Source organism: Calothrix sp. NIES-3974 (assembly GCF_002368395.1).
Lineage (GTDB): Bacteria > Cyanobacteriota > Cyanobacteriia > Cyanobacteriales > Nostocaceae > NIES-3974.
In genome coordinates this window covers 1845488-1903158 of sequence record NZ_AP018254.1, presented here as the reverse complement: position 1 = coordinate 1903158, position 57671 = coordinate 1845488, and the positions used below count along the sequence as shown (strand labels likewise).

Here is a 57671-nt window from a genome sequence, read left to right as displayed (position 1 = left end):
ATAAGACCGGTGATGGAAGTTTATTTGGTGCGAAAATAACGTATATTTTGCAGGATGAACCAGCTGGACTTGCTCACGCGGTGAAGGTTGCTCGTCCTTTTTTGGGGGATTCGCCGTTTGTGATGTATTTAGGGGATAATTTGATTCAGCAAGGCGATTTAAAGTTGTTTTTAGCTCAGTTTATTGAAAAACAACCGGATGCGTTGATTTTGTTGCGCTATGTGGAAAATCCTAGTGCTTTTGGTGTTGCGCAAATCGATGGGGATGGAAATGTAATTAATTTGGTAGAAAAGCCGAAACATCCTCCATCTAATTTGGCTTTGGTGGGTGTTTACTTTTTTGCCGCAACGATACATGATGCGATCGCGCAAATTAAGCCTTCTTTACGGGGGGAGTTGGAAATCACCGATGCAATCCAATGTTTGATTGATAATCAGAAGCAGGTGATAGCTTGTCAGTTGGAGGGATGGTGGTTAGATACGGGAAAAAAGGATGATTTATTGGAAGCAAACCGTTTGATTTTGGATACCTATTTAGAGAAGCAGGTGGAAGTACAAACGGATTCCCAGAGTCAAATTATCGGTCGGGTGAGTATTGGTGAAGGTTCCCAGATTATTAATTCGACAATTCGGGGTCCGGTGGTGATTGGCAAAAATTGTTATTTAGAGAATTGTTTTATTGGTCCTTATACAAGTATTGCCGATAATGTGGTTTTAATTGAAACTGATGTGGAGCATAGTGTGATTTTAGAATCGGCAAAAATTTCTCGTATCCATCAACGTATTATTGATAGTGTGGTTGGTCAAAGGGCAATATTAGGTGCTGCATCTCGTCGTCCGAAGGCGTTAAGGTTTATGATTGGTGATGATTGTCAAATTGAATTAACGTGATGGTATGTTTTGGTTTTAATTATTTGTCATTTTTTCAATGATTTATTTTTTAATTGTTAATTACTATGCTAGTGAATATATTCAGAATTTAATTAACTCTTTCCACAAATTTGTTAATGGGAATTATCAAGTTGTAGTTGTCAATAATTCTCCCCAGGATAATGGGATGAAGCAATTATCTACACATCATCCAATTATCCTGCTAGAATCACCAGTAAATTTAGGATTTGGTGGTGGTTGTAATATAGGTTTGGAATATATTTACGAGCGAGAAAATAAGGCAATTGTCTGGATAATTAACCCTGATACTTATGTCCGAGATAATGTTGTGAGTATAATTGAGGATTTTTTTGATTTGCATCCTGACATATCAATTTTGGGGACAATGACAGAGACACCAAATCAGGAAATATGGTTTGCTGGAGGTCGCTTTAATTCCCATACAGGTGCAATTTCTCATGTGAATTTGTTGACGGATATGGATGTGGCAGAATGCGAATGGGTATCGGGATGTAGTTTGATTATTAATTTACAGAATTTTCATCAATGTCCCCAGTTTGATCCAGCATATTTTTTATATTACGAAGATTTTGATTTTTGCCGACGTTATGCTCTTGCTGGTTATAAAATTTATGTCACAAAAAAAGTAGTGATTTATCATAGTCCATCTTCAATTACCAATAAATATATTTTTCGGAAAATTCACCATAGTACCTATGGATATTTATTAACTTTAAAAAGATATGCTCCGACTTATATTTTATTGTTGAGATTAATTCGTTTATTAATTTATGCTGTGGTATTGATACCAATCAAGCCGCAAACAGCCTTGGGAAAGCTGTATGGTGTTTTGAGATATTTTTATCATCAGATTTTAGAGATTGTTTGAAAAGTCATTTTTAATCTTTGAATTATCGTTTTTGGAAATGGGAAAAGATGCGACATGTCGCGTCTGTACTCTCGAAGGAAAAATCCGCTTTATAACTTCATGTCCAGAGTCAGGACGATAGTCGAAATAGTGATAATTAATACTTGACAAACATTCTCTTATACTTTTCGTGTAATTTGATTCATAAAATCAACTTAATTAAATTGAAATATTTGTTAATCATAATTAAAAAGAATCATGAATGATTTAATTGTTAATTTATCAATAGTCTTTGAAAAACCGACAGGAATCAGCAATTATATTACTAATTTGTTACCCTATTTAAAATCATTACAACCGACTTTATTAACATCTCAAACCTATCAAGATTTTAACTGTTATTCCATACCCGGTGATATGACACCCTTACAGGGGACAAAAGGACATTTCCGAAGGCTGCTGTGGACACAGTTGAAATTACCAAAAATAGCTAGCCAACTGCAAGCGAAATTACTATTTTCTCCCCAACCGGAAGCACCAATTTTCACAAAAACTCGTTACATTATCCAAGTTCATGATTTAATTCCCTTGCGATTTCCCCAACCAAACTCTCCCCTGACTCAATATTTTCGTTATTACTTGCCCTTTGTACTCAAACAAGCAGAGCATATTATTTGTAACTCCCAAGCAACAGCAAAAGATATTCAGGAATATTATGGAATTAAAAGCAGTAAAATTACACCTATTTTACTTGCCCATAATTCTGCTCATTTTCACCCAAACCTATATAGGGTAGAATCTGAAGTAAATTATTTTCTTTATCTAGGGAGACAAGACCCCTATAAAAATCTCCATCGTTTGATTCAATCTTTTGCCAAATTAATCAAACAAAAATCGCACCTGAAAGAATACCAGTTATGGTTAGCGGGACCATGCGATCGCAGATTCACCCCCACTCTACAAACCCATGTTCAAGAATTAGAAATCACTCCACAAGTAAAATTTTTAGATTACGTCCCATTTGCCGACTTACCAAATCTAATTAGTGGTGCAACTGCATTAGTCTTTCCCAGTCTCTGGGAGGGTTTTGGTTTCCCTGTCCTGGAAGCAATGGCCTGTGGAACCCCTGTAATTACCTCTAATATTTCCTCCTTACCAGAAGTAGCAGGGGATGCAGCCATCCTTGTCAACCCCTACAGCATAGAAGAAATTACAGCCGCCATGCAGACGATTGCCAGCGATAGTCAACTGCGATCGCATCTTTCCCATCTTGGTCTCCAGCGAGTCAAACAATTTAGCTGGGAAAAAACCGCCAAGCAAACAATTGAGGTACTTTCAGCCTATTTGTAGGGGAGAATAGGAGAAGATAGGAATCAGGAGGTAAAGTTTTTGTTAATTCCCCACTCCCCCACTCCCCCACTCACGAACCAACCATCGTCGCTCCTACAGCACCAGAATATATTAAGCCGCGTTCCGTATCCATCGTGAGAATAGCACCATCACGAATAACTTGAGTAGCACCTGACACACCAACAATTACAGGGATACCTAATCTCAAACCAATGATGGCTGCGTGACTGGTCAAACTATCTTCTTCGGTAATAATACCTGCCGCTTTGCGAATGGCATCAACAAAATCGGCACTTGTGCCTGTTGCCACTAAAATATCACCAGGGTTAAAGTTGCTAGCATCCATTGCCGTATGGGTGACTCGAGCTCGTCCACTCACCGAACCCTGTCCCAGACCAATACCTTGACCGAGGACAGCAGTTACCACCTCAACTTTAATCAAATCAGTGGAACCAGATACCCCTTGGAGTGTACCAGCAGTCATGACCACAATATCGCCTTCTGCCACTAAATTCCGTTCTAAAGCCACTCCTAAAGCGGTTTTAAAAGTTTGTCCTGTAGAGGGGAAATCCAAGACCAACAAAGGTTGCACCCCCCAGACCATTTGTAACTGACGAGCGACGCTGACGTGGGGAGTAACCGCTAAAATGGGTGTGCGAGGCCTAAACTTAGATACATTACGAGCTGTAGCTCCGCTTTGAGTAAGCGACATAATGGCGCTAGCACCCAATTGTTCGGCAATTTGTCCCACTGCTTGACTGATGGCGTTAGGTATGGAACGACGGGTATCTACAGCATGGCGATCGCTATTTTGGGCCATTTCCTGTTCAATCCGTTCGGCAATTCGTGCCATTGTGGCAACTGCTTCCTCTGGATATTTACCGACGGCGGTCTCATTGGATAACATCACCGCATCCGTACCATCGAGAATAGCGTTGGCAACGTCGGAAACCTCTGCTCGGGTTGGTCGGGGATTGTTGACCATACTATCCAGCATTTGGGTGGCGGTAATAATCGGAATTCCCAATCGGTTGGCAGTGGCGATTAAACGCTTCTGTAAGACAGGGACATCCTCCGCAGGTAGTTCCACCCCTAAATCCCCCCTGGCGACCATTACACCGTCACACAGGGCTAATACAGCCTCCATTTGTTCAATGGCTTCATGTTTTTCAATTTTGGCGATGACGGGGACTTGTTTACCGGTGCTAGAAATTAATTCTTTGATTTCGATTAGGTCTTGGGGGTTACGGACAAAGGATAAAGCCACCCAATCCACACCTTGATCAAGACCAAACATTAAATCTTCCCGGTCTTTCTCTGTCATTGCTTTGACCGACAGATAAACCCCAGGGAAGTTTACCCCCTTATTATTGGAAAGGGTTCCCCCCACGGTGACGCGACAGTGTAAGTCACCCTTGTCACGGTTAACCTCCTCGACTAACATTTCCACACGTCCATCATCAAGGAGAATTCTTGCACCTGCGGGGACTTCATCAGCTAAGTACTCATAGGTGACACAGCTTATTTCTTGGCTACCAACCACGGGACGATTCGTTAAAGTAAAGCGATCGCCTTTATTCACAACTATCGATCCATGTTCAAATTTTCCCAAACGAATTTTCGGTCCCTGTAAATCCTGTAAAATTGCCACTGGCTGATTCAATTCAAAGGCGGTTTGACGAATCAAGCGAATGTTACGTTGATGGTCAGCATGGGAACCGTGGGAAAAATTCAGCCTTAAGGTAGTTGCCCCTGCTTCAATAATTGCTTTAAGCATTTCTGGACTACTGGTAGCTGGGCCAATTGTGGCGACTATTTTTGTGCGACGGATTGATTCTCGTAGTTGCATAAGGGAGGGGTAAATATCAGGAGCTATCTGGGAATAATCATAAAAGGATACGCGGTTTGATTTATGTTCTCACCGACGCAATCACCTTGAATGACGATTAATGCTATCTGGATTCGTGCAGAATTTCGGGATTTGCCAGACCCACGGACGAAATTATTTTGCCATCAACCGCGTACAATATCTGCTCAAATCACCGAATAAGTTACCCTGCACGATACCGCTAGATTGGCATCATATCGCTAATTTTGTCGCCAATGCATCCATGCTGGATAAATCTTGCTACATAAAACTTTATTATTGAACGATATCTGTCGTATATTCGTAATGTTTGGTTGAAAGGAGTTGATAATGCTGACGGCGGAGGCAAAAAAGCCTTTGACAATCCCGCCAAAGGAATATTTAATGGCACCGGATGGCTTAAATCCGACTTTGTTGATGTTTTTAGCAGCAGTCGGTATTGTCATCCTGTCATGCTTTGGCTACTGGGTTTGGGGATGGTATAAATGGGTGTGTTTTGGCTTAAATACCCTAGCTTTACACATTTCTGGCACTGTAATTCACGATGCGTGTCATCAATCTGCCCATCGGAATCGAATTCTGAACGCCATACTTGGTCACAGCAGCGCTTTGATGTTGGCGTTCGCGTTCCCTGTGTTTACCCGCGTTCACCTTCAGCATCATAGCCATGTTAACGACCCCAAAAACGACCCAGACCACTACGTATCTACTGGTGGACCCCTGTGGTTAATTGCGGTGCGGTTTTTTTACCACGAAATCTTTTTTTTCAAGCGTCGCTTATGGCGTAAGTATGAACTACTAGAATGGTTTCTCAGTCGCGCTTTTGTCGCTGCAATTATATTTATTTCTGTTCAATATCATTTTTTGGGCTTTATTCTCAATTTTTGGTTTGTACCTTCCTTGGTGGTGGGAATTACCTTGGGGTTATTTTTCGATTATTTACCCCATCGGCCATTTCAAGAACGCGATCGCTGGAAAAATGCCCGTGTTTACGCTAGCCCCATTTTAAACATCCTCATTTTAGGACAAAATTACCATCTGGTGCATCATCTTTGGCCTTCCATACCCTGGTACAAATACCAACCTGCCTATTATGAAATGAAACCCCTGCTGGATGCAAAGGGTTCCCACCAATCCCTGGGACTGTTAAGCAAAAAGGATTTTCTCGGATTTCTGTACGACATATTTCTGGGGATTCGCTTCCATCACCATGATGAGGAGGTGAAAAAATCACCATTGTCCCGCACGGAAATCCCATCGAGTTGTTTGTCGGATTCTCCAGATAAAAACTCAGTATAAAAAACAGGGTGTTGCTGATTTAAGTAGTTAAAAATTAAGAGACGTAGCCATTTGCTACGTCTCTTAAAATATATATCAGTACAAATTGATGATTTTATGGATAAGTTAGCTTGAATTCGTCAAGAATCTAATGCTGACTTAAAAACCTGGCATTTGTAATTTTTGCAGTCTACCAAAATTGGAATCTGTTTGGTTAAAACTATTTCCTGCACAGACGACCCAACGGGTCGTCTCTACTCCCCGTTCCCTAACCTCACGAAAATAATTTTTTTCGCAGACCCTAATTAGCGATCGCAAAGCTATAAATCCTCAGTGCCTATTCCCAACTCCCCACTCCCTACTCCCTACAATTAAGAAAATTGCTCTGCCTGGCGAAGTTTTTGCCACCATTGATTCAGGGGAAAATAGACAACAGGTGCCCATAAACTACTGAGAATCGCTGACGCTAATACTACTTTACGGTAATACATCCAAATATCCGTAGCCAAGCGATCGCCAACAAATATTAATTGGACAGCAAATATTGTATCTGCTAACAGTGTCATCAAAAATACAATTAACGCAATAGAAATAAAGTCTTCTTGAATAAACTTTTGTTTCTGCATTAAGCCAGTTAGAAACCCTACCACCCCTAAACTTAAAACGTGGGTTGGGTGCGGACTTGTCATCCCATCCTGCAATAGACCCATAATTACACCCGCCAACGCACCCTGCCAAGCGTTACGTTTTACACTCCAAGCAACAACCCATATTAGTAGCCAATTGGGACCAATACCAAGCAATTCCATTCCCGGTAGGCGAGTGTGGATAAGTATTAAACACAACATCACCGAGGCAAAAATGATGATTCCATCGACAATTTGGCGAGTGCGGGGATGCCAATTTCTCACTGGTTTAATCGGATTTTTACGTTTTTTGGCTTTTCTTTGTCCTGCAAAGGATAATGCATTCGGCTTCCGTTTCGGTTTTTTGGCTGGTGGAGAACTAAATCGGCTGCGTTTTGGTCGGCGAAAAAATAAAAGATTAGTAACCATCGGACTTCGGGTGGAGAAAATTGCTTCAAAAATTCCAAAATTAGATATTCACTTTTTGACGGGAGATGGAAAATCATTCCGGCACAGCAGGGGGATATTAAAGCTGCCATTTAGAGGATGTTTGTCAAGTGTCAATAAATACTTTATCAATCACTTCTGGAAGACAGCAAATAGGCTCAAACTGTATAATATTTGTCGTTATCAACAACTGCCGATTCCCTGCTGCCTACTCCCCAAAAATGAGCTTGTTAAGTCTTAAAATCGACTTTTAAAACATCCTCTGAAAAAATGGCAGAGAAGCTGATACATTCACCCTTATTTCTATTATCTGTACATGAGGGAAAGCCTTTTCACTTTGGCTGAGTTGTACTAGATTTTTCTGTGGTTTGTTCTAACTTATTTTCTGGGTTTGGATATATTTTCACCCAATCTAGGGAACGAATCGGTGGGAATAATTCTACTTGGGCTGCGGAAGCTGGTAGTCTCTCCAAATCTAAAGATTTAATTTGTCCTACAGATAAACCAGAGGGAAATTTCTGACTATAGGTAGAAGTAGAAACTAAGTCGCCTATTTTAACATTAGGTACTTTCTCGTAAAACTCCAATATCGCTTCCGAAGAGCCGTTCCCGCGTAATACACCCTTTGCTCCCGTCCGACCAATTGTCACCCCGATTTGACTCTGAAAATCGCTTACTAATAATACCCGACTTGTATTGGAAGTTACCGATTCTATGCGACCGATTAAACCCCCCTCTGCTTGGACAATAGACCCTTCCTCTACACCTTCACTGCTTCCACGATTTAGTGTCACCTGCTGCCACCAATTATCCCCACTTCGAGCAATTACACGGGCAATAATCGGTTTGACTTTCCTGGGGTCTTTCTCAATGTAGGCGTTTAATTTCCTCAAGTTCTCATTTTCACTTTGCAAACGCACCACCTGCGTCTGCAACTCCATAATCCGAGCATCGTTTAACTGTTCTTGTTGGCTTGGCATTGCGGATAATGCCTCCTGTAAAGGACCAGTTACCCCCTGATATATCTCCCAGAGTGCAGCACCCTGAGTTTGCCGCAAAATTAGCGCCCCGCCAACAACTAACCCTAACAGACTAATTTGTAAGCCCCGACGCTCCCACCATCGACGTGCTGTATACATATATACCTAAAAACTCTAGTTGCAATTCACGGACAACAAACTAAAAAATAAAAAAACACGACATAGTACGATAGAACAACATACTATGTGAAGACAACAGAAATAAAATATTGGGGGAATATTGGATTCATGCAAACTGAATCCAACACCTTAACGATAAAATGCTAGTGTTGGTCTAGTCAAACTGAAACGTCAGGCGATCGCTAACGAGAACGAGCGCTGAAAACCCGTTCGTGCTGTTTGAAGTTCTCCAACACACGACCTGTACCCAAAACTACACAACTTAAGGGGTCAGCAGCCACATGGGTGACGATTCCTGTTTCATGGCTAATTAAAGTATCAATACCCTTGAGTAAAGCCCCACCACCAGCCAACATGATACCACGATCGATGATATCCGCAGCCAATTCCGGTGGAGTTCTCTCTAAAGTTCGCTTGACAGCTTCGATAATTACCGATAGGGGTTCGGACATACTTTCCCGAATTTCTGGACCTTTGATGGTGACTGTACGCGGCAATCCGGATAGTAGGTGTAGACCCCGCACCTCCATAATCGCCTCTTCATCTTCCACCGTGGGATAGGCTGAACCTATGCGGATTTTGATATCTTCAGCAGTCCGCTCACCAATGACCAAATTATGAACTTTTTTCATATACTGGACAATGGATTCGGTCAACTCGTCCCCAGCAATCCGTACCGATTCACTCAAAACCGTCCCTTGCAAACTTAAAATTGCAACCTCGGTAGTACCCCCACCAATGTCAATAATCATATTGCCAGTGGGGTCAGCCACAGGTAAACCTGCACCAATTGCAGCTGCTACTGGCTCATCGATTAAGTATACCTCCCTCGCTCCCGCTTGCGCTGCTGCATCCATCACCGCTCGTCGTTCCACCCCCGTCACACCACTGGGAATCCCAATCACAATCCGGGGTAATACCAAAGCTTTACCTTCGTTTACACGCTGGATAAAGTTTTTTAACATTAACTCAGCAGTATCGAAGTCGGCAATCACGCCATCCCGTAAAGGACGGAGAGCAACCACATTTCCAGGAGTCCGACCTAGCATTTTTTTTGCTTCCTCGCCAACAGCCAAGGCAATTTTTTCGGTTTGGTCAATCGCCACCACCGAAGGCTCCTGTAGCACGATCCCCTTACCAGAAACATACACCAGGGTATTAGCGGTACCGAGATCGATACCCATATCCCGCGACAAATTAAACTTGCTGAAAAGACCCACGCCTCTTTCGCCCCCTATTTGCAATACTTTTGACTACGATCGTAAGATAGAATCGTGCTGGATTCTATTACTTTTTTTATTCCGAGTCTAGTAAAGCAGACTATGTTTTATGTAACTTTTGGTAATCTTTACTCTATCTCAGACTCCTACTCTCTGTTATTCTCCGACTCTCTCCGTATATCCGCAAGTTTTTAGTGCCCAATTGGAGTAATTTTTATCAACTTAACGTTTGCTAACATTTGCTCGGAGATTTTACAGAGATTTTATATAGAACTATCCGCTATTATATAAATCACTATCTAATCAGTACCCAAGTACTAAAAAGGCAGAAACTATGAGTATTAATGTTGTCACCCTAATTGGTCGAGTTGGCATCGAGCCAGATATTAAGTACTTCGATTCCGGAAGTGTCAAGTGTCGGTTAACCCTAGCAGTCAATCGGCGTACCCGTGATGGAGATAACACCGACTGGTTTAATTTAGAAATGTGGGGTAAGACCGCCGAAGTTGCGAAAAATTACGTACACAAAGGTAAACAAATTGCCGTGAAAGGGTCTCTCAAGTTTGAGAGTTGGGTTGATGCGCGCACAGGGGCAAATCGCACTGCTCCGGTGATTCTCGTTGATCAGTTAGAATTGCTAGGCTCAAAACGCGATGGAGAGGAGGGGATGGACGATTTTAACCCAGATAATTTTTAGCTTGGGAATAGGGAGTAGGGAGTACGAATTACGTAGACGCGTAACAGCTTACCGCAGGCTATTACGTAGCTTGGTTTGCTCCCCGCGTAGCGGGTATTACGTACGCGAAGCTTTGCCGCAGGCTATTACGAATTACAAATTGGTATAACTGGAAAATAATCTCTCTGAGACTGAATATCGATAAAATGATTATGATCAAGGAACGCGGTCGGACAGAGAATGATTAGACTAATTGCTTTTGTTTTGAGCCTTTTGCTGACTTTTAGCTGGGTGAATCCAGTTTGGGCTGAGGTTGGTAGTATGGGAAATAGTACTAACCCGGACATTATCAAACAGATTGGTGAATGGGCAAATGCAGCCTTTGACGCAACCGAAAATGGTCGATTTGCTCAAGCAGAAAAATTATGGACGCAGATTTTGGAAAAAAACCCGGAAAATGCTGCGGTGTGGAGTAATCGGGGTAATTCCCGGGTCAGCCAAAATAAACTTGCAGAAGCATTAACAGATTATGACGAAGCCATCAAATTGGCTCCTAACGTCACTGACCCCTATCTAAATCGGGGTACAGCTTTAGAAGGTTTAGGACGCTGGGAAGAAGCGATCGCTGATTATAATCATGTTCTCGAACTCGATCCCAAGGATGCGATGGCATACAATAATCGTGGTAATGCAAAAGCTGGCTTGGGACGTTGGCAAGAAGCGATCGCGGATTATCAAAAATGCACAGAAATTGCTCCTAATTTTGCTTTTGCTAGGGCAAATTACGCACTGGCTTTGTATGAAATTGGACAAAAAACGGAAGCTATCCATGAATTGAAAAAAATTGTGCGCAAGTATCCCAAATTTGCGGATGTTCGTGCAGCTCTAACAGCAGCGTTATGGGTTGATGGAGAGCAGGGTGAGGCTGAAAGTAACTGGGTGGCAGCATTTGGTTTGGATACTCGGTATAAAGATTTAAACTGGGTGCGAAATATCCGCCGTTGGCCTCCCAGTATGGTAGCCGCATTAGATAAGTTTCTCAAGCTAAAGTAGTGGTCTATCCCATAAGTTATAAGGGGTTCGTAGTTGTGGCTTTCGCTTGGAAAAAGTTTTATGAAGCCTATAAGCGCTACTACGCACCTTTTCTCATCCATCAAAATTAATGGGTCACCCAAAATCCAAAATGCATGACTATCAATATTGATACACTATCGATAGTCTGAAAACTGGAGTGAGGAAAATGCGACGAGTTTTAGTGACCGGTGGTGCTGGATTTATTGGTAGTAATTTTGTTCACCACTGGTGTGGAAGTTATCCTGATGACCGCGTGATTGTTGTGGATGCGCTGACCTATGCTGGAAATCGCAACAACTTAGCAGCATGGGAAGGGAAAGAAAACTTTCGATTTGTTAAGGGTGATATTTGCGATCGCTCTTTGCTGGATGATTTATTAGGGGGAGAAAATATCGACACGATTGTCCATTTTGCAGCAGAATCCCATGTTGATCGCTCTATCCTCACACCAGGTGCATTTATTCAAACTAATGTAGTCGGTACTTTTACCCTATTGGAGGCTTTTCGTCAACACTGGTTAAGTCGCAATCAACCGGATAATTACCGTTTTCTCCACGTTTCAACGGATGAGGTGTATGGCAGTTTGTCTGCAGATGCACCTGCTTTTTGTGAAACTACTCCCTATGCACCAAATAGTCCCTATTCGGCTTCTAAGGCTGGTAGTGACCATTTAGTCCGGGCTTACTATCATACCTATAATTTACCGACCATTATCACTAATTGCTCGAATAATTACGGTCCCTATCAGTTTCCCGAAAAGCTGATTCCTTTAATGTGTATTAATATACTTATCGGTAAATCTCTGCCTGTATATGGTGATGGTTGTAACATTAGAGATTGGTTATATGTCGGCGACCATTGTCGTGCTTTAGATGTGGTTCTCTCGAAAGGATTACCGGGTGAAAACTATAATATCGGTGGTAATAACGAAGTCAAAAATATTGATATAGTTCGGACATTATGTGACTTAATGGATGAACTCGCGGAGAATTTACCTGTGTCACCATCCCAAAATTTGATCACATTTGTCACCGATAGACCCGGACATGACCGCCGCTACGCAATTAATTCTAGTAAAATTCAAAACCAATTAGGTTGGAGTCCATCCGTCACAATTACGGAAGGTTTACGTCAAACGGTTATCTGGTATCTCAATCACCGTCAATGGTGGGAACCTTTACTGAGTGAGGAGTACCAAGCCTATTATCGCCAAAATTATCGTGTCGCTACACTTTCGTAAATTTTTCCCCCATCCTAGAAGTCGGGTTTTGATGGTGATTGTTTTTTTATACTAATCTTAGGGTTTTGGCAACATATCTAGAGACGCGATATATCGCGTCTCTACTGCTGTTTTCCATATTCTAAAAACCTGATTTCTCACCCTCCCTGAACTCATCTCCCTTCCTCACAATTTCCTCACATTGTTTATCTATCTTGAAAATATACCATTGGGATGAAACGACCTGTGGGCTTTTAATTTTATACCAATTGAAAAAACAATGGGACAAATGAAACCCCATATAGATAGGATTTGCGCAAGTGTCACAAAAATTCTGATTTTTTGTTTGGAGTCCGCATTATCTTCGCTAACTTTGAGGAATAAACCTGCATTTGGAGCAAATTCCTACAACTTACAGGGAGGAGAAGGAAAATGAATCCGTCACTCAAGACTTATAACTTACTTGTGAGAAATCCGGGTAAAGTCCTCACTACGAACGTCAAATTAAGATGCTAGTCACGTAAGTCATGATAAAAAGGGTTTCTAATCTCAAATCTAAAATCTAATTTAGGGTATTACCCTATTCCCTATTTTTCTGAGAAGGAACATTGAGGATGTATGTTTTCACGCAATTCGCCATATCACCTAAAGTTTCCCGTCTGGAAGTATTTAAATCAACCTTTGTTTAATCCAGATACCATTATTAATCCCCGCAAGTTTTGGCGCAATTATCAACGTCAATATCTGCAAGCTTGCTGGGAAATCGATCCACGTCTGTTCCTGGAAACTTGTTGGCAACTTGATTGTCTATTTTATCCAGATTTTATTTCCTATGCTTTAATCGAAATTAGTTTACACAAAACCGTTGATAATTCTTTGGAAAATACCGGAAATAGTTGATCAACTTTGGAGGTCAAAGGAGTGAATATACAAGAATGGAAACTATCCAAAAAATTAACGACGAATTAGCGATCGCAGGACAAATTTCTGCGGCTGAACTCAGTTTAATTGCTGAACAAGGGTATAAGTCGATACTTAATCTCCGTGCCCCTGATGAGGAGGGTTTTAACGATTTAGAACAGATATCTGCTTGGGATTTGGGATTGAAGTATTTGAATATTCCCATGCATCAAATCAATCCGCAAATAGCTTTGTTTGTGCTACAGCAGATTGCCGAGTTACCAAAACCAATGCTGATCCATTGCGATTGTGCAAGTCGTTCGGTGGCAATGGCATTGATTTATATTGCCACACGTCAGGGAATTTCTTTGGAAGATGCTTTTGCTCAAGCAAAAAAACTGGGTGTAGCCTAGTTAGGAGCGGTTTATTTTTTGAGATTTTTGTACTTGGTGGTAAATACGGTTGTAAACATCATCAAAAATCCACCAATCAGGATTGCGATCGCAATTCCCCCTGTAATTAAATCCAGTTTGGCTGTATCCATACTATTTCTATCTATAAACTATATTCTATTCTCTATACTATATTTTTAATTTTTCTTCTTCCAAACCTAATTTACACCAATCCTGCCCCTAATTACCTTTCGGTTTGTTAAGAGTTGACGGTTGATCTTCAGGCATTAACTGTACGCTACACAAAGCTCTCTGATTGACTGTGCAAGGTATAGCTTGGTTCGCCAGACATTAAAGTAAAGATATGCTGCGACTAGTTAGCTATCGGGTATATACTTAAATCCAAGGATATTTTGACAGTTTGAACAGTCCTGCTTCTAAGGGTCTTCATTCCAATTGAGGACACATTGCACATAGACTGGTGGATATATCACCATATATTTAAATTTTCAAAGCGGGTAACGCGATTCGAACGCGCGACATTCACCTTGGCAAGGTGACGCTCTACCACTGAGCTATACCCGCGAAATCCATACCTACCAATATTTCATATTCCCAGGGATTTGTCAAGGGTTTTTTGCTGTTGACCACGAAATCAATTGCATTTTCCCAACCACTTCTGTAATATTTATATCCGTAACTTGTAATTACGAAATTCCGACCGGAAAGGTGTAGATTGGAAAGGGAAGATCAAGATGGGTGTTTTGGGGCGAAATAAATGGCGAAATCGGATATTTTTGGCGGTATTTGGTTTGATTGTGTGTGGTGTGGTGACATCCTGTAACTTGCTGCATCACCAAGCCAATGCCAAGCCACGGGAGCAGATAGAATTAACATTGGTTTCGTTTGCGGTGACGCGTACAGCCCATGAAGCGATTATTCCCAAGTTTGTCGCCAAATGGCAGCAAGAACACGGTCAAAGGGTACGGATTAGTCGTAGTTACGGTGGTTCGGGAGCGCAGACAAGGGCTGTGGCGGATGGTTTAGGTGCGGATGTGGTGCATTTAGCCTTGGGTTTAGACACACAGCGTTTAGAGAAAGTAGGTTTGATTGAACCGGGATGGGAAAAAGAGTTTCCCAATCAAAGTATTGTCACTAAATCCGTAGTTGCTTTAGTTACCCGTCCAGGGAATCCGCAACAGATTCAAGATTGGAAAGATTTGACCAAATCGGGATTACGGGTAATTACGGCAGACCCAAGGACATCAGGGGTAGCGCGGTGGAATTTTTTAGCTCTGTGGAATGCTGCCATCCAAAGTGGTAAAAATGAACAGCAAGCGAAGGATTTTGTCAGCCAGGTATATCGCAATGTACCAATTTTAGCGAGGGATGCGAGGGAAGCAACCGACGCTTTTTTTAAGCAGGGTCAGGGGGATGTGTTAATCAACTATGAAAATGAGTTGGTATTAGCTCAACAAAAGGGTATTCAAACGGAATATAAAATTCCTGATGTCAACATTTCCATAGATAATCCCGTTGCCATAGTTGATCGAAACGTTGCGAGGCATGATAATCGAGAAGTGGTGGAAGCCTTTGTCCAGTTCCTATTCAGTCCGGAAGCTCAAATTGAATTTGCCAAAGTGGGATTTCGTCCCGTTGATGAAAAGTTACTCGCCAATAAAGAAATTGCTGGGAAATATCCTAAAGTAAATAATTTAGGGAGTGTGAAAGAATTGGGTGGTTGGAAGCGTATTCAGGAGAAGTTTTTTGCTGATGGGGCGATTTTTGATCAGATTCAGGTTAGAGAGAGATAGGGAGTGGGGAGTGGTAAAGGAAATCAATTTGTGTTAACGCAGATAACTTAACTTTGGCAAAATCCAGGGTTAGAGCAACAGAAGATATGGGAATAATAGGGAAGGCTAATCAGCAAACTCAACCTCGTCCATAATCAAAACTGGAGTTTTCGTCACTGTACCAGACGCGTAGCGGATCGACTTGCTTACGTAGCAATCTCAATAATCGCTAATGAAGACTAAGGTTCTCAAAATGCACATGGTTTATCAGTTAAATCAAACCTAATTATTCTGAATGATAAGAAGTCCCCAGGATACGGGAAAAATCCTCTGCCAACAGACGAAAAAAGCACATACAGGAGAATTCAAGAATACAGGATAAAGGAAAAAGGAGTAAAAACCATTGCTCACAAGCCTTTAAATACCACATTTACCGACAATCTGCTGTACTACTACTAATCATCTAACCTATTCCCTATTCCCTACTCACCACTCCCGATGTTTCTAGAAAAGGACACCAAACCAATTGATCAAGAGAGATAAAAACGATGTCTGCCAATTATCGCTTTGAAACCTTACAGGTTCATGCAGGACAGGAGGTTGCTCCGGGTACAAATGCAAGGGCTGTACCAATTTATCAAACCAGTTCCTATGTATTTAACAATGCGGAACATGGAGCGAATTTGTTTGCCCTGAAGGAATTTGGGAATATTTATACCCGGTTGATGAATCCGACCACGGATGTATTTGAAAAACGCGTCGCAGCCTTAGAGGGGGGTGTTGCAGCTTTAGCGACAGCAAGTGGTCAAGCGGCGGAATTTTTAGCGATCGCAAATCTAGCTCAGGCGGGGGATAATATTGTTTCCACTACGTTTTTGTATGGGGGGACTTATAATTTATTTAAGGTGACGTTGCCACGTTTGGGGATCGATGTCAAGTTTGTGGAAGGTGATGATGTCGAGAAATTCCGAGGGGCAATTGATGAGCGGACTAAGGCGTTGTATGTGGAAACCATTGGCAATCCCCAATTTAATGTACCCGATTTTGCCACCTTGGCCCACGTTGCCCATGAAAATGGTATTCCGTTGATTGTGGATAATACCTTTGGTTGTGGAGGATATTTATGTCGTCCGATTGAACATGGTGCAGATATTGTGGTGGAATCGGCAACGAAGTGGATTGGAGGTCATGGTACATCCATTGGTGGTGTGATTGTGGATTCCGGTAAATTCGATTGGGGTAACGGCAAATTCCCCATGTTTACTGAACCCGCACCCGGTTATCATGGTTTGAATTTTTATGAAGTATTTGGACCAAAAGGACCATTTGGGAATATTGCTTTTATTATTCGGGCACGGGTAGAAGGAATGCGTGATTTAGGAGCATGTCCTAGTCCCTTCAATGCCTTTTTGTTATTGCAGGGATTAGAAACCCTTTCTCTAAGAGTAGAGAGACATGTAAATAATGCGATCGCTCTGGCACAATGGTTAGAATCCCATCCCCAGGTCGCATGGGTGAGTTATCTTGGTTTACCCAATCATCCCTACCATGAACGTGCCCAAAAATACCTGCAAAGGGGCTTCGGATGTGTGTTAAATTTTGGCATCAAAGGCGGCTTAGAAGCTGGAAAAGCCTTTATCGACCGGGTAAAATTAGCTAGTCACCTCGCCAATGTTGGTGATGCAAAAACCCTCGTGATCCATCCTGCATCCACAACCCATCAACAATTAAGTCCTGAAGAACAAGTTTCTGCTGGTGTCACACCCGATTTAATCCGTGTCTCGGTCGGATTGGAACATATTGATGACATCAAGGAAGATTTTGAGCAAGCTTTTGGTACATGAGGTATCTCAATTCATCCTACTACCCATCTCCTTTGCTCCTCCATTCCTAGTTAGAGACGACCCACCGGTTAGAGACGACCCACCGGTTAGAGACGACCCACCGGTTAGAGACGACCCACCGGTTAGAGACGACCCACCGGGTCGTCTCTACTCCCGATTTCCGACTTCTGACAAAAATGAATTTTCTCAACCATATTTCCAGCCAAACCCAGTATTACCACCTTCCCCAACCCTTTTGGTTAGAATCTGGAAAGATTTTAGAAGGAGTACAGATTGCCTACCGCACTTGGGGAAAACTAAATCCGGATGGTGACAACGCCGTGTTAATCTGTCATGCTTTAACCGGTGGTGCAGATGCGGATGATTGGTGGAAACCCCTATTTGGTGCAGGTAAAGCCTTTGATTTGGAAACGGATTTTGTGGTTTGTAGCAATGTCCTGGGGAGTTGCTACGGAACAACAGGAGCAGCAACAATCAACCCCTTGACAAAAAAACCCTATGGTGCAGAATTTCCCAGAATCACAATTCGCGATATGGTACACCTGCAAGCCCAACTAATGGAAGCCTTGGGTATCAAACGCTTACAACTGGTGATTGGTGGTTCCCTAGGGGGAATGCAAGTCCTCGAATGGGCAGTATTATATCCAGAAATGGTGAATGCGATCGCGCCGATAGCAGTTTCCGGTAAACATTCGGCTTGGTGTATCGGAATTTCTGAAACCCAGCGTCAAGCGATTTTTGCAGACCCCGATTGGCAAAATGGTAATTATTACAATCACCAACCACCAGCACGGGGATTAGCCACCGCAAGGATGATGGCGATGATGACCTACCGTGCTTGGGGAAGTTTTGAAGCTAGATTTGGCAGGGAACAGATTAATCCAGAAGTGGACGATGAATTTACCATTGCCAGTTATCTCCAATATCAAGGACAAAAGCTTGTCAATCGGTTTGATGCTAATTGTTATGTCAGTTTGACCCATGCAATGGATAGTCACGATTTAGGACGGGATCGAGGTGAATATTTTGACGTTCTTGCCAATATTCAGCAACCGACTTTAGTGGTGGCAATTGATACAGATATATTGTATCCACCCCAGGAACAGGAAGTTTTAGCCCGCTACATACCCAATGCGGAAATTGTAACTTTAAATTCCACCCACGGTCACGATGCATTTTTGATTGATATGGATGATTTGAATCAGATGGTAGTGAATTTTCGGACTCGTTTGCAACAGCTAGTCTATCGTCATTGAATTGGGAGAGGAGATAGAATACAGTAACTGTAGCTTGGGGTTACTGCCTTCATTCACTAGGTAGGAGTCTCGTAGATTCTGCACCCACGCGGAGCATGGGTGCGAGGGAAAAGGTAGGCGATTTACGCTGGGTGTTACGAGGCAAATCAAAGCTTTTAGTTTCCCTCGTTGCAGGTATAGCGCTATAGACGAAACCTTCACCCGCTTTCGCAGGAAGCAAGCGACGCCGAGTAGCGCAACTACGGACAATAAATGTAATTAATTGTACCAAATTACTGACAATCCAAAATTTAAAATCCAAAATCCTAATGACTAGTCTAATCACGAAAAACCCGATTGAACCAACCCTGTGGAAAAAAGTAATTAATTTACCTTGGACTTGGCGATTAACACTGTCCTACCTGAGTATCATGTTACTCCTGCCGATTGCGGCCATGTTTGCCAAAGTCGCTAGCACCCCACCATCGGAGTTTTGGCGCATTGCCACCAGTCCCATCGCCCTTTCCAGTTATGAAGTGACTTTTGTCACTGCCCTGATTACCGCCCTACTGAATGGTGTATTTGGAACTCTAATTGCTTGGGTAATGGTTAGATATAACTTTCCGGGGAAGCGATTTATCGATGCTTCCATTGATTTACCATTTGCCTTACCAACGGCAGTTGCAGGTTTAACCCTAGCGACGGTATATAGCCAAAATGGGTGGATTGGTTCCCTATTAGGTGTGCAGGTGTCCTTTTCGCGATTAGGGGTAGCTGTGGCGATGATATTTATTTCCTTACCGTTTGTGGTGCGGACGGTGCAACCAGTTTTACAGGAGATGGAACGGGAAATAGAAGAAGCAGCTTGGAGTTTAGGTGCATCCCAAGTGCAGACATTCATCCGGGTGATTTTACCCCCCCTGTTGCCGACAATTTTAACAGGTGTCGCTTTGGGATTTTCCCGAGCGGTGGGGGAATACGGTTCTACGGTAATTATTGCCTCCAATACACCCTTTAAAGACCTGATTGCTCCAGTGTTAATTTTCCAACGTTTAGAAGCTTACGATTACACCGGAGCCACCGTAATTGGTGCAGTCATGCTCGTAATTTCCCTATTTTTATTGTTAACAATTAACCTTTTACAGGCGTGGGGACGGAAATATCATGCAAAATAAATTACCTAGTAAACAGAGAACCAACCAGCAAAATTCCTGGATACCCCTAATTTTAATTGGGATTGCGATCGCCTATCTAGGACTTGTTTTATATATTCCGGCTCTCAACGTATTTTTACAAGCCTTTAGCCAAGGAATAGGCCCATTTTTCGCTAACCTCACCGACCCAGATTTTCTGCACGCAGCTTGGTTAACCCTGACTCTAGCCATCATCACTGTCCCCATTAATGCCATATTTGGTTTATGTGCAGCATGGGCGATCGCCCGTCATCAATTTCCCGGTCGGGCGTTATTATTAAGTATTATTGACCTCCCCTTTTCCATTTCTCCCGTTGTCATCGGTCTCATTATCGTTTTGGTCTATGGTCAAAATGGTTGGTTTGGAGGTTTTTTCGCCAAATTCGGTATTAATGTGATTTTTGCCTTTCCGGGTATGGTAATTGCCACAGCCTTCGTCAGTATGCCCTTTGTCGCTCGTGAAGTCATCCCCGTCCTGGAAGAACTGGGAAACGACCAAGAAGAAGCAGCTCAAACCCTGGGTGCGAATAACTGGCAAATATTTTGGCGTGTCACCCTTCCCAATGTACGCTGGGGTTTGTTATATGGCTTAATTTTGACTAACGCTCGGACAATGGGCGAATTTGGCGCGGTTTCCGTTGTTTCTGGCAATATTATCGGCAAAACCCAAACTTTACCATTATTCGTCGAAGATACCTATAAACAATACGAAACAGCAGCAGCTTACTCCGCAGCAGTTGTATTAGCTCTATTAGCAGTTGTAACACTGATATTAAAGGAAATATTGGAACGGAAAACCACAGGGAGTCGGGAGTAGGGGTGACAGAAGTGACAGTATTGACATCTCACCACCCTCAAGTACGGAGATTATAGTGCTTTGTCCCATCAATTTTGATGAGTAAAGAAAGGCACGTAGTAGCGCTTTAGCACTTTATTTTCAAGCTTTTTCTATACTAAAGCCACTACTACAAACCCCTCAGAACCTATGGGACAGACTAGTAGGTATGTAAGGCTTAAAAAACCTGGCATTTGTGATTTTTTGCATCTTGTGAAAAGTGGAATCCGTAGGGTGCAAACTATTCCCTGTACAGACGCGACATGTCGCGTCTCTCCTACTCCCGATTCCTAACTTTCTTTCCTAGCCATATCCAACATCAAATCAACAACACGATTGGAATATCCCCATTCGTTGTCATACCAAGAAACAACCTTAAAGAAGTTAGAATTTAGCTCAATACCCGCACCCGCATCAAAAATACTCGAATGGCCATCACCTTGAAAGTCCGTGGAAACAACCGCTTCATCGGTATAGCCTAAAATTCCCTGTAAAGGTCCTGCTGCTGCTGCCTTCATTGCTTCACAAATTTCCCCGTAACTAGTTGATTTTGCAGTTTTAAAGGTTAAATCAACTACCGATACATCCGGAGTGGGAACCCGAAAAGCCATCCCGGTCAACTTACCCTTAAGTTCCGGTAACACCAACGCCACCGCCTTTGCAGCACCTGTGGAAGCAGGAATAATATTCTGAGCGGCTCCCCGTCCACCCCGCCAATCCTTCTTACTGGGTCCGTCCACAGTGGGCTGGGTTGCCGTCATTGCGTGAACCGTTGTCATCAACCCCTCCGCCAAACCAAAAGTATCATTAATCACTTTAGCGATGGGAGCTAAACAATTAGTCGTGCAACTGGCATTAGAAACAATTACATCTTCAGCAGGATTAAATTGGTTTTGATTGACACCCATAACAAAAGTGCGGACTCGCTCCGGGTCTTTTGTTGGTGCAGAGATAATGACCCGTTTCGCCCCGGCTTTGAGGTGATTTGCAGCACCTTCATAGTCAGTAAATAAACCAGTAGATTCGACTACATAATCAGCACCCAAGTCACCCCAGGGCAATTCTGCCGGATTCCGCATGGAAACGCAAGGTATAAATTTCCCATCGACCACAAATCCATCCGACTTTGCTTCCACACTTCCGTCATACTTACTATGGGTGGAATCGTATTTGAGCAAATAAGCCAAATTATCTGGTGGAACCAGGTCATTAATCCCGACAAACTCGATATCAGGGTTTTTGATTCCTGCACGAAACACCAAGCGACCAATTCGTCCGAATCCGTTGATTGCAACTTTGAGTTTAGCCAAGCAAATCCTCCTTTCACCTCCAGCTATTTCCAGATCAATAGGATTAGCTGGTTTGCGGTTTGATAAATTTCACTCTTCCCATCCTGCCAGTTTCAACCAAGCTATGGGGATTTAATTGGCTTATTTTAAGAATTTGTGGATGGCTTGAAGGCAGAAGGAACTATGATACTTACAGAACATGCTTTGTCCCTCCTGTTGTCGTCCCTTCAGCGACAGGACTAATTGTTTCCCTTGGAAACACCAATCCCCAGTTTCCAATTCCCCACCCGACCAATTTCTCCTGTATCCTGGATTCTGTATCCTGTATTCTCCAAAACCATGATTCCCATTGGTGATAACGTTGTTGGTAAACGGAAACCAATCGTTACCTGTTGTTTAATTGGGTTGAATTTGGGTTTATTTTTATGGGAATTAAAATTAGAACTAAATGGGACTTTAGGGGATTTTATCTCTAATTGGGGTTTGATTCCCGCCAAAATTACTACAGCGTGGTCAGAATTTTTCGCTGGAAACCCCGCAGCACTGGTTTTCTTTTTTATGAGTTCCACTGGAATTTTCACCGCGTTATTTCTCCACGGTAGTTTCAGCCAAATTTTAGGTAACTCGATTTACCTGTGGGTGTTTGGTAAAAGCGTCGAAAAAGGCTTAGGACATTTATTTTTTTTGGGAATATATCTATTTGGAGGTATTTTTGCTAGCATCATCCAAATCTGGGGAGAACCCAACCTCAACAAACCCCTAATCGGTGCTAATGGTGCGATCGCATCCGTAATTGCTGCCTATGTTGTCCGTTTCCCCCAAGCTAAGGTAGATTCGGTATTACCTTTGGTGATTATTTTTATACCCATATCCCTTTCTGGAGGTTTCTATTTATTTTGGTGGTTCTGTCAACAGATTTTCTACGGTATCGGCAGTTTAAATATACCCGGTGTTAATCCCCTCAGCTACGGCTATTGGTTACACGGTACAGGTATGATTTTTGGAGGGGTATTCACCTGGTGGAAAATACGTAGATGAATTAGGTGTAATTAAATTCGATAAAGTAAGTCGAGGGTCGGGTAGAGAGGTGATACCGTTTTACTTTGAAGTTGATATATTTAGGCGCTAAAGCGCGACTACAAACCTTTCCTAACCCCTCAAAATTACTTGAAAGCTACTCCCAACTCTCCCAACTCCCTATTCCCTACTCCCTACTATAAGCCAATACGCTTGGTGTTAAAGATAACTGTAGGTTTAGGTTGATGCTTTGCATAGACTGTTGATTTTGTGGAAATTTTCCCATAAGTTTGCACAGTTTTTGTGATTATCTCGTCCCTATGCTCCGCGTGGGGACGCATTCTACGAGGGCTACTGCCTCTACATTCTTCAACCCAATCTACCCAATAATCAGGCTTTTAAGTCTAACTGAACTGTATTGTACTATAAGCTACTCCCAACTCCCTATTCCCAACTCCCTATTCCCAACTCCCAACTCCCTACTATAAAATAAACAGGGTTCACCTTCCTTCACCCCAGCACCCATGCGCACCAGCCTACCATCCCATTCCCAATCATGGAAATTACTTTTTGTGACAACACCCGTCGGTGGATTAGGAACAGGATTAGGTGGTGGAGTCGAATTAAGTGTGTATAATATCGCCAAAGAATTAATCCGTCGTGGACACCATTTAGATATTGTTGCTCCCACAGGTTCCCTTTGGGATGAATTTAACATTGTGCAAATCCCTGGAAATCTGCAAACCATAGCCCAAAGTCAACAACGTACCGACCCCATCACATTACCAGCAAATTCCCTTCTCGCTAATATGTGGGATTATGCTCGTCAACAACAAGATCACTACGACCTTATTGTTAACTTTGCTTACGATTGGTTGCCATTTTACCTCACACCCTTTTTCCACACACCCATCGCTCATTTTGTCAGTATGGGTTCCCTTTCCGATGCATTAGACCAGATAATTGTTCAGACAGCCAAGAAATTTCCCCACACCATCGGCTTTTATACTCCTTCCCAAGCAGCAACCTTTCCCGAATTAACACCCCCAGTTTATTACTTAAGTAGTGGTATCGATTTATCTTTGTATGAATTTTGTCCCCACCCCAAACATCAACTCGCTTGGTTAGGACGCATTTCCCCCGAAAAAGGTCTGGAAGATGCAGTCCAAGCAGCACAAATTACCCAAATCCCCCTCAAAATCATGGGAAAAATTCAAGACCAACCATACTGGGAAAAAATACAACAGGATTACCCTAATGCACCCATTGAGTATTTAGGCTTTTTATCTACACAGGAACTACAAGCGGTTGTTCGGGAATGTCAAGCTCTATTAATGACCCCACGGTGGATTGAAGCTTTTGGTAACGTAGCGATTGAAGCTTTAGCTTGTGGTGTTCCCGTTATATCCTATTCCCGTGGAGGACCAGCAGAAATTATCGTTGAAGGGAAAACCGGGTTTATCGTCCCAGCAGATAGTGTCACCGGGTTAGTTGCTGCAATTCAAAAATTAGATACTATCGATCGCAAAGATTGTCGTCAAAGTGCAGAACAGGAATTTTCCCTCGATGCGTTAGGTTCCCGGTTTGAAAACTGGTTTGCACAAATCCTTCAGCAATGGGGATGAATTACAACCGTTTTCAGTTGTGAAAATTTGAATACGGTTCACCTAGAACTTTGATTTTCCTCCTTCAACAAGAAATTCGGATTATGTTAACGTGAATTCGACGAATTATAAACGCTACAATCCCTGTGAATCAATGATTTTGAAAGTTAAGGTTTAAAGTAACCTCATCCATTAGTTGAGAACAAAGTCAATGACTGACTGATTCCAGGTTTAATGATTTTATTCTCAACATCCTATGAGGTTTTTAAAAACTTCTATTTTATACGAATGTTACTGGACAGGAGTTTCAGGCTTTATAAATCATCGAACTCACGTTAATATAAAGGCGCTAAAGTCCCGCTAAGAACCTTTATTTTTTTGACTGTGAACAAAAAAAAAGGAAAGGTTGAATATCCACCTCTCCCTTGATGGAAATATGGGGAAATTATGACATTAAAACCGCTCCCCCGAATGCTTATCCAAACCCAAATTAGTAGCGATAACCACCCTGGTTAGGTTTGTGAACGATAAAGCTGAGAACTTGACACTGCTTAACGTTATCGAAACCAACTACACGGATAAAGCAGTTGGGATACTGAGAACGACAAGCTTGCACTTCGCTCAATACTTCCTGGGTACTACGCGCATTGAACAAAGGTAGTTTCCACATTGTCCAATAGTAAGCTGTTGGCTCAGAATCTTCGTTAAATTCCACTGCTGGAATGTAACCTTGGTTCAAAATGTATTGCACTTGTTTTTGGATTTGAGCGTCGGAAAGGGGAGGAAGATAGGAAAGGGTTTCGTAACGACGCTCTTTTGGTAAAGTTTGCATGGGTGTATCCAACTAAATAACGAGTTTCTAGGTGTATTTTTGACTTTGATTTGTTGCTAGGTAAATTGGCAATTTTCGATTTGGGAGTTAAGTGTATAGCTGTTGCTGATCAACCCCAATCTCAATTGTTTCCCCTCACAAACAAAACGAATCTCAATTTTCAGGTTCAGAGTTATCGGAAAATTCTGATTCAATGGCTGGGTCAGACAAGCTAAATTGCGTAATTCGCTCTAGGTGCTGACGACGATGTTCCATATTTGCACGTTGGATTTCCATCTTTACCATTTCCGGTAGGTATTCGGTGACTTCTTCGGCTAGTAATTCGCGAATTGTCATAATCCGTAAAGCTAAATCCGGATTTTCACGGAATAACTCCTCAATGTACAATTCTCCATTCTGAATCCGGTTCGTCGCCGAAAACTGATGCAACCAAAGTGCTAAAGGTGGATTTGTTTCGTGGAGTTGCCCAAGTACAGTCCGCATCGCCTGATAGGTCAGGTAGCTAGAGAGTGTTTTTGCTGTATCTTTCGCAATTTGCTTTATATCCATGCCTGACTCCAGCCCCTCTAAATTTTAGATTTCGGATTTTGGATTTTGGATTACTCAGCCTACTGTCCTACCCAGAGAAAAATTGGGAAACGACAAGCCTTGCAGGCTATGGATTTTAGATTAACAGGCAAAGATACGCATAAGCTGTATTCTTGGGAACATGCAAGTTAGCCATGAAGATTTATTTGCTTTCACACTTTCCTGTGCATCCCCAAATTATTGCCCTTAACCTAATCCAAAATCTCAAATCACCAATCTAAAATCATCAGACGGTATCCATTGCTTCAAACTCGAACTTGATTTCTTTCCACAGTTCACAAGCCGCAGCCAACTCTGGAGACCATTTCGCAGCTTCACGGATCACGTCGTTACCTTCGCGAGCAAGGTTACGTCCTTCGTTACGAGCTTGGATACACGCTTCTAAGGCTACACGGTTTGCTGTTGCACCCGGAGCATTACCCCAGGGGTGTCCCAAGGTACCACCACCAAACTGAAGTACGGAGTCATCACCAAAAATTTCTACCAAGGCGGGCATGTGCCATACGTGAATACCACCAGAAGCAACTGCCATTACCCCAGGCATGGAAGCCCAATCTTGGGTAAAGTAGATACCGCGAGATTTGTCTTGTTCTATGTAGTTTTCCCGCAATAGGTCAACGAAGCCCATTGTAATGCCCCGTTCACCTTCGAGTTTACCCACCACGGTTCCGGTGTGGATGTGGTCTCCACCAGACATCCGTAAACATTTTGCTAATACCCGGAAGTGAATCCCGTGGTTTCTTTGCCGGTCAATTACCGCGTGCATTGCTCGGTGAATGTGTAATAGCAAACCGTTATCACGACACCATCTAGCCAAGGTGGTATTGGCTGTGAAACCTGCGGTCAGGTAGTCGTGCATGATGATGGGCATTTTCAGTTCTTTAGCAAACTCTGCCCGTTTCAACATTTCTTCACAGGTCGGTGCTGTCACGTTCAAATAGTGACCTTTGATTTCCCCTGTTTCTGCTTGGGCTTTGTGAATCGCATCTGCTACAAACAAAAAGCGATCGCGCCAACGTTGGAATGGCTGGGAGTTAATGTTTTCGTCGTCTTTGGTAAAGTCCAAACCACCACGCAAGCACTCATATACCGCCCGTCCGTAGTTTTTCGCCGATAACCCCAGTTTGGGCTTGATGGTACAACCTAACAAAGGACGACCATATTTATTTAATTTGTCCCGCTCAACCTGGATACCGTGGGGAGGACCTTGGAATGTTTTCAAATAAGCAACGGGTATCCGTAAATCCTCTAGGCGTAATGCCCGCAATGCTTTAAAACCAAACACGTTACCGACAATCGAGGTCAACATGTTGGTGACAGAACCTTCCTCGAACAAGTCCAAGGGATAAGCAACGTAAGCGATATATTGGTTATCTTCACCAGGAACCGGCTCAATGTCATAACAACGACCTTTGTAGCGGTCTAAGTCGGTGAGCAAGTCAGTCCATACCGTTGTCCAGGTACCAGTGGAAGACTCAGCCGCTACCGCCGCACCTGCTTCTTCGGGGGGTACTCCTGGTTGGGGAGTCATCCGGAATGCGGCCAAAATATCTGTATCTTTAGGTGTGTAGTCTGGTGTGTAATAGGTCAGTCTGTAATCTTTTACCCCAGCCTGATACCCTGATTTCGACTGAGTCTTAGTTTGAGCGTAAGACATAATTTCCCTTCCAAGAAGTCACTCGTTATTGATTGCAAATTTACGTTTCGTCTAATTCCCCTCGACCGAACTATGGCAACTTCAGTCGGGATGGTTGCTTGAAATTTCCTTAGCGGAGGAATTCTTGCAAGTCGTGGAAAGCCTACTAGAAATACTTTCTTTAGTCTTTAGTTTTTCAATTTACACAGCACTAAAGGCCTGGACAAAGTTTCAAAACAACATGTCCTGGCTCTCCACATTCTGAATTAAAAACTTTGATTTTGCTTACCAACTAGTATCAACCATCAAAAACCACCTTTAGATTAGGCTGCGTCTAAACATAAACTTGCTGACCAACGGTCGGTTTAAGCCAAAACAACCAGTATGAACAAGCGCTTTGCCAGCGTCTGCTCTCAACTTTAGCTTTAGTGATTGAGCGGTATTTGACTAGGTGGTGGACAAAGGACAAAATTCACTTTATTGCGTAAATTGCAACCTGTAACACAATATATCAAGAAAGGGATAAGTTAACCTTTGAATCTTTTTAACTTTTTGATTTGAATTTCTTATTACATAATTATTTAAACATTTTGTTAAGAATAGTTTACGAAGTGACACATTCGATGTATGGGAAGGTGTCAATTCGCATGAAGAGACGTAATATATTACGTCTCTTATGGAATTAAAAATCTGACGGGGCGTTAATTTTTTTGGTCAATTTGGGCACACTCATATTACCCGCAGCCAATTTCACATTTGTACAGGTTGGGGGCTATGTGTGCAAAGGAACCATGACCGTGCAATTGTTTCGCAAATCGATAACTGTCTGTAGTTTGATGAGTGCTGCATTACTGGGGTTTGCGGTACCACCAGTGAATGGGCAAAGAATATTGGAACTTGATCCATCGGAATTGACTCCAGGATACATTAGAACAGCCCCACCTCCAGGTGGTGATAGATTGCCCAATGAACAGCGTTTACGGGAACGGTTGCAGGAAATAGATTACCGGGTGAACGCCTTGCAACGGGATTTGACTGGAAATTTATGGGTTGGTTCCTGGCGAGGGTTGGCGCGGATTGACCCGAATACAGGTAATATCTTAGCTAGGGTGAGTTTACCGAATCGAGCTATTGGTGCGATCGCTCAGGATAAAGTTGGTCGTTTGTGGGTGGGAACCTACGAAGGTTTAAAGCGAGTAGATTTACGTACCAGTGAAGTTACTGCTCAAAATTTATTACTACCATCTAAACGGGTTTTGTCTTTGTTGGTGGACAGACGGGGTTATGTTTGGGCTGGAACGGATAATGGATTAGCATTGGTTAGTCCTGATCAGGGGTTAATTATGACCACTTTGAAAAATTTGCCGGGGGTAAGTGCAAATGCTATGACCCTGGATGCGGAGGGACAATTGTGGGTCGGGACACTCGATGGATTGGTACGGGTAAATACGGCCAGTGCTAAAATTATGAAGCGGATTGATGGTTTACCGGGAACCAGCGTGCAAACCCTTGCCATTAGTCCCCAGGGTTTAATTTGGGCAGGAATGCCAAATAGTTTGCTGGTAATTAACCCCAGAAATGGGATGGTGATGCGTTCGGTTACACCTTTACGTGGTAGAAATGTGACTTCGGTTAATTTTGCCCAAGATGGTAGCGTTTGGGTGGGAACCCACAATGGCTTATGGCGTTTAAATCCCCATACGGGAGCTGTTTTGGATCAAGTTGCGGGTTTACCATCTAGTCGAGTGTTAGCATTAGCACCAGACACAGGGAATAAACTGTGGATTGGAACCAGTGAAGGGTTAGCCTGGTTAATGCCAAGAATGCCGCGAGCTAGACCCCATTTTGCTTTTACTCGAGCTATTGATTGATTGTTATGGGATTTTGGATTTTGGATTGGAATTATTCGTGACAAACGCGTCATCAGCTTAACTTATTTTTTACCAATTGATTGGAATTGATAACATCAGTAGGTTGTCATCACAAGTATTTTTAGAAGTTGCCATAGATTGGGTTTCTTGAAGAAACCCGACTTCCCAGAGAGAAGACCTACAAAACAGCGTGAAGTTTATTGTTGGCAACCTGGTCGAGAATTTGTGCTAAAGCTTGACCTGCGGCTTCATCTGAGCAGTATTTAGTCGCATAATCATAGGCTGATTGACCCAGGCGATCGCGTAGTTCTGGATTATGCCATAGTTCCTGAATCGCTGCTGCTAAAGCATCAACAGAATTTGGCTCCACTAACCAGCCATTTTCCCCGTGGGTAATATAATCTTCAATCCCATTACATTTACTGGCAATTATGGCTCGTCCCATCCGCATGGCTTCCACTAGGGTGACTTGTCCCGCAGCAGTAATGTTGGGATGGGTATGCAAGGGAATCACGTTAATAATGGCTTTTTGAGCAATTTCCAGACACTGATGACGCTGGATATCAAATAAAGTAGTTACATGGGAAGGAATCGATAATCCAGCGATCGCTCGCTTCCCGGATACGACGACGGTAGGTGTTTTTGTCTGCTCGACGGCTGTAAATAGGGTGGCAAAATCACGATGAGCGGAACCAAGGACGGCAATAAAAGGATTTGTTCTATCTTCAGAACATGTTATGGGTATAGCCGGAACTTGGTAAGGGACAAATACAAATCGCTCCTTGGCAATTCCCAACCATTGATGATAAATCTCGATTTCCCGACGAGTATGGACAACAAAGTAATCAATATCCTGTAAACTTGTCTGTGCTAACCAACGACGAATTCCCAAACTGCAAGTACCCACATTAAATAACCAAGCCACAATCGGAATCCGTTGTCCCCTCAACTTTGCCTGTGTCCCAATCATGGCTGCTAGTTGGGGAAAAACTGTAATCACACCCCCCGATTTGGCTGCTTGCAAAGTTTGCTGTCCATGTTCCCAATATACTAACCATTCTGATACACTTGTAAATTGACTGTGGCGATGATGCCAATTTGCTAACTTTTGAGGACGAGGTACAATATCAAAAGTATGATAACTACCTGGAACATAGGGAACTAACCACTTGGCTGTATGAATATTTGATTTATCGATAAACGGCGCAGCAATTGTCCAATGCATTTGTGTATGGATGATTATAAATTCAAAAGTAATTTTTCAAACTCTCACCGCTAATATATATACAACAAAGTATTTGCGTATAGATAAAAAATTACAACAGTAATTATCTTGTCATTAGTGTTTGGGAATAAACTACATATACTGCTTGTACCAGAACACAATGAAAGAGGCTTTTCCCCGCATCCTCCAGTCGATCCGCTGCACTTCTACACGAATAATTCCCCCATCCTCTGCATGAAATCAGTTCCCCATGTAGTTTGGACACAGCAAAACAGAAAATTAGCTTATACCTACTCCCTATCTCCCCGAACGACCTATGCAATTTATTGATCAAGCAGACATTGAAGTAGAAGCTGGAAAAGGTGGCGATGGAATAGTTGCCTTCCGTCGGGAAAAATACGTTCCGGCGGGTGGTCCTGCTGGTGGTAATGGTGGCAAAGGGGGTTCCGTATATTTTCGGGCGAATGAGGACTTACAAACCCTCTTAGATTTTCGCTACAATCACCGTTTTAAAGCGGCTGACGGTGGTAGGGGTGGTCCGAATAACTGCACAGGAGCGAACGGGAAAGATTTAATTGTAGATGTGCCCTGTGGTACAGTGATTTATAATGCCGAAACGGGAGAGATGATTGGGGATTTAACCTCTGGGGGACAGACTCTGTTGGTGGCAGCTGGTGGTAAAGGTGGATTAGGCAATAAGCATTTTCTCAGTAATCGCAATCGCGCTCCCGAATATGCCTTACCTGGATTACCGGGAGAAATTAAGTTATTGCGGTTAGAATTGAAACTGTTGGCAGAGGTGGGAATTATTGGTTTGCCGAATGCGGGAAAATCCACTTTAATATCTTCTTTATCCGCAGCGCGTCCGAAAATTGCTGATTATCCCTTTACAACCTTAATTCCGAATTTGGGGGTTGTGCGTAAACCGACAGGTGATGGTACGGTATTTGCGGATATACCCGGATTAATTGCAGGTGCTTCCCAGGGTGCGGGTTTAGGACATGATTTTCTGCGACACATCGAACGGACACGGATTTTGTTGCATGTACTCGATGGGACTAGTGCAGACATAATTCAAGATTACACCACGATTCAACAGGAATTAGTGGCTTACGGAAAAGGATTAGAATTGCGATCGCAAATTTTGGCTGTGAACAAAATCGATGCAGTAGATCGGGAAGTGACTGATTTAGCAGTTCTGCAAACCCAGTTAAGTGAAATTAGTGGAACCAAGGTGTTTTTGATTTCTGCTGTCACCCGTGAAGGTTTAGAGGGTTTAATGCAGGAGGTTTGGCAAACCCTGGAGCAGGTCAACCAGGAACAGGTTGATCATTTAGTATCTTTTTGACATACTCCTTGCTCTCAAGTGTGGAAATTCTAGCTTATCGTTTTTGGGAATGGGGAGAGACGCGACATGTCGCGTCTGTAATCTCGAAGGAAAAATCAGCTTTATAACCCCATGTCCAGGGTCAGGACGATAGTCAAAATAGTGATAATTAATACTTGATAAACATACTCTAATATTGATTCTCTTGTACTTTGCAATAAATGAAACTAGAATAATCAACGCTTATAGCTCCTGATATGTAGCAAGCATTAGCGTAAACGATATAAGAACCGTCAAACTCACAATTACGTACGCGAAGCGGGTTGCCGCAGGCTATTACGAATTACTTTTTCAGCAAGCCCTAATTAGACCTACAATGAGCGCGATCGCTCAGAAAAAGGAGGGCAGTTAATAACCTATGTACTCGGTTACTGGGTCTAATGTCTGGGAAGGGAGTAGTACCGAAAAAGGTTAGTTCCCTGGTGAAGGGAATTGAATAAAGAGGGTTTTCCCACAATCTTTGTCAACAAAGCCATCAATCCCCGCTTGATGGAAACCGTTGTCAAGGAGGCAAATGTTAAGTTTTCTGAATAAACCTTGTATATCGATGGCTTAGATGCTAACAATTCTCCCACCTAAACCTACAAAAAAAATGTTAATTGCTGATACCCGGAATCTCGTCCAATAACTAGGTGGAACCTATGTCATTTTCGTCTCAAATACTTACAGTGAAGGGCTTTCATAATTGATGGTGATTATCATTCTCGTACATTAAGGTCTATTAACCCCTGACAGCCCTATATCTATACTAACAGAAACCCTGATTATTAATCAACCCTTTTTCTGAATTTTTTGATTGAATTCAAAAAGTTTTATCTGGATTATTTAGGGTGGTAAATATCTAGATTAAACTTGAATTTTTTGAATATTGGGTGAAGTTGTCATTGCGGGGATACTCAAGCTGATTTTTCTGGTAATTTAGGATACCTACACACGGAGACGATTCGTGCAAATGATCTATCCCAAGGACGGTGATCTTCCCAAGCTCACATCCTGCACCAAGAGAAGTTGATGGATGTTAAATACTCAGTATAAATCTAGAAGTATTGATTTAGCGATAAAAGCAAACGATCGCACTGTGTCTTTATTGCATAACTTTTAAATTTGCAGAGGTACAAGATAGAAGTAAACGCAAGGTGCTACGCGATCGCCTAGCAACTCCCCTAGAGTATACCTATCAAAAAATGTTAATCGCTAATACCCGAAATCTCGTTCAATATCTGGGTGGAACCTATGTCATTTTCCTCTCCCAGACTTACAGCGAGGGCTTTGTAATCCTATGGCGATTATCATTCTCACATAGTAGGATAGATCATCCCCTGACAGCTATATTGTGAGAATAGCAGAAACCCTGATTATTAATCAACCTTTTTGAAAATTTTTTGAATGAATGGGATTTGTGGTCTAACCTTGAATTTTATGGTGATTGCCTAAATCCGAAACTTCCACGGGGTCAACGAGATGCGATCGCAAAATAACCAGCCTACGGCCGTACCTATCTACAGTTTTGAATTTCACATATTTTTGGCATTTTATTCTAGAAATCTCCTAAGTCTTGGACTAGCTTTATTGTATCGAATTTGTCATAAAATCCCCTCCAGGAACAAAAACAGAGGGGAAAATTAACTGGACAAACCACTACTGCGATTGTTCAATCAGTATAACAACCCCTGTATTCTGGGAAAAAATAGAGGAGCATTCTGTCCCCCTATTTCTTCCCAATCCTGTATGGTATTCTCCTATGATTGACGTTCTCTTCCCCCAAAACTACCCCTTTGACTTTAATTTAATGCCCAAAGAAGCCTATTTAGTGGGGGGTGCGGTACGGGATGCCTTACTAGGCAGAAAACGGGAATACCTGGATTTAGATTTTATTGTCCCGGAGAATGCGATCGCCATTGCTCAAAAAATTGCCCGTGCATCTGCTGCTGGATTTGTGGTTCTGGACAAGGAGCGTCAGATTGCCAGGGTTGTGTTTGCCAACGGAACTGTGGATATTGCTCAACAGGAAGGTGATAATTTAATTGCTGATTTGCACCGACGGGATTTTCGGATCAATGCGATCGCCTACCATCCCCATACTCAGGAAATTATCGATCCGTTGGCTGGTCAAGCTGATTTAGATGCGGGTATTCTACGGATGATTTCAGTCGCAAATCTCCAAGATGATCCGTTACGACTGCTACGCGCCTACCGTCAAGCTGCCCAATTAGATTTTACCATTGAACCCCAGACTCAAGACGCAATTCGCCAATTAGCCCCCCTGTTACAAAATATTGCTCCGGAACGGGTACGGGTGGAACTTACCTATCTCCTGACTGATAGTAAGGGTACAAACTGGTTAATTTCAGCTTTTGAGGATGGACTGTTAAATCAGTTTTTCCCCAGTGCTAACCGGGAGGATTATCTACGTCTGCGACAGGTTGATATCCAAGCTGCAATCATTTCCCAAAGATGGGAAGAAATCGGTTGGCAACTTCAACAGCCCATCCGTGATACGATTAAAACTACCTGGCTGGCCATTGCAAAACTGAGTTGTTTGGTTAATTCCGATCCAGATGGGGCGGAACGGGAACTAATGGCACTAACTTACAGTCGTGCAGAAATTAGGGGTGTCATAACCACGTTAAAACTGCTCCCGCAACTAAAATCCCCAATGAAATCGTTGCGAGAACAGTATTTATTATTCCAAAATGCGGGAATTGTATTCCCTGCTACGTGCGTTGTCGCCGCCGCACATGATACTTTGGTAGGGGAAATAGCACCCTTAATTACCCGCTACCTTAACCCTGATGATCCGGTTGCTCATCCCAGTCAGATTCTGACTGGGGGAGATATTATTCTAGCACTAAAAATCCCAGCGTCTCCACTTATTGGTAAATTATTAACAGAAGTTGCGATCGCCCAAGCGGAAGGTTTGGTGACAACCCGTGAGCAAGCATTGGATTTTGTGCGAAAGATCCACTTGCAGGGGGAATAGGTTTTTCATGGTACGAATTACGAATGTAGCAACATGTCCCGTTGATGGGAGTTTCGATTTCACAATTGTCCCAGATTGATTCTGGCATTGCTGAATTTGGGCATGGATTATAATCTTCTACAATTTTGTCCGAAAACCAAAATCATCGTAGACGTGGCAATGCTACGTCTCTACACAACGTAATGTAAAATTTTCAATTCAGATATAATTATTTTCATTCATCACATCAGCAATACCCCATAGGTCAATTTCAATCGATTCACCGCAATGGATACGGAAAATCCCCCCAGATTTAGATTACAACCGGGCACACTCAGGGAATGTCTGGAAAAAACTACACAGCAAGCTTTACAAACGGGTGCTTTACAACCTGTTCCCACAGATTACGAGTTGTTGGAACAGGATGGGGTAAATTTTTTAGTGAGAATTTTGGCTAATTTGCGGCGTAAGGATGCGGCGAAGGTGGTACAGGATGAGAAAACACGTGTATCAGGAAAAGAATTTAATCCGTTTTTACCCTACGAAGCAGATTTATGGGTGGGTGATATTTCGGATACCCACGTGTGTATTTTAAATAAATTCAATGTGGTTGAGCAGCATTTGCTGATGATTACGAGAGGATTTGTAGACCAGGAATACTTGTTAGATGAACAAGATTTCGCCGCGATCGCATTTTGTTTGCAGGAAATGGATGGGCTGGTTTTTTACAATGGTGGCAAATTAGCTGGTGCCAGTCAAAAGCATAAACATTTACAGATGGTTCCCTTCCCCTTGGTTCCGAATGGGATTAATTACCCTCTAGAAGTATTATTTAACCAGCAAATAGACAAAAAGGTATCCACCATACCACAGCTACCATTTTTTCATAAAATTGCATCTGTGGAAAGAGAATGGCAAAATCACCAAGATGTCATTGCCAGAAACCTATATAATCAATACCGCAATTTGCTAGCAGAATTAGGGATAACAGCCCTAGAAAACAACCGACAATCGGCTGCCTACAACCTACTGTTAACCAGACAAAGGATGATTATAGTACCGCGATCGCAGGAAGAGTATCACGGTATTTCCATCAATTCCCTTGGTTTTGCCGGAGCATTACTAGTACGCCAGCGATCGCAAATACAACAGCTAGTAACGGAAGGCATATTAAATTTACTCACCCACGTCGGCATCCCTCGCCATTAAATACTTATAGTTTGTAATTTATGTAGGATGAAGTAAGTCAGTACAAATAAACATAATCATATCAATCCTACTAAGATGATTCGTCAACGCAGGAGCGGCTGAAATCAAGTCCTGGAAAGGGATAGCACGTAAATCGGATTTAGTAGGATTGCTATATGTAACGTAATTAGGTATCAGATGGAGATTAAAAAAATTCGTAATTACAAATTACGAATTACGAATTACGAATTATATTAAACGGTTTTGATTCAAGATAGCTAATAACCTTTCGATTTGCGATTTGCGTAACCGGGAACTACGTTCTTTTTTCAAGGTTTGTAGGGGATTTTGAATCGATTTAATCGCTTCCGGACGGAATTTTGGATTCGGTCGAGAAACCAACTTGAAAGCAATTTCCATATACTTAATCGTCTGTTCCAACTCCGAATTGGACAACTGACTACTCCGTTCCGATAAAGCCCAACCGATATTACCAATTGCATAGGCAACACTATGGCGCACCGAATCATCCCGATCCCCCAAACTATCCACCAAAGCAGACATCGCCGGTGCTGCATCCACACCAATTCCCCCCAATGCATAGGCAGCAGTCAACCGCACCCACATATCCTCATCCCGCAAAGTTTTGATTAAATGGGGAACCGCAGTCGTTGCATCCTTACCCAATCTGGACAAAGAATGGGCAGAATTGAAGCGAATAGTCGGATTTGGGTCACTTAACCCCTGCACCAAATAGGGAACCAATGCTGCTTTCCCCAAGCGATTTAAAGCTTGAGCAGCAGCTTGACGCACGGACTTGTCAGTATCTTTTAATGCCCGTGATAACACCGGAACCGCAGCACCTGCATCTGCACCAATTTGTCCTAAAGCTTGAATCGCATATACACGCACCTGGGGATTTTGGTGTTCTGCTGCTGTGATTAATTGGGGGACTGCATTTTTCCCCAAGCGGACTAATCGATCCATAGCCGCTTGTTTTTCCTGAGTTGTTCCCCGTTCCAGCTTTTGGATTTCCGCGTTAACTTCAGGAATTTGGGCAATTACTTGGGGGATAAACGTCAGAGAGAGGACACAGGGAAGGATTATTTTGGGAATCAAATCGGATATTGGTGGGAGTAAGTTAGGCATTGTCGATGTAAACTAGGTATTATCAATATTAATTTTCACTGTGGCAATTATAGGTATTTTCAGGCTGAGATCACAGAATACAATCATCCCACAGCATTGATACTGTATTGTGTTATTAACTTGGAAGCACACAAGAGCCAGTTTGTTTCCCAAAGCAGAATTTGACACCAGAAGCTTATTCCCACTCCCTGCTTTCCAACGAGTTGATGCGATCGCACAGAAATGACACCGAAGAAGAAGCTAAATTTAAGGGTTTTTAAAAACCTATTTTCATTGGACTAAAGCTGTGCAGATTCCAGCGAATATGCAAAAACAAAAAGTTACCCCAGCAACAAGACGTTGTACCTGAAAATCTATACTTTTACTCGTTCCCCATTTCCCTAATACACTCTACCCTGTAGGGGATACTTATGTTGCAAAAAGTACTTTTACGGTTTTTACCGTTGATGCGATCGCACACAAACTGCAAACTCCAGAAATTCCATAATAACCTGACTATATTGCACCTCTACGACTCATCCCAAAACCGTATACATAGATATCGGCAAATTTATAGCGCTGTTCCTTTTCTCTCCATTCGGCTAGACCGATTTCTCCCAGTAAATTGATAAAATCATCAAATGAATACGTCCCATCTTGTGCTGATTGTTGCCAGATATTTTGCAGGTCTTCTTGTGACATGAGAGCGGAGACACCCTGGAGAGCAGCAAAGAATTTACTGAGATAGGGATATTCTTCCCTAATTGCATTACAGCGTTCCTCAGAAGCCTTCTTTAACCCAATCTCTAGGGATTTTTCCCGAAGTAAACGGTCATTTGGCGATTTAATCGAGGATTGTCCTTGGTAACTTAATTCTTGTTCTTTTGCGCCTTTGAGCAATATACTTAGACTGCGGGGAAATGTAGTTCCACTGGAGTCAGTTAAGCGTTCATAAACCCATCGAGATACGTATTTAGCTTTATTAACCCAAGTTGCTAGTTACTCTTCGCCAGCGCTTCGCGCTGGCGTGTCGCGTCACAATTTATAATAAAATCCCCTCCAAGAAGAAAAAAACGGAGGGGAATATGTTAAACGAAATAATTACTGTTTATGCTATCACTGATGACTTACTTAAAGCAATTGGTCATCATGATGATTGCCGTAGAAATATGAGTGATGCAGAAATTATGACAACGGCACTAATTGCAGCAATGTTTTTCTATGGTAATCATAGCAAGGCTTGTTGCTACATGAAAGAGCATAATCTTATTCCCAATATGTTAGATAAATCACGATTTAATAGAAGATTACACGGTATTTCGATGTTAATAAATGACTTATTTCATCAAATAGGTATGATACTAAAGGAGACTAGTGATTGTACTGAATATCTTTTAGATTCTTTTCCCGTACCAATGTGCGACAATATCCGTATTTTTAATGTCAAACTAATTAAGTCGGAAGATTATAGAGGTTATATTGCATCAAAGAAACGCTATTTTTATGGAGTTAGAGTTCAACTTTTAACTACTAAAAGTGGTATTCCTGTTGAGTTCGTATTTATGCCTGGTAGTGCTAATGATTCAAGAGCGTTAAATGCACTGCCATTAAATTTGCCACCAGGGAGTGAAGTGTATGGTGACTCTGCATACACGGATTATACAGCAGAAGATGACTTAAAAATAACTAGTCAAATTAACTTGAAAGTTATGCGAAAAAAGAATTCTCAGCGTCAAGACGAGCCGTGGAATCATTATATTAAGCAACATACCAGGCATTATATAGAGACTATTTTCAGTGCTATCACTTACCTTTTTCCCAAGTCAATTCATGCAGTCACATTTGATGGATTTCTATTGAAGATAGAAGCATTTATTTTTGCTTTTACTTTAAAACAAGCATTTATATAGCAAGTATTTTTTTTACTTCAATTAACTAAGCATATCTTGTGGGTTGCGCGTAGCGCAACCACACAACTTTGCGCGTGAAAACACGTGACTCCGGGTGCTTCGCACCCTGGAGTCCGATAACTAGCAACTTGGGTTATTACCGCTTCTTCGCCGACTTCCCCAAAGTAATTCTAAAGCTCGTTCGACAGTTTCTTCGTTTGCTTGGTCAATACTCTCAATGGGGGAAAATCTATCAACCAAGTTTTTAAATTTCTCTGATTGAATTGCCTGACGAAGTGCTAATCGTAAAAAGTCAATTCTAGTCCACTGTAAGAAAATATCACGTCCATTAAAATGACTTTTATTATCAAAATTCAAGCGATTCCAAATATCTTCCCTTAAGAAGATTTTAAACCTAATTGCTGTCAAACGACGAGCATCACAGGATTGGACAAATTGAAATAAACCAGTTAAAGCCTTGTGTCTAACTTCTCCCTCTTCTGGAAAGTCCTCATCTAGGTCGTCGTAAAGAAACCAGATAATTTGAGATGAATTTTTAGCTTTTTCATCAATAATATCGATGGCATCTTTAACTTTTAGTTGCAAACTAGATTCAGTGGATAATTGAATTAATGCTTGGGTATGTTCTGATTGCCATCTATTTGGGGGGAGAGCATCTATAATTTGTTTCAAGTCACTAAATTTTTCTTTATCTTTACCTTTATGGGGAACACTAAAATACTGTTCATGATAACTTCTTAAAAATAAATAACCTCTCCAAAATGCTTCCCAAGAACCGTCTTTTTTTTGCAGTTCTCGATGTATCACTCGAAATTCATCACGAGATGGACGACTCTCACAAAATCTACCGTGAGCAGAGAAGCAACGTTTACTATCTAATCGACCACTGGCTAATTTTTTTGCCACTGGTTCATGTTTTAACAATAGCCAATAAAGAGCCGTTTTACCAGTTCCTTTCCGACCTCTGATTAAACAAGTTGTGTCATCTAAAAACCTGCTAAAATCAGTCGTGCGTTGAAACAACAAACTAAGATTTTGGTTTTGATCTGCGGCATTTACTTCTGGAAATTGGAGACTTTCAATAATTTCCCAACGACTATCCATACTACTTAAAACAGTTTTCCGTTTTAAGTCATCAGCTTCCTCATCAATTAAGTTGGCAATTTTAGTATAGTAATCAACTAATGCTGGTACAGGATAGTTTTCTGCTAGAGCAATGGGTGGAAGATAGGGAACTACTAATGGTTCAGAAATATCAGATTGGGAATCACTTGTATCCGTATCCGTTTCAGTTTCATTTGTTTCATCCTCATTACTTCCGTCATTTTCATCGCTATGTTCATGAATGCTTTTAATGTTTGCCGACAGACTTTTCCAGATTTTTCTGACCTTAGCCATCCCACTATCAGTGATATCTGGAACTGGGGTAAAAACGAAATTTATGGATATATTTTTGAGAACTTGAAGTGATTGCAAAAGCGAATCTATTCCCTGTTGATTTTGCTCATTCGGAAATAAAAAGACAATTACTTCGTCTGCTGCTTGCAATAATGAAAAAGCACCCCATTGATTAATTCCCGTTCGCGAATCAACTAAGAGAATATCTGGTTTTAAGTGTTCTTGAATTTCCTGACTAAAAATAGACCAAAGACTTTCGCCACTATCAATAATAGTAGTAGCTCGTAAGTCATCAACCTTAGTAATATAATCCAGACTGAGAAAACCAGCAGGAACAACAAATAATCTACCCGTGGCATTAGGTATCCTCACTTCACCAAATATCTCTGCAACAGAAATACTGGGTTCTAATCCTTCTGGTAAGTAAGAACGCTCATAGAAATAATCAACAATCCCATACCGTGGTTTTGGTTGGAGATGGAATGCAGTACTTAATCCTGGTGCTTCTAAATCTAAATCAACAGCAACAACTTTACGACCTCGCTGTGCGAGAATCCAAGCAACATGTGTTAAGGCTGTAGTTCTACCCACCCCTCCTTTAAAAGAGTAAAATGTTACTGTTCGTGGTATACCTGGTGTACGCTGAGTCAGTTTATGTTCATTTTATGGGTTCGCTGCACTAATGGCTAAATCTTGCCAGGTATAAATAGGTACTTCACAAATGGCTGGTGGAGGGGATATGTCGAGAGATTTTGCTTCTTGAGGGGTATATAAGGAAAGAAAACCCGGAGATAAAGAAATCTGTGATTGGTGGAGGAGATTGAGAACTTGCTCTTTGCGCTGAGGTATAGATAAATTGAAGAAGCGATCGCTAACAACTGTTAAGTTCAATAAGCCAGATGTGGAAATGTTAACTTCTAACCATTCTTTCCCTGGGTCACTGATATACTCTGCTGTGATTAAATGTTTTAGGGTAGCAGGCAAAGTCTCTGGCATTATCCAATTCTCCTTAGAGGGAAGTGGCTTGTTTTTGTAACCACTGGAGTAAGCGCTGGTATTTATCTAGCCAATTTTTGTAACTTGTATGATTTGGCTCACTACAACAATAACGCATATCAATAAAATGTTGACTAGGGGTTTCAACTTGCTCAAACCACTTTCTCACTTCTGGAAACTTATCTATTCTTGATTTTAAGCGATTGTGTCGATTTAGAGCCTCAGTATAGCTATGACCTGGATTCGTAATCGTATGTCCAGGACTATTTGAGTCTGTTTTCCATTCATGACTTGCTCCCCTGGGAAAACTAGCCATAATCATTGATTTTAGTAAGCACTCAATGGTAATTCCCCCAAAGTGCATAGCAGCAATTTTTCGCTGACAATTATGCAGTGTTTCCGTGTCAGAATGGCGTTGCATAAAAGCAGACTGGTAATCTTCCATAATTTAGGTTGTGCAACAAGAGGTGATGTAGATAGTATACTGAAATTGTCACATTTGTTGATCCAATTGAGAAACAGGTCTAAATTAATTCAGTTTCTCATCTAGCACCCATGAATTTAACTTTAAGTAAGGTTTGCTGAAAAAGTCTTTTCGTGGGGGTAGGGAACAGTCAGTGATGGAAGTCGGGAATAGTTTTAACCATTTCGATTCCAATGTTAGTAGGCTGCAAAAATTACAAATGCCAAGTTTTTAAGTCATATCCATTTGGAAAGCACTTTTGGCGACTAAGATGCCCTCTAATTCTTAGAATATAAGAGTTTTACTATTTTTCAGCAAGCCCTAAATATCCAAAATGAAACAGGGTAAGTTACGGCTAACAAATCCAAAATCTCAAATCTTAAAATCGCCAAATTCATGGATGATAACTACCTGTGGTTGGAGCAAATCCTAGAATCCGACACGATAGACACAATTAAACCAGAATTAATTGCATCTGCGGTGAAAACAACCCTTGCGGAAACCGAGGATTGTTTTGCCTGGGGAATTAACCCGGTGAATGGAGGCGAACATGTTGCAGCGCGAATTCGCCTTTTAAAACAGGTTTATCCAGAGATTGCAAATTTTGTCCGTACCCAGATAAAGGCACCCATTCAAGCCATATTACCAACCCTGTGGAGGTTTTGGCTTCCCTTAGCAATGGATATAGCTCAAACTCGGCACAACTTAGGATATCCTCTGGTGCAGGGAATCCTGGGGGGACAGGGAACGGGAAAAACTACTTTGACCAAAATTTTAAACTTGACACTACCTCATTTAGGCTATAGAAGTGCCAGTTTGTCAATAGATGATTTATATTTAACCTATGAAGAACGTTGTCAACTCCGGGAAAAAGATCCCAGATTAATTTGGCGTGGACCACCGGGAACCCATGATATTCAATTGGGGTTAGAAACCATTAGTCAATTTCGTGCTGGTCATCCCCAACTTTCCCTACCCAGATTTGACAAATCCTTACATGGGGGAATGGGCGATCGCGCGATCGCTGAAGTTGTTAGTAATATCGATATTCTCCTCTTTGAAGGTTGGTTTGTCGGGGTCAGACCGATTGCGGTGTCAGTTTTTAAAAACCCTCCACCTCCCATTTGCAGCCATAGCGATACAATATTTGCTATCGACATGAATCAGACATTAAATAATTATTTACCCCTATGGCAACAGTTAGATAAATTACTGGTATTATACCCCCGTAATTACCGTTTTTCCCTAGAATGGCGTAAACAAGCTGAACGGGAAATGATAGCTCAAGGCAAAACCGGAATGACAGATAATCAAATCGAGGAGTTCGTCAATTACTTTTGGTGTGCATTACACCCGGAATTATTTATCAAACCCCTGCTTAAATCCAAGGATGCTGATTTAGTAATTGAAATTACTGCTGACCATCAATTTGAGCGAATTTTTAAACCATAAATCGGGAAAAACAGAGAGAATAAATTGGATTTGAGGTTTGAGATAATTAGGAATTAACAAAGACCAGTATCAGTCATTGGTAAGTTGTGCGATCGCACACCATAAAGAACTACAAAAAATTAAATATTGCCAGAAAAAAAATTCCTACGTTCTAATTGCATTTCTGATGGCAAGGCTGAGAGCCTTGTCAATAGAAGCTTGTAGGTTTTAGAACAAGTCTAATAGGCTCAAAGGGTGTATTTGTCGTGCTCAACTGTACAGACGCAATATATCGCATCTATTCCTACTCCCAAAAAACGAGCTTGTTAAGCATTAAGATCGACTTTTAAAACATCCTCTCACAACAATTTTTAACACCGACCTACCTACTCCCAACTCACAACTCCCTACTCCCTCTAATCCAAAGTAGTTTACTCCAACCACTGTCTATCCCTTTGATAATGGCGCACGTCCAAACAGAACCGTCAAATCTCGCAATTTCTCACTTAAAGATTGATGAATAGCATCTTCATGGTAACGCCATTCCCAATTACCAGTATCAGTACCAGGGAAATTCATTCGTGTATCGCCACCATATCCTAACACATCCTGTAGAGGAATAATCGCTTGATTGGCCACGGAACTAAGGGCTAACCGAATCAAATCCCAATGTATGCCATCCTGACTAATACTTCCTCCTAAATATAACAATAAATTACGTCTTTCCCAATCATTTAAATTATTAAACCAACTCAAGGTCGTGTCATTATCGTGGGTTCCCGTATAAACAACGCAATTACGGGGAAAATTAAAAGGTAAAAACGGATTTCCAGGGTCAGAACCGAAGGCAAATTGTAAAACCTTCATCCCGGGAAATTCAAATTCATCCCGCAACGCTTCCACATCGGGTGTAATTACTCCTAAATCTTCGGCTAATACGGGTAATTTACCTAATTTCTGACGAATCGCTTTAAATAATTCTTCCCCAGGTGCTTTCACCCATTTACCGTTAATTGCCGTTTCTTCTCCCTGGGGGACAGACCAAAAAGCTTCAAAACCGCGAAAATGGTCAATTCGGATAATATCCACATAATCTAACATGGCTTCAAAACGCTGTATCCACCATTTAAATCCTTGTTTTTGTAACCGTTCCCAATGGTAAATTGGATTTCCCCAAAGTTGACCAGTTTCGCTAAAATAATCCGGTGGAACACCAGCCATTTGTGTTGGTTCCCCGGTTTCTTCATCTAAATAAAAATAATCCGGATTCGCCCAAACATCTGCACTATCATGGGCTACATAAATGGGAATATCACCAATAATATCGATTCCCTTTTTATTCGCGTAGGTTTTGATTTCTAACCACTGATGGAAGAACTGGTACTGAATAAATTTATGATAAAAAATAGTCTCTGCTAACTCTGATTTCGCACGGGATAAAGCTGTTGGTTCGCGCTGCATTAACTCTGGAGACCACGCATACCAACTATCACCACCATGAGCATCCTTCAAAGCCATAAATAAAGCAAAATCATCTAACCAATAGGCTTTAGAATGACAAAACTCCTCAAAATCGGCTTTTTGTTCCGCTGTCGCACCGCTAATGAAATTTTTACAAGCAGTTTTGAATAGATTTGCTTTAAATTCAATTACTCGGTCGTAATCAACTCTATAGGGTGAAAAATCAGGTATATCATGTACATTATCTTTGCTGAGTAAACCGTCCGTCACCAATTTCTCAGGGCTAATCAGCAAAGGATTTCCTGCCATTGCGGAGTAACACATGTAAGGAGAATTACCAAAACCCGTTGGTCCTAGTGGTAACACCTGCCAATATTGTTGCAAACTGCTGTGTAAAAAATCAATAAATTGCTTGGCACCACTACCCAAATCACCGATACCAAAACGACTTGGTAAGCTAGTCGGATGCAACAAAACACCACTGGAACGTGGAAACGGCATATAAACCCCATACAAAGAAATACCCACCCATTGAATTTAGCATAATTAGAGAGTGGGGAATAGGGAGTAGGGAGTAGGGGAAAACCACTTTTATCGGTTTTGGAGTCAGCAGGACATGTTGACTATTACTGTGTTCTGTCTGCTGTCCCCTTCTCCTGTATTCTGGATTCTATCTCCTGTATTCTATTTCTTTTCTCCCCATGTCTTACCAAAATCCAGCTCCAACCGTTGATATTATCGTCGAATTAATTGATCGTCCCCACCGTCCGATTGTGTTAATTGAACGTCATTTTGAACCTTTGGGTTGGGCTATTCCTGGGGGGTTTGTGGACTATGGTGAGTCGGTGGAAACGGCTGCATGTCGGGAAGCAAAGGAAGAAACGGGGTTAACAGTGGATTTGGTTGAGCAATTTTTAGTCTATTCTGATCCACGACGTGATTTACGTAAACATACGATTAGTATTGTGTTTTTAGCGACGGCAAGTGGGGAACCTCAAGCGGGGGATGATGCGAAAGGGTTGGGAATATTTACTTTGGAGAGTTTACCGCAGAATCTTTGTTTTGACCATGATCGCATTTTACGGGATTACCGGAAATATCGTTGTGATGGGATTCGTCCCAGGTTGGGGATTTAGGGGAAATTGGGTGGTGATAAATCGGGTTTTTTAGATTTAGGTATATACCGATTCAACGAATGTTTGCAACGCATCCAGAATCTGAGACGTAGCATTGCTACGTCTCTACAAAATTTAAAAATTTATCTGTGGTATTCTGGTTTCATATTGGCATTACTTTTTCTTGCCACTTTTTGCAGCTTTGGCAGCCTTTTTAGCGGCTTTTTCGGCTGCGATCGCGGCTAGTCTTGCGGCTTCTTTTTCTTCTGCAATTTTACTGAGGTAGTAGTGGTAATCTCCTAGGTAAACACGGAATTCTCCGTCGCGAATTTCGACGATTTTGTTGGCAACTTGGGAGATAAAATAACGGTCGTGGGAGACAATTAGGGCGGTTCCGTCGTAATTTATTAATGCTTCCTCCAACATTTCTTTCGCGGGTATATCGAGGTGGTTGGTCGGTTCATCTAGGATTAGGAGGTTGGCTGGACGTAGCAACATTTTGGCTAATGCTAATCGAGCTTTTTCTCCTCCACTGAGAGCGGAAACCTGTTTGAAAACGGTATCACCACTAAATAAAAATCTGCCTAATAGGGTACGAACTTCTTCATTTTTCCAGTCGGGAACTTCATCATGGATGGTTTCCATCACGGTTTTTTCTAAGTCTAAGGCTTCGGCTTGATTCTGCTCAAAATAACCGGGAATGACATTATGTTGCCCTAATTCTACTTTCCCTTCGCTGGGGGTTTCACCTCCGGTGATTAATCGCAATAGGGTGGATTTTCCGGCTCCATTGGGACCAAGAAACGCAATCCTATCACCCCGTTCTACTAATAAATTTGCGCCTAAAAATAAAATTTTATCGTCATAAATATGGGTTAAATCTTTAATGATGACAACTTCTCGACCACTGCGGGGAGCCGATGGAAAGCGAAAATGTAATGTTCTCACACTACCGGTCGGTGCTTCAATCCTCTCAATTTTATCTAATTGCTTTTCTCGGCTTTTAGCTTGGGTACTACGGGTGGCGCTCGCTCGGAATCGCTCAACAAAGGCTTGCTGTTTTTCTATTTCTTTTTGCTGCCGTTCGTAAGCACTTAATTGGGCTGCTTGATTTTCTGCTTTTTGTTGTAAATAAGCGGAATAATTTCCTAAATAAGTTGTCGATACACCCCTTTCTGTCTCCACTATTTGGGTACATAAACGGTCGAGAAATTCCCGGTCATGGGACACAATTACCATCGGTGTTGTTAATTTCTTTAAATACCCTTCTAACCATTCAATCGTCTCCAAATCTAAATGGTTAGTCGGCTCGTCCAATAGCAATAAATCTGGTTCCTGCAACAAAATTTTACCCAAACCCATGCGCATTTGCCAGCCACCACTAAAGGAACTAACCAAGCGATCGCCGTCTTCTAAACTAAACCCCATTTCTGGTAAAATCTTACCTATGCGAGCTTCTAAACCATACCCATCTAACGCCTCAAACTGACGTTGTAATTTATCTAACTTATGAATTAACTTATCCAGTTCCTCCGGAGATGCGGTTTCCATATCTCGCTGTACCTGTGCTAAAGCCGTTTGTACAGCATTCGCATCCTTAAACACAGTCCAAAACTCTTCGTAAACTGTCCGGGTCAGTTCCACCTCAAACTCCTGGTTCAAATAGGCAATATTTAAACTCGCAGGACGTATCACCTCCCCCGATGTCGGCTCAATCTCTCCAGTTATAATCTTTAATTGCGTCGATTTCCCCGCACCATTCACTCCCACCAACCCGATGCGATCGCCAATTTTAACTTCCCAATTCACATCCTTGAGAACTTCGCCTGTCGGATAGATTTTACTGATGTGTTCGAGTCGCAGCATTACAATTTCTCCCAACTTGTAAACAACGCGAGTCGTCCAATCAACCGACACGCATCGAGATTCATCTTAACAAAACTCAAAGGATTTTCGATTTTGGATTTTCGATTGATTACCTGCTGGTCTCTGGCAAACCCTGCTACCCCTGTGGGGTCTTTACCCTCTCCCCAATATTTTCTTTTGTAAGATATATTCTCCCTGGAGGGTATAAAAAACTATATATACTTCCAAAATTTATTTTTAGGCTACTCCATCAGCTAAACAGCTAGTAACCGGATAGTTTCAGCCCTATGAGCAGCATAGCAATGCTGTAGCTCTGTGCTGGCTTAACCAAATCTTAATCTATAGTTATTTGCAGTTTAACCTAGACCCTGTTAACTTATTACTAATTCACTTTTTGCTGCAACATTTGAAGCCCTCCGGATGTCGTAAATTTCGTCCTCTGGGGGGATTCTCTATTGAATTAGTTTTGGTGCTGAGAAAAGCCGAGTTCAAAATTTGATGGCAAAGACCATCAAGGGGTAGGAACTAGGATAGGGATAGGTTAGCGATCGCCTGATCCAGAATTTGGGAAAAAAGCTCGCGCTGTTCTGGAGGAATTCCCTGCATCATGTCATCCCGGACTTGAGCAGCGACAGGAGGTAATACGCTTTCTAAGTCCTTTCCTGCGTCAGTGAGCCAAATTCGCCAAACACGGCGATCGCGGGTATCGCGTTCACGTTGTACCAATCCTCGTTCCTCCATCCGATCGATCACACCCGTCAAGGTTCCACCCACCTGTTGTAAACGCTCCCCAATGCTAGATGTGGGTAATCCATCCTCCTCCCACAAACAACACAAAACTAACCAGTGAAAGGGTGTCAAACCAAAAGCATCCAGTCGTTCCGTTAACCGACGTGTTGCTAATTGGGCTAATAGCTTAATGCGATAGGCTAGACTTTTTGGCGCACGTACACTATCCCACGTTGCCATTGCCGATAAATCTTCTGATGTCGAAATCATATAGTTTGCTGCTCATACTGAAAATGTGAATCGGAGACGTTTCGTGCATAGAACCCAATGACACATCGAAGTTGTCAACAAGTCAAGAAAAGAAAATGCAAAATAAGCAGCAACAAGCAATAATAATTACATACTTGCGCTGCTCTTAGTATATTTGCACAAATCGTTAATCTTTCGTCAAAAAATATTTTGTGCGAGATTAATATTTATGTTTCACTCTAAATTAGGCAATTTTGACAAAATACCCAATCATAATTAGTAGCTCATCAAAGGTCAGTTGTACTAGCATGAAATACTACTAGCACAACTATAATGATGTTACTAACTTATGTGATGGATATTTAACGTTTGTTGGGTTTAGTAGAGTTCTTCTTCCTTGTGGGTTTCAATTACACAATCAGAAGTAGGATATGCAACACAGGTGAGGACGTATCCACCTTCCATTTGGTCATCATCTAAGAAAGATTGGTCAGACTGGTCTACTGTCCCGGAAACAAGTTTACCTGCACAGGTAGAGCAAGCACCAGCACGACAGGAATAGGGAAGATCCAGACCAGCTTCTTCTGCTGCATCTAGAATATAAGTATCATCTTCGCATTGGATAACTTGTTCACCATCTGGTGTTTTCAGGGTTACTGAATAGGTTGCCATTTTCTGAAATCCTCTCTTTACAAACAGCAGATTAAGTTCTCTTTCAGCTAATTTGCGCAAATAACTAAATTTCGGAAGTTACTTGCAGAAATTTTGCTTCAATTCTGATACTACGAGAAAAACACCATTATGCAACCGGAAATTTAAGCCGATTAGTAATGAAATTTTGTTGTCCATTTAAAATAAGTTTTACTTATGCTTTATCGAATTTACAAGTAAAACTATAAAAATTATTTATAAATACACCGATGAATAAATGATTAGACTAATGGAAATTAGAGACGTAGGATTGCTAGGTCTCCACGCAACGGGAGAAAATCATATATATCCTGTATTCTGTTTCTTGTCTCCTTGTACTCACGAAAAAAATAGGGAGTAGGGAGTAGGAATGAACCATTTTCCTGTTTTGGTTATGTCCAAACGACATGGAAGACTAAGTTGAAAATATGCCCAAAAAACGTCCAAACTTACAGAAACAAGATAACCTCGACAGCAATCAGATTAATCCTCCTCAACCCTCAACAACCAAGACACCAGCAATGACTCCCATACCCGATGGTTGGTTAGAAATAGGGACGATTGTAGCTGCTCATGGACTATCAGGGGAAATGCGGGTATATCCGAGTACGGATTTTCCCGAAAGATTTGAAGTTGCGGGTACGCGGTGGTTATTACCAATTGACGCAACCGAACCGACATCCGTAAAACTAATTGCTGGTAGTTATTTAGAAGGAAAGAATTTATATTTAATCAAGTTAGCTGGTGTGACAAATCGTAATGCTGCGGAAGAGTTGCGGGGATGTCGAATTTTGGTGCGAGAAGATGACCGTCCGCAACTGGAGGAAGGAGAATACCATATTGCGGATTTAGTTGGTTGTCAGGTCTACATCCAGGAAAATAATCAATTGGTGGGTGTGGTTGTGAATGTGATTCCTGCGGGGAATGATTTACTGGAAGTAGAAAGATGGGCAGATGATACAGAGAATCATAATCACCAGCAACCGAATATATTAATTCCCTTTGTGGAAGCAATTGTCCCTGTAGTTGATATTTCCGCGAAAAGAATGGAAATCACCCCCCCCGACGGATTGCTAGAAATTAATCAGTAGGAGGAAGAGATAACCAAACCGTTTATTTGTACTACCAACGTCGGGAGTGTTTTATATTCGGTCTCCTGTCTCCTCTCAAGGAGATAACCTAGCCTTACCCAGACGATTTTCTTTGTACCATTGGGCGATCGCGGGTGTCCATGCTTCTAAATGGGGAAACATCAACTCGCACAGTTTCTGAATTTCTAGCTGTGCATCTTTCTTGTAACGTAAATCGAGGAAGTGAAGCAGCGATCGCAAATTAAAACTAACAACAAAATGCTGACGATAGTCAAAGGGAACTTTTCCCCGTGCATGTTCTTCCGACATCCCCGCTTTAAAGTCAGCTTTATACCTTTTTGCAGCTTCTACACACCATTCCAGGTCTGCTTGTCTTTGTTGGGCAGAATAATGATATTTTTTACCTTGTCTATCTGTGTAATCACCTACGGGCCGCAGGTAAAAAACATCCTCCACATCTTTCTTTCCATCAGCTACATCGATTACCTGCATCCCCGTATAACGGTAGGACTGGACATCGAATGATACACCGACACGATGGGTACGAGCTTGTTGCATGACACTATGGGGAAAGTAACCACAGTTAAAGACTATTTGCGGGTGTTCTAAGCATCCAAAATGCCCTCTATTTCCAGCTAGTAAGCGATTTACTATAATCTCACCACATTTTTCCTCACTAGGAAAGCGATCGCGCTCATCATACACAAACCCATCTGTGTAATCCTGATGCATCGCAGCGTAAATCACCTGCTGCGGATTTGCTGTTTGAGCAAGAACCTCGACGCGAAATCTTTCCATGAGCAACCAAAACCAAAACTCAGCAACAGTTGTGATTCCTTTCAGGACTACATCATACCCCCCTTTTGCCCCATCCAATTCTAAATAATTCCTTAATCTCGTTTACAAAAGTTAATTTATGGTTTACAATTGTTAACATACAAAACACAGCAATTATTCTAGGAACATTTTCAGATGACTTACAAAGGTGCGATTGTAGACGAAACTGGTAAACTCAACAACTTTGCTCTTGAACCACAAGTATACGTAGATGAGCAAGGTGGACGCACAGGATTCACACCCTACGCGGAACTATTGAATGGTCGTTTAGCAATGATTGGATTTATTTCTTTGATTGCCTTAGAAGTATTTACTGGTCATGGTGTTATCGGCTTCCTTCAGAGCTTATAAATAAAATAGAATTGGAATAGATATTTGAGTAGTTGTCATTGTTTGTGAAAGCGTTGAATATTTCCTGACATTTGGCGCTAGAATGATGTTTTTCTCATAAATCTATCTAAAAGATAAAGACGTTCTGAGGGAGCGTCTTTTGTTTTCAGCATAAATCGTCAGGGTATTTACTAAGCTTTGTACAACTTTACATAGGTCTTGCTGAAAAATAGTAAAGACGGGATATATCGCGTCTCTATATATCACAAGAATTAGAGGGCACAAGAATTAGAGGGGATTTTAGTCGCAAAAAGTACTTTCCAAACAGGACTTGCTGAGAAATACTAAAACTCTTATAAGTTATATGGGAAGATTGCACCTTCTTGATTTTAAGCTTTGAGTGTCGCTAACCAAGCATCGAAATCAGCCATGCTGCTAAAATCAAGCAATGCTTCCCCCAGATTTTCCAATTGTTCCAGGGAGAGAGATTCAACTTGCGATCGCACTTCTTGGGGTAATTCTCCCAGCTTTTTGGTTAATAGACGCAAAATCAGGGATTTTTCCCGTTGTTCTCCTTCCTGTATCCCTTCTTGCTTAATCTCCCGATATACCCGTGTTTCCTTGAGGGTAATTCCCAACATCTGTTCTACCTCCCGTTGACTTTTATTTTCAAACTTGTACACCATGATGGTTGTCAGTAACTCTATTATGGCGCGATTTTCGGGTGCAGGTGCTTCCTGTTGAGTCCTGGTCAGTAAATACCTTGCTTCTTCTGTTGCTTGTTCATCTTCTGCAATGGTGGTTAACACCATCAATGCTACCCACAGGGGTAAAGAGCGAATATCACCTAACTCGTCTAGATAAATGCGAGTGACTTGGGGACTGTTGAGTTGACTTTGGTAGGGAAGAATATCACTTTGCTCCAAACTGCGGGATGGATAGATGATGACTATGTGCAGATTACTAAATCTCTCTCGATTGCGGTAGAAATATAACCAGGATTCGGCAAATACTCTTTCATAGAGTCTTTCATCCTTTTGAAACTGTACCTCACAGAAATAAACAACTCCGGGATTTTCAGTTTCCGGAGGTAAAAATACGCCATCAATTTCAAATTTTGGTTCTTTAACTGCTACGGAATCAAAGCGATATTTGTCTGCGTTGTCTGGGGGATTTGTCAATAGTTCAAACAGTAAACTGGGGGATTGCTGGAATAGTTGATAAAAGATTGAGTCTCGACGCATTTCAGGATTGTATGGGAAGATTGCACCTTCTTGATTTTAAGCTTTGAGTGCAGCTAACCAAGCATCGAAATCAGCCATGCTGCTAAAATCAAGCAACGCTTCCCCCAGATTTTCCAATTGTTCCAGGGAGAGAGATTCAACTTGCGATCGCACTTCTTGGGGTAATTCTCCCAGCTTTTTGGTTAATTGACGCAAAACCAGGGATTTTTCCCCTTGTGAACGTCCTTCTTCCTTAATCTCCCGATATACCCGTGTTTCCTTGAGGGTAATTCCCAACATCTGTTCTACCTCCCGTTGACTTTTATTTTCAAACTTGTACACCATGATGGTTGTCAGTAATTCTATTATGGCGCGATTTTCGGGTGCTGGTGCTTCCTGCTGGGTCCTGGTCAGTAAATACCTTGCTTCTTCTGTTGCTTGTTCATCCTCGATGGTGGTTAACACCATCAATGCTACCCACAGGGGTAAAGAGCGAATATCACCTAACTCGTCTAGATAAATGCGAGTGACTTGGGGACTGTTGAGTTGACTTTGGTAGGGAAGAATATCACTTTGCTCCAAACTGCGGGATGGATAGATGATGACTATGTGCAGATTACTAAATCTCTCCCGATTGCGGTAGAAATATAACCAGGATTCGGCAAATACTCTTTCATAGAGTCTTTCATCCTTTTGAAACTGTACCTCACAGAAATAAACAACTCCGGGATTTTCAGTTTCCGGAGGTAAAAATACGCCATCAATTTCAAATTTTGGTTCTTTAACTGCTACGGAATCAAAGCGATATTTGTCTGCGTTGTCTGGGGGATTTGTCAGTAGTTCAAACAGTAAACTGGGGGATTGCTGGAATAGTTGATAAAAGATTGAGTCTCGACGCATTTCAGGATTGTATGGGAAGATTGCACCTTCTTGATTTTAAGCTTTGAGTGTCGCTAACCAAGCATCGAAATCAGCCATGCTGCTAAAATCAAGCAATGCTTCCCCCAGATTTTCCAACTGTTCCAGGGAGAGAGATTCAACTTGCGATCGCACTTCTTGGGGTATAGGATTCGGTAAATACCCTTTTTGAACAAAAATATTGAGCGCAGTCCCTACCTGTAACTTGTTTTGGTAGGGTTAGCGTGTCGCAGTATATGGCGTAGCAAGATTATGCTATTATGATTTTAGTACGGCAAAACGAGAGAAATTTCCTAGAGGCACTTCAGCAGTCTTTTTTGCTACAGTGTACGTAAGTAAAAGTTCCCACAGCACGTTGAGAACGCCAACTTGTTTGGCAACGTTATTACGCGCGAAAGAATCCCCAACTAAAGCCGTAGGCTTAGTTGACGGTGGGTTCAAAATATAATTTACGCATTCGGAACTGCTGGCATATTGTTGGGAGGAGAACCCAAACGAGGAAAATTAGGTAGGTCAATACCGCTATGGTTAGCAGTTCTGGTTTTCAAGGCTAGACGGTAACTAACGCTTTGCAGTTCGGCTTGGAGTTGACGATTTTCGCGTTGGAGGGCGATCATCTTTTCTCGAACTGGAGCCATCCGCTCTTCAAATTTTTGGCGATAAATTTGTGGTAGCTCTTGGACAACTTGTTCAAGCATCCGACTGCGATCGCTAAGTTCCTGGACAGTTTGACGCAGTTGATAAATTTCTGCATCACGAGTTGTAATCTGTTCCTGGTAGAATGTCACCTGTTGCTCAACGGCTTGAAGTTGGTCACGCAAAGCCTGTATTTGGCTTTGGTGACGTTCGGAAAACTCCGGTTGGGGCATAAAGTTGGTATTTCCTTTCACCAACCGGAACAACTCTTGGGAGAGTTGTTGAACAAGCTGATCGCGAAGTTGCAATTCTTGACGCAACTTCGACACCTCCGTTGAGAGAGCTTGGATTGTGGAGTTGTCAGTTTGGCTCACAGTGGCTTAATGCTCCCATTGATTTGTTGCTACTTTACATGTATAACTACGGTCATACTGGTTTTGACAAGTACTTGCTGAAAGCAAGTACCTGCTTGTTAATGTAGCATTCGTTCCGCCAATTGCGGGAAAAGCTCTAATTACATTTTCAGTAATTTAGACTTTTTTCTGGTAAACTAAGCTGATACTGGAGTTGCTGCGACTGTTTCTTCAGTTTTTTCCAGTTTCACTTGTTGTTTAATGGTGAGGAAGCGGATTACATCTTCGCTTAAGCGCATAGCCCGTTCCATAACTGCGATCGCTTTTGCACCATTGGTGTAGTTCATTTGGATATAAATACCATCACGGTGCTTACCAATCTCATAAGCTAAACGTCGCTTTCCACGGTTTTGAATTTCCAGATTCTCTGCACCTTGTTCGCGCATCAAGCCTTCAAATTTACCTGCAACCTGATCGACCTGTTCGTCGTTTAAGTCTGGACGCAGGATATACATGGTTTCATAGACTGTTTGCATTTTTTTCTCCTTTCGGACTATATTGGCTGCGTTGAGTTGCTCGCTATTGATTCAACTTCCACGCAACAAGGAGTTACTATCATATCAGTTTTTTGTTTCTCTTGCTTGTAAATCAGGGAGTAGGGAAGGATTTTCTCTGAAAGAGATTAATTTTAAAGCTATCCTGTATCCCAATATTACTTCTTCCCAACTTTGTACTAGTTACTCTGGGTCAAACTCATATTAAACTAATCTGTTAAAGGTTTTTTGGTGGTCGAGAAGCTATGGCACAGCGTTATGTGCGGATTCAAAACTCAGAAGGACAAATTTTCTATGGATTGTTACAGCTATCGCTGGATGTCCAAGTGTTAGATGCACCACCCTGGTTGCATGGGGAACCGACGGATTTGATTTTAAAACCCGAATCCTATCGAATTCTTGCTCCCTGTTCTCCTTCTAAAATTGTGGCTGTGGGGAAGAATTATAGTGACCATGCGGCTGAAATGGGGGGGGAAGTACCCAAAGAACCGTTACTATTTTTGAAGCCACCGACGACGGTGATTGCTTCTGAGCAGGAAATCAAATATCCTCCCCAATCACAACGGGTCGATTACGAAGGTGAGCTAGCTTTAATTATTGGCGATCGCGCAGTAGAATGTACACCGGAGGAAGCCCAAACCAAAATCTGGGGTTATACCATTGCTAATGATGTCACCGCAAGGGATTTACAGCGTCAGGATGGACAGTGGACGCGTGCGAAGGGTTTTGATACCTTTTGTCCTCTCGGTCCGTGGGTGGTGCGGGAATTGCATCCTGGTGCGCGTTTACAGACGTTTTTAAATGATGATACCAAACCAGTGCAATCGGCTTGTATTAACCAGATGGTGTTTTCTCCGGAATTTTTGGTTGCCTATATCAGCCAAGTTATGACCCTGTGTCCGGGGGATGTGGTGTTAACCGGGACACCAATGGGTGTGGGAGCTTTACAACTGGGTGATAAGGTGCGGGTGGAAATTGAAGGCATTGGTCGTTTGGAAAATATTGTTGTTGCTCGTTCCCCTCGTTTGCAAAGTGAAGGGAGTGGGGAGCAGGGAATCGGGAGTGGAGGAAATATTTTTAACCCTTGAAGTCGGCAGGCAAAATTAGGCGTTGCTGAATTTGAACACGAATTATAATTTTTGGCACCTTTTTTAACGTGAATTCGACGGATTGTAAAAACTACAATCTCTGTGAATTAATGATTTTGAAAGTTCAGGTTTAAAGTAACCTCATCCATTAAAAGTCAATAACTGACTGATTCCAGGTTTAATGACTTTATTCTCAACATACTAGGAGGTTTTTAAAAACTTCTATTTCCTAAGAACGATACTGGACACGAGTTTCAGGCTTTATAACTAATCTAACTCACGTTTTTTGATCAAAACCACAATCATCGTCATCGTAGACGTAGCATCGCTACGTCTCTACGATATAACGTCTAATTTTCAATTCATATTTGTATTCGGTAACACCAAATTAATCAATTTATGGGAATTATATTTTGACTGTTTACTTTTATCTTTTTACTATCTTTCTACTTTTTCAATCATTATCGCACTTGCATATAGACAGCATCGGAGATGGCGGGAATTTCTGCGTATTTTCCGATGAGGGATTGGACGACTGAGTAAACAACAGCAACAACGATTCCGAGGAAAATGGTTGTGGATAGGGTTTGAATCGCAAATTCGATTCCTGGGATGTTTGACAAGATACGCAGTAAGTATCCAAACAGAATAATCACAATATCCAGCAAAATCGCTTGCATGGTGTTAAAGCGGATAAAGTGGGGTATACGTTCGTTACGTACCACAAGGAAGAACAAAGCAA

At 41.9% G+C, this 57671-nt stretch carries 51 protein-coding genes, 1 tRNA gene and 1 pseudogene (2 of these 53 running past the window's edge); 26 read left to right on the top strand and 27 right to left on the bottom strand.

The features are described from left to right. The 3 genes from CDC37_RS07405 to CDC37_RS07395 all read left to right on the top strand — a co-directional run. Positions 1-890 carry the 3' portion of a glucose-1-phosphate thymidylyltransferase gene (locus tag CDC37_RS07405; RefSeq protein WP_096621184.1) on the top strand. The gene continues 187 nt to the left of window position 1, outside the view, so the window shows 890 of its 1077 coding nt (coding positions 188-1077); its start codon lies beyond the left edge, outside the window; the stop codon is at positions 888-890. 37 nt (positions 891-927) lie between these two features. Continuing rightward, positions 928-1779, top strand: a complete 852-nt coding sequence (locus CDC37_RS07400; protein WP_096621183.1) for a glycosyltransferase — start codon at positions 928-930, stop codon at positions 1777-1779. 237 nt (positions 1780-2016) lie between these two features. Beyond that, the gene (locus tag CDC37_RS07395; protein ID WP_096621182.1) at positions 2017-3108 is read left to right on the top strand and encodes a glycosyltransferase family 4 protein; all 1092 of its coding nucleotides are present in this window, start codon (positions 2017-2019) and stop codon (positions 3106-3108) included. A gap of 70 nt (positions 3109-3178) precedes the next feature. Here CDC37_RS07395 and pyk read toward each other — a convergent pair whose 3' ends face one another. Next, positions 3179-4957, bottom strand: a complete 1779-nt coding sequence (gene pyk / locus CDC37_RS07390; RefSeq protein WP_096621181.1) for a pyruvate kinase — start codon at positions 4955-4957, stop codon at positions 3179-3181. Between the two features lie 348 nt (positions 4958-5305). Between pyk and crtR the strand changes: the two genes are divergently transcribed. Beyond that, positions 5306-6274: a beta-carotene hydroxylase gene (crtR, locus tag CDC37_RS07385; protein WP_096621180.1), complete on the top strand. Its 969-nt coding sequence runs from the start codon at positions 5306-5308 to the stop codon at positions 6272-6274. 138 nt (positions 6275-6412) lie between these two features. On the opposite strand, the gene CDC37_RS24065 is transcribed toward crtR, so the two are convergent. The 4 genes from CDC37_RS24065 to CDC37_RS07370 all read right to left on the bottom strand — a co-directional run bounded on the left by CDC37_RS24065 (position 6413) and on the right by CDC37_RS07370 (position 9670). After that, the gene (locus CDC37_RS24065; RefSeq protein ID WP_157780672.1) at positions 6413-6571 is read right to left on the bottom strand and encodes a hypothetical protein; all 159 of its coding nucleotides are present in this window, start codon (positions 6569-6571) and stop codon (positions 6413-6415) included. Between the two features lie 53 nt (positions 6572-6624). Further along, positions 6625-7308 carry a rod shape-determining protein MreD gene (gene mreD / locus CDC37_RS07380; RefSeq protein WP_096621179.1) on the bottom strand — a complete coding sequence of 228 codons (684 nt, stop codon included), beginning with the start codon at positions 7306-7308 and terminating at the stop codon, positions 6625-6627. A 350-nt stretch (positions 7309-7658) separates the two neighbouring features. After that, positions 7659-8465, bottom strand: coding sequence for a rod shape-determining protein MreC (mreC, locus tag CDC37_RS07375; protein WP_096621178.1), 807 nt, complete (start codon positions 8463-8465; stop codon positions 7659-7661). Positions 8466-8668: 203 nt separating this feature from the next. Then, a complete protein-coding gene (locus CDC37_RS07370; RefSeq protein ID WP_096621177.1) occupies positions 8669-9670 on the bottom strand; it encodes a rod shape-determining protein in 1002 nt (333 codons plus the stop codon). Between the two features lie 370 nt (positions 9671-10040). On the opposite strand from CDC37_RS07370, the gene CDC37_RS07365 reads away from it, so the two are divergent. The 5 genes from CDC37_RS07365 to CDC37_RS07345 all read left to right on the top strand — a co-directional run bounded on the left by CDC37_RS07365 (position 10041) and on the right by CDC37_RS07345 (position 13988). After that, entirely contained in the window at positions 10041-10403 is a 363-nt protein-coding gene (locus tag CDC37_RS07365) for a single-stranded DNA-binding protein (protein ID WP_096621176.1), read from the top strand. Between the two features lie 219 nt (positions 10404-10622). Continuing rightward, positions 10623-11435 carry a tetratricopeptide repeat protein gene (locus tag CDC37_RS07360; protein ID WP_096621175.1) on the top strand — a complete coding sequence of 271 codons (813 nt, stop codon included), beginning with the start codon at positions 10623-10625 and terminating at the stop codon, positions 11433-11435. A 187-nt stretch (positions 11436-11622) separates the two neighbouring features. Next, on the top strand, positions 11623-12696 hold the full coding sequence (rfbB, locus tag CDC37_RS07355) for a dTDP-glucose 4,6-dehydratase (protein WP_096621174.1): 1074 nt from the start codon (positions 11623-11625) through the stop codon (positions 12694-12696). Positions 12697-13293: 597 nt separating this feature from the next. After that, positions 13294-13575 (top strand): hypothetical protein, encoded by a 282-nt coding sequence (locus CDC37_RS07350; protein WP_096621173.1) that lies wholly within the window; start codon positions 13294-13296, stop codon positions 13573-13575. A gap of 35 nt (positions 13576-13610) precedes the next feature. Further along, entirely contained in the window at positions 13611-13988 is a 378-nt protein-coding gene (locus CDC37_RS07345) for a beta-lactamase hydrolase domain-containing protein (protein ID WP_096621172.1), read from the top strand. Positions 13989-14480: 492 nt separating this feature from the next. On the opposite strand, the gene CDC37_RS07340 is transcribed toward CDC37_RS07345, so the two are convergent. After that, positions 14481-14552, bottom strand: a tRNA-Gly gene (locus CDC37_RS07340). A 170-nt stretch (positions 14553-14722) separates the two neighbouring features. Between CDC37_RS07340 and CDC37_RS07335 the strand changes: the two genes are divergently transcribed. From CDC37_RS07335 to cysW, 5 genes are all read left to right on the top strand, one after another. Further along, positions 14723-15781 carry a sulfate ABC transporter substrate-binding protein gene (locus tag CDC37_RS07335; protein WP_096621171.1) on the top strand — a complete coding sequence of 353 codons (1059 nt, stop codon included), beginning with the start codon at positions 14723-14725 and terminating at the stop codon, positions 15779-15781. 527 nt (positions 15782-16308) lie between these two features. Continuing rightward, a complete protein-coding gene (locus tag CDC37_RS07330) occupies positions 16309-17604 on the top strand; it encodes an O-acetylhomoserine aminocarboxypropyltransferase/cysteine synthase family protein (protein WP_096621170.1) in 1296 nt (431 codons plus the stop codon). Between the two features lie 176 nt (positions 17605-17780). After that, positions 17781-18860 carry a homoserine O-acetyltransferase MetX gene (gene metX, locus CDC37_RS07325; protein WP_096621169.1) on the top strand — a complete coding sequence of 360 codons (1080 nt, stop codon included), beginning with the start codon at positions 17781-17783 and terminating at the stop codon, positions 18858-18860. Between the two features lie 308 nt (positions 18861-19168). After that, entirely contained in the window at positions 19169-20014 is an 846-nt protein-coding gene (cysT, locus tag CDC37_RS07315) for a sulfate ABC transporter permease subunit CysT (RefSeq protein ID WP_096621167.1), read from the top strand. Beyond that, positions 20004-20849 (top strand): sulfate ABC transporter permease subunit CysW, encoded by an 846-nt coding sequence (cysW, locus tag CDC37_RS07310; protein WP_096621166.1) that lies wholly within the window; start codon positions 20004-20006, stop codon positions 20847-20849. The genes cysT and cysW overlap by 11 nt, the downstream gene beginning before the upstream one ends. A 308-nt stretch (positions 20850-21157) precedes the next feature. Here cysW and gap read toward each other — a convergent pair whose 3' ends face one another. After that, on the bottom strand, positions 21158-22177 hold the full coding sequence (gene gap, locus CDC37_RS07305) for a type I glyceraldehyde-3-phosphate dehydrogenase (protein WP_096621165.1): 1020 nt from the start codon (positions 22175-22177) through the stop codon (positions 21158-21160). Positions 22178-22495: 318 nt separating this feature from the next. On the opposite strand from gap, the gene CDC37_RS07300 reads away from it, so the two are divergent. Both CDC37_RS07300 and CDC37_RS07295 read left to right on the top strand, forming a co-directional pair. Continuing rightward, positions 22496-23194, top strand: a complete 699-nt coding sequence (locus CDC37_RS07300) for a rhomboid family intramembrane serine protease (protein WP_096621164.1) — start codon at positions 22496-22498, stop codon at positions 23192-23194. Between the two features lie 503 nt (positions 23195-23697). Beyond that, positions 23698-24798: a glycosyltransferase family 4 protein gene (locus tag CDC37_RS07295; RefSeq protein WP_096621163.1), complete on the top strand. Its 1101-nt coding sequence runs from the start codon at positions 23698-23700 to the stop codon at positions 24796-24798. 469 nt (positions 24799-25267) lie between these two features. Here CDC37_RS07295 and CDC37_RS07290 read toward each other — a convergent pair whose 3' ends face one another. From CDC37_RS07290 to CDC37_RS07280, 3 genes are all read right to left on the bottom strand, one after another. After that, entirely contained in the window at positions 25268-25609 is a 342-nt protein-coding gene (locus CDC37_RS07290; RefSeq protein ID WP_096621162.1) for a ribulose bisphosphate carboxylase small subunit, read from the bottom strand. Positions 25610-25762: 153 nt separating this feature from the next. Continuing rightward, the gene (gene rcbX / locus CDC37_RS07285) at positions 25763-26158 is read right to left on the bottom strand and encodes a RuBisCO chaperone RbcX (RefSeq protein ID WP_096621161.1); all 396 of its coding nucleotides are present in this window, start codon (positions 26156-26158) and stop codon (positions 25763-25765) included. A gap of 265 nt (positions 26159-26423) precedes the next feature. After that, positions 26424-27854: a form I ribulose bisphosphate carboxylase large subunit gene (locus CDC37_RS07280; RefSeq protein ID WP_096621160.1), complete on the bottom strand. Its 1431-nt coding sequence runs from the start codon at positions 27852-27854 to the stop codon at positions 26424-26426. A gap of 815 nt (positions 27855-28669) precedes the next feature. Here CDC37_RS07280 and CDC37_RS07275 point away from each other — a divergent pair. Then, complete coding sequence (locus CDC37_RS07275; RefSeq protein ID WP_442861085.1) at positions 28670-29704, top strand: ligand-binding sensor domain-containing protein; 1035 nt, start codon at positions 28670-28672, stop codon at positions 29702-29704. Between the two features lie 178 nt (positions 29705-29882). On the opposite strand, the gene CDC37_RS07270 is transcribed toward CDC37_RS07275, so the two are convergent. After that, on the bottom strand, positions 29883-30929 hold the full coding sequence (locus tag CDC37_RS07270; RefSeq protein ID WP_096621158.1) for a glycosyltransferase family 4 protein: 1047 nt from the start codon (positions 30927-30929) through the stop codon (positions 29883-29885). Between the two features lie 316 nt (positions 30930-31245). Here CDC37_RS07270 and obgE point away from each other — a divergent pair, with 316 nt between their 5' ends. The 3 genes from obgE to CDC37_RS07255 all read left to right on the top strand — a co-directional run bounded on the left by obgE (position 31246) and on the right by CDC37_RS07255 (position 36484). Beyond that, a complete protein-coding gene (obgE, locus tag CDC37_RS07265; RefSeq protein WP_096621157.1) occupies positions 31246-32277 on the top strand; it encodes a GTPase ObgE in 1032 nt (343 codons plus the stop codon). Positions 32278-34057: 1780 nt separating this feature from the next. Then, positions 34058-35296, top strand: coding sequence for a CCA tRNA nucleotidyltransferase (locus CDC37_RS07260; RefSeq protein WP_096621156.1), 1239 nt, complete (start codon positions 34058-34060; stop codon positions 35294-35296). A 267-nt stretch (positions 35297-35563) separates the two neighbouring features. After that, positions 35564-36484 (top strand): ATP adenylyltransferase family protein, encoded by a 921-nt coding sequence (locus CDC37_RS07255; protein WP_096621155.1) that lies wholly within the window; start codon positions 35564-35566, stop codon positions 36482-36484. Positions 36485-36712: 228 nt separating this feature from the next. On the opposite strand, the gene CDC37_RS07250 is transcribed toward CDC37_RS07255, so the two are convergent. Together CDC37_RS07250 and CDC37_RS07245 are read right to left on the bottom strand one after the other, a co-directional pair. Continuing rightward, on the bottom strand, positions 36713-37612 hold the full coding sequence (locus tag CDC37_RS07250) for a HEAT repeat domain-containing protein (RefSeq protein WP_096621154.1): 900 nt from the start codon (positions 37610-37612) through the stop codon (positions 36713-36715). A gap of 495 nt (positions 37613-38107) precedes the next feature. Next, the gene (locus CDC37_RS07245; protein ID WP_231943274.1) at positions 38108-38491 is read right to left on the bottom strand and encodes a hypothetical protein; all 384 of its coding nucleotides are present in this window, start codon (positions 38489-38491) and stop codon (positions 38108-38110) included. A 185-nt stretch (positions 38492-38676) separates the two neighbouring features. Between CDC37_RS07245 and CDC37_RS07240 the strand changes: the two genes are divergently transcribed. Then, positions 38677-39501 (top strand): IS982 family transposase, encoded by an 825-nt coding sequence (locus CDC37_RS07240; RefSeq protein WP_096621153.1) that lies wholly within the window; start codon positions 38677-38679, stop codon positions 39499-39501. A 120-nt stretch (positions 39502-39621) separates the two neighbouring features. Here the strand turns inward: CDC37_RS07240 and CDC37_RS07235 are convergent, their stop codons facing one another. Genes CDC37_RS07235 through CDC37_RS07230 form a run of 3 tightly spaced genes read right to left on the bottom strand, consistent with a single transcriptional unit; the run spans position 39622 to position 42340 of the window. Then, entirely contained in the window at positions 39622-41529 is a 1908-nt protein-coding gene (locus CDC37_RS07235) for a MinD/ParA family ATP-binding protein (protein ID WP_255408922.1), read from the bottom strand. Positions 41530-41562: 33 nt separating this feature from the next. After that, on the bottom strand, positions 41563-41895 hold the full coding sequence (locus tag CDC37_RS25145) for a hypothetical protein (RefSeq protein WP_231943270.1): 333 nt from the start codon (positions 41893-41895) through the stop codon (positions 41563-41565). A 13-nt stretch (positions 41896-41908) separates the two neighbouring features. Beyond that, the gene (locus CDC37_RS07230) at positions 41909-42340 is read right to left on the bottom strand and encodes a hypothetical protein (RefSeq protein ID WP_096621152.1); all 432 of its coding nucleotides are present in this window, start codon (positions 42338-42340) and stop codon (positions 41909-41911) included. 414 nt (positions 42341-42754) lie between these two features. Here CDC37_RS07230 and CDC37_RS07225 point away from each other — a divergent pair, with 414 nt between their 5' ends. Continuing rightward, the gene (locus tag CDC37_RS07225; RefSeq protein ID WP_096621151.1) at positions 42755-43810 is read left to right on the top strand and encodes a glycerate kinase; all 1056 of its coding nucleotides are present in this window, start codon (positions 42755-42757) and stop codon (positions 43808-43810) included. A 426-nt stretch (positions 43811-44236) separates the two neighbouring features. Here the strand turns inward: CDC37_RS07225 and malQ are convergent, their stop codons facing one another. Next, entirely contained in the window at positions 44237-45751 is a 1515-nt protein-coding gene (gene malQ, locus CDC37_RS07220; RefSeq protein ID WP_096625994.1) for a 4-alpha-glucanotransferase, read from the bottom strand. A gap of 200 nt (positions 45752-45951) precedes the next feature. On the opposite strand from malQ, the gene CDC37_RS07215 reads away from it, so the two are divergent. Continuing rightward, positions 45952-46386, top strand: a complete 435-nt coding sequence (locus CDC37_RS07215) for an NUDIX domain-containing protein (protein WP_096621150.1) — start codon at positions 45952-45954, stop codon at positions 46384-46386. Positions 46387-46539: 153 nt separating this feature from the next. On the opposite strand, the gene CDC37_RS07210 is transcribed toward CDC37_RS07215, so the two are convergent. The 3 genes from CDC37_RS07210 to CDC37_RS07200 all read right to left on the bottom strand — a co-directional run bounded on the left by CDC37_RS07210 (position 46540) and on the right by CDC37_RS07200 (position 49881). After that, positions 46540-48231: an ABC-F family ATP-binding cassette domain-containing protein gene (locus tag CDC37_RS07210; protein ID WP_096621149.1), complete on the bottom strand. Its 1692-nt coding sequence runs from the start codon at positions 48229-48231 to the stop codon at positions 46540-46542. Positions 48232-48756: 525 nt separating this feature from the next. Beyond that, positions 48757-49230: a MarR family winged helix-turn-helix transcriptional regulator gene (locus tag CDC37_RS07205; RefSeq protein ID WP_096621148.1), complete on the bottom strand. Its 474-nt coding sequence runs from the start codon at positions 49228-49230 to the stop codon at positions 48757-48759. Between the two features lie 357 nt (positions 49231-49587). Then, entirely contained in the window at positions 49588-49881 is a 294-nt protein-coding gene (locus tag CDC37_RS07200; protein ID WP_096621147.1) for a 2Fe-2S iron-sulfur cluster-binding protein, read from the bottom strand. 446 nt (positions 49882-50327) lie between these two features. Here CDC37_RS07200 and rimM point away from each other — a divergent pair, with 446 nt between their 5' ends. Further along, on the top strand, positions 50328-50990 hold the full coding sequence (rimM, locus tag CDC37_RS07195) for a ribosome maturation factor RimM (protein WP_096621146.1): 663 nt from the start codon (positions 50328-50330) through the stop codon (positions 50988-50990). A 75-nt stretch (positions 50991-51065) separates the two neighbouring features. Here rimM and thyX read toward each other — a convergent pair whose 3' ends face one another. Beyond that, on the bottom strand, positions 51066-51788 hold the full coding sequence (thyX, locus tag CDC37_RS07190) for an FAD-dependent thymidylate synthase (protein ID WP_096625992.1): 723 nt from the start codon (positions 51786-51788) through the stop codon (positions 51066-51068). Positions 51789-51962: 174 nt separating this feature from the next. On the opposite strand from thyX, the gene CDC37_RS07185 reads away from it, so the two are divergent. Continuing rightward, entirely contained in the window at positions 51963-52178 is a 216-nt protein-coding gene (locus tag CDC37_RS07185; RefSeq protein ID WP_096621145.1) for a chlorophyll a/b-binding protein, read from the top strand. 368 nt (positions 52179-52546) lie between these two features. Here the strand turns inward: CDC37_RS07185 and CDC37_RS07180 are convergent, their stop codons facing one another. The 5 genes and pseudogenes from CDC37_RS07180 to rpsF all read right to left on the bottom strand — a co-directional run bounded on the left by CDC37_RS07180 (position 52547) and on the right by rpsF (position 55823). Next, complete coding sequence (locus CDC37_RS07180; RefSeq protein WP_096621144.1) at positions 52547-53401, bottom strand: Rpn family recombination-promoting nuclease/putative transposase; 855 nt, start codon at positions 53399-53401, stop codon at positions 52547-52549. A 36-nt stretch (positions 53402-53437) separates the two neighbouring features. Then, positions 53438-54280 carry an Rpn family recombination-promoting nuclease/putative transposase gene (locus tag CDC37_RS07175; RefSeq protein ID WP_096621143.1) on the bottom strand — a complete coding sequence of 281 codons (843 nt, stop codon included), beginning with the start codon at positions 54278-54280 and terminating at the stop codon, positions 53438-53440. A gap of 36 nt (positions 54281-54316) precedes the next feature. After that, positions 54317-54445, bottom strand: a pseudogene (locus CDC37_RS07170) (DUF4351 domain-containing protein); the annotation flags it as partial. A gap of 302 nt (positions 54446-54747) precedes the next feature. Next, the gene (locus CDC37_RS07165; protein ID WP_096621142.1) at positions 54748-55308 is read right to left on the bottom strand and encodes an Npun_F5560 family protein; all 561 of its coding nucleotides are present in this window, start codon (positions 55306-55308) and stop codon (positions 54748-54750) included. Positions 55309-55484: 176 nt separating this feature from the next. Next, a complete protein-coding gene (gene rpsF / locus CDC37_RS07160) occupies positions 55485-55823 on the bottom strand; it encodes a 30S ribosomal protein S6 (RefSeq protein WP_096621141.1) in 339 nt (112 codons plus the stop codon). 263 nt (positions 55824-56086) lie between these two features. On the opposite strand from rpsF, the gene CDC37_RS07155 reads away from it, so the two are divergent. Continuing rightward, entirely contained in the window at positions 56087-56929 is an 843-nt protein-coding gene (locus tag CDC37_RS07155; protein ID WP_096621140.1) for a fumarylacetoacetate hydrolase family protein, read from the top strand. Between the two features lie 461 nt (positions 56930-57390). On the opposite strand, the gene CDC37_RS07150 is transcribed toward CDC37_RS07155, so the two are convergent. Continuing rightward, on the bottom strand, positions 57391-57671 hold the 3' portion of the coding sequence (locus CDC37_RS07150; protein WP_096621139.1) for a Tic20 family protein. The gene runs 196 nt beyond the window's last position; 281 of the gene's 477 nt are visible here — the last part of the coding sequence; its start codon lies off the right edge, out of view; it ends in the stop codon at positions 57391-57393.

Excerpts from the sequence above, each read along its gene's own strand:
- CDC37_RS07400 (WP_096621183.1), top strand. The coding sequence starts at position 928 with ATGATTTATTTTTTAATTGTTAATTACTATGCTAGTGAATATATTCAG.
- CDC37_RS07395 (WP_096621182.1), top strand. The coding sequence starts at position 2,017 with ATGAATGATTTAATTGTTAATTTATCAATAGTCTTTGAAAAACCGACA.
- pyk (WP_096621181.1), bottom strand. The coding sequence starts at position 4,957 with ATGCAACTACGAGAATCAATCCGTCGCACAAAAATAGTCGCCACAATT.
- crtR (WP_096621180.1), top strand. The coding sequence starts at position 5,306 with ATGCTGACGGCGGAGGCAAAAAAGCCTTTGACAATCCCGCCAAAGGAA.
- mreD (WP_096621179.1), bottom strand. The coding sequence starts at position 7,308 with ATGGTTACTAATCTTTTATTTTTTCGCCGACCAAAACGCAGCCGATTT.
- mreC (WP_096621178.1), bottom strand. The coding sequence starts at position 8,465 with ATGTATACAGCACGTCGATGGTGGGAGCGTCGGGGCTTACAAATTAGT.
- CDC37_RS07370 (WP_096621177.1), bottom strand. The coding sequence starts at position 9,670 with ATGGGTATCGATCTCGGTACCGCTAATACCCTGGTGTATGTTTCTGGT.
- CDC37_RS07365 (WP_096621176.1), top strand. The coding sequence starts at position 10,041 with ATGAGTATTAATGTTGTCACCCTAATTGGTCGAGTTGGCATCGAGCCA.
- CDC37_RS07360 (WP_096621175.1), top strand. The coding sequence starts at position 10,623 with ATGATTAGACTAATTGCTTTTGTTTTGAGCCTTTTGCTGACTTTTAGC.
- rfbB (WP_096621174.1), top strand. The coding sequence starts at position 11,623 with ATGCGACGAGTTTTAGTGACCGGTGGTGCTGGATTTATTGGTAGTAAT.
- CDC37_RS07350 (WP_096621173.1), top strand. The coding sequence starts at position 13,294 with ATGTTTTCACGCAATTCGCCATATCACCTAAAGTTTCCCGTCTGGAAG.
- CDC37_RS07345 (WP_096621172.1), top strand. The coding sequence starts at position 13,611 with ATGGAAACTATCCAAAAAATTAACGACGAATTAGCGATCGCAGGACAA.
- CDC37_RS07335 (WP_096621171.1), top strand. The coding sequence starts at position 14,723 with ATGGGTGTTTTGGGGCGAAATAAATGGCGAAATCGGATATTTTTGGCG.
- CDC37_RS07330 (WP_096621170.1), top strand. The coding sequence starts at position 16,309 with ATGTCTGCCAATTATCGCTTTGAAACCTTACAGGTTCATGCAGGACAG.
- metX (WP_096621169.1), top strand. The coding sequence starts at position 17,781 with ATGAATTTTCTCAACCATATTTCCAGCCAAACCCAGTATTACCACCTT.
- cysT (WP_096621167.1), top strand. The coding sequence starts at position 19,169 with ATGACTAGTCTAATCACGAAAAACCCGATTGAACCAACCCTGTGGAAA.
- cysW (WP_096621166.1), top strand. The coding sequence starts at position 20,004 with ATGCAAAATAAATTACCTAGTAAACAGAGAACCAACCAGCAAAATTCC.
- CDC37_RS07300 (WP_096621164.1), top strand. The coding sequence starts at position 22,496 with ATGATTCCCATTGGTGATAACGTTGTTGGTAAACGGAAACCAATCGTT.
- CDC37_RS07295 (WP_096621163.1), top strand. The coding sequence starts at position 23,698 with ATGCGCACCAGCCTACCATCCCATTCCCAATCATGGAAATTACTTTTT.
- CDC37_RS07290 (WP_096621162.1), bottom strand. The coding sequence starts at position 25,609 with ATGCAAACTTTACCAAAAGAGCGTCGTTACGAAACCCTTTCCTATCTT.
- rcbX (WP_096621161.1), bottom strand. The coding sequence starts at position 26,158 with ATGGATATAAAGCAAATTGCGAAAGATACAGCAAAAACACTCTCTAGC.
- CDC37_RS07280 (WP_096621160.1), bottom strand. The coding sequence starts at position 27,854 with ATGTCTTACGCTCAAACTAAGACTCAGTCGAAATCAGGGTATCAGGCT.
- CDC37_RS07275 (WP_442861085.1), top strand. The coding sequence starts at position 28,670 with ATGAGTGCTGCATTACTGGGGTTTGCGGTACCACCAGTGAATGGGCAA.
- CDC37_RS07270 (WP_096621158.1), bottom strand. The coding sequence starts at position 30,929 with ATGCATTGGACAATTGCTGCGCCGTTTATCGATAAATCAAATATTCAT.
- obgE (WP_096621157.1), top strand. The coding sequence starts at position 31,246 with ATGCAATTTATTGATCAAGCAGACATTGAAGTAGAAGCTGGAAAAGGT.
- CDC37_RS07260 (WP_096621156.1), top strand. The coding sequence starts at position 34,058 with ATGATTGACGTTCTCTTCCCCCAAAACTACCCCTTTGACTTTAATTTA.
- CDC37_RS07255 (WP_096621155.1), top strand. The coding sequence starts at position 35,564 with ATGGATACGGAAAATCCCCCCAGATTTAGATTACAACCGGGCACACTC.
- CDC37_RS07250 (WP_096621154.1), bottom strand. The coding sequence starts at position 37,612 with ATGCCTAACTTACTCCCACCAATATCCGATTTGATTCCCAAAATAATC.
- CDC37_RS07240 (WP_096621153.1), top strand. The coding sequence starts at position 38,677 with ATGTTAAACGAAATAATTACTGTTTATGCTATCACTGATGACTTACTT.
- CDC37_RS25145 (WP_231943270.1), bottom strand. The coding sequence starts at position 41,895 with ATGCCAGAGACTTTGCCTGCTACCCTAAAACATTTAATCACAGCAGAG.
- CDC37_RS07230 (WP_096621152.1), bottom strand. The coding sequence starts at position 42,340 with ATGGAAGATTACCAGTCTGCTTTTATGCAACGCCATTCTGACACGGAA.
- CDC37_RS07225 (WP_096621151.1), top strand. The coding sequence starts at position 42,755 with ATGGATGATAACTACCTGTGGTTGGAGCAAATCCTAGAATCCGACACG.
- malQ (WP_096625994.1), bottom strand. The coding sequence starts at position 45,751 with ATGCCGTTTCCACGTTCCAGTGGTGTTTTGTTGCATCCGACTAGCTTA.
- CDC37_RS07215 (WP_096621150.1), top strand. The coding sequence starts at position 45,952 with ATGTCTTACCAAAATCCAGCTCCAACCGTTGATATTATCGTCGAATTA.
- CDC37_RS07210 (WP_096621149.1), bottom strand. The coding sequence starts at position 48,231 with ATGCTGCGACTCGAACACATCAGTAAAATCTATCCGACAGGCGAAGTT.
- CDC37_RS07205 (WP_096621148.1), bottom strand. The coding sequence starts at position 49,230 with ATGATTTCGACATCAGAAGATTTATCGGCAATGGCAACGTGGGATAGT.
- CDC37_RS07200 (WP_096621147.1), bottom strand. The coding sequence starts at position 49,881 with ATGGCAACCTATTCAGTAACCCTGAAAACACCAGATGGTGAACAAGTT.
- rimM (WP_096621146.1), top strand. The coding sequence starts at position 50,328 with ATGCCCAAAAAACGTCCAAACTTACAGAAACAAGATAACCTCGACAGC.
- thyX (WP_096625992.1), bottom strand. The coding sequence starts at position 51,788 with ATGGAAAGATTTCGCGTCGAGGTTCTTGCTCAAACAGCAAATCCGCAG.
- CDC37_RS07185 (WP_096621145.1), top strand. The coding sequence starts at position 51,963 with ATGACTTACAAAGGTGCGATTGTAGACGAAACTGGTAAACTCAACAAC.
- CDC37_RS07180 (WP_096621144.1), bottom strand. The coding sequence starts at position 53,401 with ATGCGTCGAGACTCAATCTTTTATCAACTATTCCAGCAATCCCCCAGT.
- CDC37_RS07175 (WP_096621143.1), bottom strand. The coding sequence starts at position 54,280 with ATGCGTCGAGACTCAATCTTTTATCAACTATTCCAGCAATCCCCCAGT.
- rpsF (WP_096621141.1), bottom strand. The coding sequence starts at position 55,823 with ATGCAAACAGTCTATGAAACCATGTATATCCTGCGTCCAGACTTAAAC.
- CDC37_RS07155 (WP_096621140.1), top strand. The coding sequence starts at position 56,087 with ATGGCACAGCGTTATGTGCGGATTCAAAACTCAGAAGGACAAATTTTC.